The organism is Micromonospora sp. SD19 (assembly GCF_054462275.1).
Genome location: NZ_JBTLMN010000004.1, coordinates 342,477 through 396,814 on the forward strand (window position 1 = coordinate 342,477; position 54,338 = coordinate 396,814).

At 71.4% G+C, this 54,338-nt stretch carries 59 protein-coding genes and 2 pseudogenes (2 of these 61 cut by a window edge); 34 read left to right on the plus strand and 27 right to left on the minus strand.

The annotated features are described in order from the left end of the window. The 4 genes from ACX27O_RS17165 to ACX27O_RS17180 all read left to right on the plus strand — a co-directional run. Positions 1 to 209: the final stretch of an ABC transporter permease gene (locus ACX27O_RS17165; protein ID WP_051708851.1), read on the plus strand. The gene continues 697 nt to the left of window position 1, outside the view; 209 of the gene's 906 nt are visible here — the last part of the coding sequence; the start codon falls outside the window, past its left edge; its stop codon occupies positions 207 to 209. Beyond that, on the plus strand, positions 209 to 1,120 hold the full coding sequence (locus ACX27O_RS17170) for an ABC transporter ATP-binding protein (protein ID WP_030337470.1): 912 nt from the start codon (positions 209 to 211) through the stop codon (positions 1,118 to 1,120). The genes ACX27O_RS17165 and ACX27O_RS17170 overlap by 1 nt, the downstream gene beginning before the upstream one ends. Beyond that, the gene (locus ACX27O_RS17175; RefSeq protein ID WP_030337472.1) at positions 1,121 to 1,831 is read left to right on the plus strand and encodes an ABC transporter permease subunit; all 711 of its coding nucleotides are present in this window, start codon (positions 1,121 to 1,123) and stop codon (positions 1,829 to 1,831) included. It begins immediately after the preceding gene. A 93-nt stretch (positions 1,832 to 1,924) separates the two neighbouring features. Beyond that, positions 1,925 to 2,569 carry a hypothetical protein gene (locus ACX27O_RS17180; RefSeq protein WP_030337473.1) on the plus strand — a complete coding sequence of 215 codons (645 nt, stop codon included), beginning with the start codon at positions 1,925 to 1,927 and terminating at the stop codon, positions 2,567 to 2,569. Between the two features lie 44 nt (positions 2,570 to 2,613). On the opposite strand, the gene valS is transcribed toward ACX27O_RS17180, so the two are convergent. The 9 genes and pseudogenes from valS to ACX27O_RS17225 all read right to left on the minus strand — a co-directional run bounded on the left by valS (position 2,614) and on the right by ACX27O_RS17225 (position 13,758). Continuing rightward, the gene (valS, locus tag ACX27O_RS17185) at positions 2,614 to 5,178 is read right to left on the minus strand and encodes a valine--tRNA ligase (RefSeq protein ID WP_210866471.1); all 2,565 of its coding nucleotides are present in this window, start codon (positions 5,176 to 5,178) and stop codon (positions 2,614 to 2,616) included. Between the two features lie 93 nt (positions 5,179 to 5,271). Beyond that, entirely contained in the window at positions 5,272 to 7,152 is a 1,881-nt protein-coding gene (locus tag ACX27O_RS17190) for an ABC transporter ATP-binding protein (RefSeq protein WP_051708852.1), read from the minus strand. Further along, positions 7,149 to 9,005 (minus strand): ABC transporter ATP-binding protein, encoded by a 1,857-nt coding sequence (locus tag ACX27O_RS17195; RefSeq protein WP_458939730.1) that lies wholly within the window; start codon positions 9,003 to 9,005, stop codon positions 7,149 to 7,151. Before ACX27O_RS17195 ends, ACX27O_RS17190 begins: the two co-directional genes overlap by 4 nt. A 38-nt stretch (positions 9,006 to 9,043) precedes the next feature. Beyond that, positions 9,044 to 9,553, minus strand: coding sequence for a methylated-DNA--[protein]-cysteine S-methyltransferase (locus ACX27O_RS17200; RefSeq protein WP_210861158.1), 510 nt, complete (start codon positions 9,551 to 9,553; stop codon positions 9,044 to 9,046). Next, a pseudogene (locus tag ACX27O_RS17205) lies at positions 9,550 to 9,933 on the minus strand (DNA-3-methyladenine glycosylase family protein); the annotation flags it as partial. The pseudogene ACX27O_RS17205 and the gene ACX27O_RS17200, both read right to left, overlap by 4 nt. Before the next feature lie 72 nt (positions 9,934 to 10,005). After that, positions 10,006 to 11,028 (minus strand): annotated as a pseudogene (locus ACX27O_RS17210) (bifunctional transcriptional activator/DNA repair enzyme AdaA); the annotation flags it as partial. Positions 11,029 to 11,106: 78 nt separating this feature from the next. Continuing rightward, on the minus strand, positions 11,107 to 12,504 hold the full coding sequence (locus tag ACX27O_RS17215; RefSeq protein ID WP_458939731.1) for an FAD-binding oxidoreductase: 1,398 nt from the start codon (positions 12,502 to 12,504) through the stop codon (positions 11,107 to 11,109). 247 nt (positions 12,505 to 12,751) lie between these two features. Continuing rightward, positions 12,752 to 13,252 carry a hypothetical protein gene (locus ACX27O_RS17220; protein ID WP_458939732.1) on the minus strand — a complete coding sequence of 167 codons (501 nt, stop codon included), beginning with the start codon at positions 13,250 to 13,252 and terminating at the stop codon, positions 12,752 to 12,754. Continuing rightward, entirely contained in the window at positions 13,249 to 13,758 is a 510-nt protein-coding gene (locus ACX27O_RS17225; protein ID WP_030337483.1) for a SigE family RNA polymerase sigma factor, read from the minus strand. The genes ACX27O_RS17220 and ACX27O_RS17225 overlap by 4 nt, the downstream gene beginning before the upstream one ends. Before the next feature lie 139 nt (positions 13,759 to 13,897). On the opposite strand from ACX27O_RS17225, the gene ACX27O_RS17230 reads away from it, so the two are divergent. Both ACX27O_RS17230 and ACX27O_RS17235 read left to right on the plus strand, forming a co-directional pair. Then, positions 13,898 to 14,401, plus strand: a complete 504-nt coding sequence (locus tag ACX27O_RS17230) for a hypothetical protein (RefSeq protein WP_387222440.1) — start codon at positions 13,898 to 13,900, stop codon at positions 14,399 to 14,401. Between the two features lie 153 nt (positions 14,402 to 14,554). Beyond that, positions 14,555 to 15,289 (plus strand): Type 1 glutamine amidotransferase-like domain-containing protein, encoded by a 735-nt coding sequence (locus tag ACX27O_RS17235; RefSeq protein ID WP_210860966.1) that lies wholly within the window; start codon positions 14,555 to 14,557, stop codon positions 15,287 to 15,289. Between the two features lie 46 nt (positions 15,290 to 15,335). Here ACX27O_RS17235 and ACX27O_RS17240 read toward each other — a convergent pair whose 3' ends face one another. After that, on the minus strand, positions 15,336 to 15,926 hold the full coding sequence (locus tag ACX27O_RS17240) for an exonuclease (RefSeq protein WP_210860964.1): 591 nt from the start codon (positions 15,924 to 15,926) through the stop codon (positions 15,336 to 15,338). A 142-nt stretch (positions 15,927 to 16,068) separates the two neighbouring features. Here ACX27O_RS17240 and ychF point away from each other — a divergent pair, with 142 nt between their 5' ends. The 3 genes from ychF (at position 16,069) to ACX27O_RS17255 (ending at position 18,524) form a co-directional block, all read left to right on the plus strand. Beyond that, positions 16,069 to 17,154: a redox-regulated ATPase YchF gene (ychF, locus tag ACX27O_RS17245; protein WP_030337488.1), complete on the plus strand. Its 1,086-nt coding sequence runs from the start codon at positions 16,069 to 16,071 to the stop codon at positions 17,152 to 17,154. Between the two features lie 205 nt (positions 17,155 to 17,359). Then, positions 17,360 to 18,130 (plus strand): class I SAM-dependent methyltransferase, encoded by a 771-nt coding sequence (locus ACX27O_RS17250; protein WP_210860962.1) that lies wholly within the window; start codon positions 17,360 to 17,362, stop codon positions 18,128 to 18,130. A 49-nt stretch (positions 18,131 to 18,179) separates the two neighbouring features. Continuing rightward, on the plus strand, positions 18,180 to 18,524 hold the full coding sequence (locus ACX27O_RS17255; protein WP_358128467.1) for an HflX-like GTP-binding protein: 345 nt from the start codon (positions 18,180 to 18,182) through the stop codon (positions 18,522 to 18,524). Between the two features lie 39 nt (positions 18,525 to 18,563). On the opposite strand, the gene ACX27O_RS17260 is transcribed toward ACX27O_RS17255, so the two are convergent. Continuing rightward, complete coding sequence (locus tag ACX27O_RS17260; protein ID WP_210866478.1) at positions 18,564 to 18,938, minus strand: VOC family protein; 375 nt, start codon at positions 18,936 to 18,938, stop codon at positions 18,564 to 18,566. Between the two features lie 116 nt (positions 18,939 to 19,054). On the opposite strand from ACX27O_RS17260, the gene ACX27O_RS17265 reads away from it, so the two are divergent. Both ACX27O_RS17265 and ACX27O_RS17270 read left to right on the plus strand, forming a co-directional pair. Next, on the plus strand, positions 19,055 to 19,513 hold the full coding sequence (locus ACX27O_RS17265) for an SRPBCC domain-containing protein (protein ID WP_030337494.1): 459 nt from the start codon (positions 19,055 to 19,057) through the stop codon (positions 19,511 to 19,513). Then, positions 19,510 to 19,857, plus strand: a complete 348-nt coding sequence (locus ACX27O_RS17270; RefSeq protein ID WP_030337495.1) for an ArsR/SmtB family transcription factor — start codon at positions 19,510 to 19,512, stop codon at positions 19,855 to 19,857. The genes ACX27O_RS17265 and ACX27O_RS17270 overlap by 4 nt, the downstream gene beginning before the upstream one ends. Positions 19,858 to 19,875: 18 nt before the next feature. Here the strand turns inward: ACX27O_RS17270 and ACX27O_RS17275 are convergent, their stop codons facing one another. The 4 genes from ACX27O_RS17275 to ACX27O_RS17290 all read right to left on the minus strand — a co-directional run bounded on the left by ACX27O_RS17275 (position 19,876) and on the right by ACX27O_RS17290 (position 23,702). Beyond that, positions 19,876 to 21,153 (minus strand): MFS transporter, encoded by a 1,278-nt coding sequence (locus tag ACX27O_RS17275; protein WP_210866479.1) that lies wholly within the window; start codon positions 21,151 to 21,153, stop codon positions 19,876 to 19,878. Between the two features lie 247 nt (positions 21,154 to 21,400). Then, on the minus strand, positions 21,401 to 22,135 hold the full coding sequence (locus tag ACX27O_RS17280; protein ID WP_358128457.1) for a class I SAM-dependent methyltransferase: 735 nt from the start codon (positions 22,133 to 22,135) through the stop codon (positions 21,401 to 21,403). A 220-nt stretch (positions 22,136 to 22,355) separates the two neighbouring features. After that, on the minus strand, positions 22,356 to 22,718 hold the full coding sequence (locus ACX27O_RS17285; RefSeq protein WP_030337500.1) for a PH domain-containing protein: 363 nt from the start codon (positions 22,716 to 22,718) through the stop codon (positions 22,356 to 22,358). A gap of 63 nt (positions 22,719 to 22,781) precedes the next feature. Then, positions 22,782 to 23,702 carry a LysR family transcriptional regulator gene (locus ACX27O_RS17290; protein ID WP_458939733.1) on the minus strand — a complete coding sequence of 307 codons (921 nt, stop codon included), beginning with the start codon at positions 23,700 to 23,702 and terminating at the stop codon, positions 22,782 to 22,784. Positions 23,703 to 23,816: 114 nt separating this feature from the next. Here ACX27O_RS17290 and ACX27O_RS17295 point away from each other — a divergent pair, with 114 nt between their 5' ends. Together ACX27O_RS17295 and ACX27O_RS17300 are read left to right on the plus strand one after the other, a co-directional pair. Then, a complete protein-coding gene (locus ACX27O_RS17295) occupies positions 23,817 to 24,170 on the plus strand; it encodes a DUF1801 domain-containing protein (protein ID WP_210859787.1) in 354 nt (117 codons plus the stop codon). Beyond that, positions 24,167 to 24,583 carry a VOC family protein gene (locus ACX27O_RS17300; RefSeq protein WP_458939734.1) on the plus strand — a complete coding sequence of 139 codons (417 nt, stop codon included), beginning with the start codon at positions 24,167 to 24,169 and terminating at the stop codon, positions 24,581 to 24,583. The genes ACX27O_RS17295 and ACX27O_RS17300 overlap by 4 nt, the downstream gene beginning before the upstream one ends. Here the strand turns inward: ACX27O_RS17300 and ACX27O_RS17305 are convergent. Beyond that, positions 24,570 to 24,878 carry a 4a-hydroxytetrahydrobiopterin dehydratase gene (locus ACX27O_RS17305; protein ID WP_030337506.1) on the minus strand — a complete coding sequence of 103 codons (309 nt, stop codon included), beginning with the start codon at positions 24,876 to 24,878 and terminating at the stop codon, positions 24,570 to 24,572. The genes ACX27O_RS17300 and ACX27O_RS17305 overlap by 14 nt on opposite strands. A 183-nt stretch (positions 24,879 to 25,061) precedes the next feature. Here ACX27O_RS17305 and ACX27O_RS17310 point away from each other — a divergent pair, with 183 nt between their 5' ends. Next, the gene (locus ACX27O_RS17310; protein ID WP_357640061.1) at positions 25,062 to 25,502 is read left to right on the plus strand and encodes a (deoxy)nucleoside triphosphate pyrophosphohydrolase; all 441 of its coding nucleotides are present in this window, start codon (positions 25,062 to 25,064) and stop codon (positions 25,500 to 25,502) included. A gap of 80 nt (positions 25,503 to 25,582) precedes the next feature. Here ACX27O_RS17310 and ACX27O_RS17315 read toward each other — a convergent pair whose 3' ends face one another. From ACX27O_RS17315 to ACX27O_RS17340, 6 genes are all read right to left on the minus strand, one after another. Then, the gene (locus ACX27O_RS17315) at positions 25,583 to 26,647 is read right to left on the minus strand and encodes a succinate dehydrogenase/fumarate reductase iron-sulfur subunit (RefSeq protein ID WP_030337510.1); all 1,065 of its coding nucleotides are present in this window, start codon (positions 26,645 to 26,647) and stop codon (positions 25,583 to 25,585) included. Then, a complete protein-coding gene (locus tag ACX27O_RS17320; protein ID WP_030337511.1) occupies positions 26,644 to 28,572 on the minus strand; it encodes a fumarate reductase/succinate dehydrogenase flavoprotein subunit in 1,929 nt (642 codons plus the stop codon). Before ACX27O_RS17320 ends, ACX27O_RS17315 begins: the two co-directional genes overlap by 4 nt. A 12-nt stretch (positions 28,573 to 28,584) precedes the next feature. Next, positions 28,585 to 29,391: a hypothetical protein gene (locus ACX27O_RS17325; RefSeq protein ID WP_279519808.1), complete on the minus strand. Its 807-nt coding sequence runs from the start codon at positions 29,389 to 29,391 to the stop codon at positions 28,585 to 28,587. A gap of 243 nt (positions 29,392 to 29,634) precedes the next feature. Further along, positions 29,635 to 31,032, minus strand: a complete 1,398-nt coding sequence (locus ACX27O_RS17330; protein ID WP_387222458.1) for a TldD/PmbA family protein — start codon at positions 31,030 to 31,032, stop codon at positions 29,635 to 29,637. Beyond that, positions 31,029 to 32,465, minus strand: a complete 1,437-nt coding sequence (locus ACX27O_RS17335) for a TldD/PmbA family protein (RefSeq protein WP_210866483.1) — start codon at positions 32,463 to 32,465, stop codon at positions 31,029 to 31,031. The genes ACX27O_RS17330 and ACX27O_RS17335 overlap by 4 nt, the downstream gene beginning before the upstream one ends. A 31-nt stretch (positions 32,466 to 32,496) precedes the next feature. Next, complete coding sequence (locus ACX27O_RS17340; protein WP_387222460.1) at positions 32,497 to 32,619, minus strand: hypothetical protein; 123 nt, start codon at positions 32,617 to 32,619, stop codon at positions 32,497 to 32,499. A gap of 315 nt (positions 32,620 to 32,934) precedes the next feature. Between ACX27O_RS17340 and ACX27O_RS17345 the strand changes: the two genes are divergently transcribed. From ACX27O_RS17345 to ACX27O_RS17390, 10 genes are all read left to right on the plus strand, one after another. Beyond that, entirely contained in the window at positions 32,935 to 33,990 is a 1,056-nt protein-coding gene (locus ACX27O_RS17345) for an ABC transporter ATP-binding protein (protein ID WP_458939758.1), read from the plus strand. After that, entirely contained in the window at positions 33,987 to 35,105 is a 1,119-nt protein-coding gene (locus tag ACX27O_RS17350) for an ABC transporter ATP-binding protein (protein WP_458939735.1), read from the plus strand. The genes ACX27O_RS17345 and ACX27O_RS17350 overlap by 4 nt, the downstream gene beginning before the upstream one ends. Continuing rightward, positions 35,102 to 36,109 (plus strand): ABC transporter permease, encoded by a 1,008-nt coding sequence (locus ACX27O_RS17355; RefSeq protein WP_210866485.1) that lies wholly within the window; start codon positions 35,102 to 35,104, stop codon positions 36,107 to 36,109. The genes ACX27O_RS17350 and ACX27O_RS17355 overlap by 4 nt, the downstream gene beginning before the upstream one ends. 10 nt (positions 36,110 to 36,119) lie before the next feature. After that, positions 36,120 to 37,106, plus strand: a complete 987-nt coding sequence (locus ACX27O_RS17360) for an ABC transporter permease (protein WP_030337522.1) — start codon at positions 36,120 to 36,122, stop codon at positions 37,104 to 37,106. 146 nt (positions 37,107 to 37,252) lie between these two features. After that, positions 37,253 to 38,995, plus strand: a complete 1,743-nt coding sequence (locus ACX27O_RS17365; RefSeq protein WP_030337523.1) for an ABC transporter substrate-binding protein — start codon at positions 37,253 to 37,255, stop codon at positions 38,993 to 38,995. A 157-nt stretch (positions 38,996 to 39,152) separates the two neighbouring features. Then, positions 39,153 to 40,022, plus strand: coding sequence for an AraC family transcriptional regulator (locus ACX27O_RS17370; RefSeq protein ID WP_030337525.1), 870 nt, complete (start codon positions 39,153 to 39,155; stop codon positions 40,020 to 40,022). Positions 40,023 to 40,126: 104 nt separating this feature from the next. Further along, the gene (locus tag ACX27O_RS17375; RefSeq protein WP_030337527.1) at positions 40,127 to 40,444 is read left to right on the plus strand and encodes an ArsR/SmtB family transcription factor; all 318 of its coding nucleotides are present in this window, start codon (positions 40,127 to 40,129) and stop codon (positions 40,442 to 40,444) included. After that, positions 40,441 to 40,965, plus strand: a complete 525-nt coding sequence (locus tag ACX27O_RS17380) for an SRPBCC domain-containing protein (protein WP_210858863.1) — start codon at positions 40,441 to 40,443, stop codon at positions 40,963 to 40,965. The genes ACX27O_RS17375 and ACX27O_RS17380 overlap by 4 nt, the downstream gene beginning before the upstream one ends. Then, positions 40,965 to 41,345, plus strand: coding sequence for a VOC family protein (locus tag ACX27O_RS17385; RefSeq protein WP_030337533.1), 381 nt, complete (start codon positions 40,965 to 40,967; stop codon positions 41,343 to 41,345). The genes ACX27O_RS17380 and ACX27O_RS17385 overlap by 1 nt, the downstream gene beginning before the upstream one ends. Positions 41,346 to 41,652: 307 nt before the next feature. Further along, entirely contained in the window at positions 41,653 to 42,024 is a 372-nt protein-coding gene (locus ACX27O_RS17390) for a DUF805 domain-containing protein (protein WP_030337534.1), read from the plus strand. A 136-nt stretch (positions 42,025 to 42,160) separates the two neighbouring features. Here the strand turns inward: ACX27O_RS17390 and ACX27O_RS17395 are convergent, their stop codons facing one another. Then, complete coding sequence (locus ACX27O_RS17395; protein WP_210866486.1) at positions 42,161 to 43,063, minus strand: NADP-dependent oxidoreductase; 903 nt, start codon at positions 43,061 to 43,063, stop codon at positions 42,161 to 42,163. A 107-nt stretch (positions 43,064 to 43,170) separates the two neighbouring features. Here ACX27O_RS17395 and ACX27O_RS17400 point away from each other — a divergent pair, with 107 nt between their 5' ends. Together ACX27O_RS17400 and ACX27O_RS17405 are read left to right on the plus strand one after the other, a co-directional pair. Then, positions 43,171 to 43,569: a winged helix-turn-helix transcriptional regulator gene (locus tag ACX27O_RS17400; protein WP_210866487.1), complete on the plus strand. Its 399-nt coding sequence runs from the start codon at positions 43,171 to 43,173 to the stop codon at positions 43,567 to 43,569. Between the two features lie 96 nt (positions 43,570 to 43,665). Beyond that, complete coding sequence (locus tag ACX27O_RS17405; protein WP_245233763.1) at positions 43,666 to 44,049, plus strand: nuclear transport factor 2 family protein; 384 nt, start codon at positions 43,666 to 43,668, stop codon at positions 44,047 to 44,049. Positions 44,050 to 44,059: 10 nt separating this feature from the next. On the opposite strand, the gene ACX27O_RS17410 is transcribed toward ACX27O_RS17405, so the two are convergent. After that, complete coding sequence (locus tag ACX27O_RS17410) at positions 44,060 to 46,204, minus strand: S9 family peptidase (protein WP_030337539.1); 2,145 nt, start codon at positions 46,202 to 46,204, stop codon at positions 44,060 to 44,062. A gap of 86 nt (positions 46,205 to 46,290) precedes the next feature. Here ACX27O_RS17410 and mshB point away from each other — a divergent pair, with 86 nt between their 5' ends. From mshB to ACX27O_RS17425, 3 genes are all read left to right on the plus strand, one after another. Then, positions 46,291 to 47,217 carry an N-acetyl-1-D-myo-inositol-2-amino-2-deoxy-alpha-D-glucopyranoside deacetylase gene (gene mshB / locus ACX27O_RS17415; protein ID WP_030337540.1) on the plus strand — a complete coding sequence of 309 codons (927 nt, stop codon included), beginning with the start codon at positions 46,291 to 46,293 and terminating at the stop codon, positions 47,215 to 47,217. After that, positions 47,214 to 47,672 (plus strand): hypothetical protein, encoded by a 459-nt coding sequence (locus ACX27O_RS17420; RefSeq protein WP_030337541.1) that lies wholly within the window; start codon positions 47,214 to 47,216, stop codon positions 47,670 to 47,672. Before mshB ends, ACX27O_RS17420 begins: the two co-directional genes overlap by 4 nt. Before the next feature lie 116 nt (positions 47,673 to 47,788). After that, positions 47,789 to 48,253 carry a hypothetical protein gene (locus ACX27O_RS17425; RefSeq protein ID WP_030337542.1) on the plus strand — a complete coding sequence of 155 codons (465 nt, stop codon included), beginning with the start codon at positions 47,789 to 47,791 and terminating at the stop codon, positions 48,251 to 48,253. Positions 48,254 to 48,445: 192 nt separating this feature from the next. Here the strand turns inward: ACX27O_RS17425 and ACX27O_RS17430 are convergent, their stop codons facing one another. After that, a complete protein-coding gene (locus tag ACX27O_RS17430; RefSeq protein ID WP_210866488.1) occupies positions 48,446 to 49,531 on the minus strand; it encodes a GNAT family N-acetyltransferase in 1,086 nt (361 codons plus the stop codon). 79 nt (positions 49,532 to 49,610) lie between these two features. Between ACX27O_RS17430 and fdxA the strand changes: the two genes are divergently transcribed. The 5 genes from fdxA to ACX27O_RS17455 all read left to right on the plus strand — a co-directional run bounded on the left by fdxA (position 49,611) and on the right by ACX27O_RS17455 (position 53,497). Further along, on the plus strand, positions 49,611 to 49,937 hold the full coding sequence (fdxA, locus tag ACX27O_RS17435; protein ID WP_007464872.1) for a ferredoxin: 327 nt from the start codon (positions 49,611 to 49,613) through the stop codon (positions 49,935 to 49,937). Next, positions 49,934 to 51,037, plus strand: a complete 1,104-nt coding sequence (gene dapC / locus ACX27O_RS17440) for a succinyldiaminopimelate transaminase (protein WP_036412562.1) — start codon at positions 49,934 to 49,936, stop codon at positions 51,035 to 51,037. Before fdxA ends, dapC begins: the two co-directional genes overlap by 4 nt. A gap of 135 nt (positions 51,038 to 51,172) precedes the next feature. Beyond that, on the plus strand, positions 51,173 to 52,192 hold the full coding sequence (locus ACX27O_RS17445; protein ID WP_030337546.1) for a prephenate dehydrogenase: 1,020 nt from the start codon (positions 51,173 to 51,175) through the stop codon (positions 52,190 to 52,192). Between the two features lie 10 nt (positions 52,193 to 52,202). Next, on the plus strand, positions 52,203 to 52,850 hold the full coding sequence (locus ACX27O_RS17450) for an SIMPL domain-containing protein (RefSeq protein WP_030337548.1): 648 nt from the start codon (positions 52,203 to 52,205) through the stop codon (positions 52,848 to 52,850). After that, a complete protein-coding gene (locus ACX27O_RS17455) occupies positions 52,850 to 53,497 on the plus strand; it encodes a nucleoside/nucleotide kinase family protein (protein ID WP_030337549.1) in 648 nt (215 codons plus the stop codon). Before ACX27O_RS17450 ends, ACX27O_RS17455 begins: the two co-directional genes overlap by 1 nt. A gap of 21 nt (positions 53,498 to 53,518) precedes the next feature. Here the strand turns inward: ACX27O_RS17455 and ACX27O_RS17460 are convergent, their stop codons facing one another. Both ACX27O_RS17460 and ACX27O_RS17465 read right to left on the minus strand, forming a co-directional pair. Next, positions 53,519 to 54,157: a dihydrofolate reductase family protein gene (locus ACX27O_RS17460; protein ID WP_210866489.1), complete on the minus strand. Its 639-nt coding sequence runs from the start codon at positions 54,155 to 54,157 to the stop codon at positions 53,519 to 53,521. A gap of 45 nt (positions 54,158 to 54,202) precedes the next feature. Further along, positions 54,203 to 54,338, minus strand: partial view of a sugar O-acetyltransferase gene (locus ACX27O_RS17465; protein WP_307857893.1) — the final stretch only. The gene runs 422 nt beyond the window's last position; 136 of the gene's 558 nt are visible here — the last part of the coding sequence; the start codon falls outside the window, past its right edge; the stop codon is at positions 54,203 to 54,205.

The following is a 54,338-nucleotide window of genomic DNA, read 5'->3' on the forward strand; positions in this document are numbered from 1 at the left end:
GCGCCGCCAACGAACTGGCCGGGCTCGCCTCCCCGTCCACGCTGGTGCAGGGGGTGGGCATCTGGTCGCTCGGTGACCTGCTCGTCGAAGGTGACCAGGGCGGCCCGTCCATCGGCGGGTTCGGCCCGGTCTACGCCCTGGCCGCGGTGCTGCTGGTCGCCGGCGCGACCGCTCTGCTGCTGGCCCGCTACCGGAAGGTCGCCTCCTGATGAGCACGCTGAGCCTGACCGGGGTGTCCCGGTGGTACGGCAACGTGGTCGCCGTCAACGACATCAGCATGGCCCTGGGGCCGGGCGTGACCGGGCTGCTCGGCCCGAACGGCGCCGGCAAGACCACGCTGCTGCACATGATGGCCGGGTTCCTCGCCCCGTCGCGCGGCACTGTCACCCTCGACGACGAGCCGACCTGGCGCAACCCCGACGTCTACCGGCGGTTGGGGCTGGTCAGCGAACGGGAAGCGGTGCAGGGCTTCCTGACCGCGTACGAGTTCGTGCTGGCCAGCGCGAAGCTGCACCGGCTGCCCGACCCCGCGGCCGCGGCCCGACGGGCGATCGATCTGGTGGAGCTGGAATCGGCGCAGGACCGCCGGATCGGCACGTACTCCAAGGGCATGCGCCAGCGCGCCCGAGTGGCCGCCGCACTGGTGCACGAGCCGCAGGTGCTGCTGCTCGACGAGCCGTTCAACGGCATGGACCCCCGCCAGCGGCTGCACATGATGCAGCTGCTGCACACCCTGGGCGACGCCGGCCGGACGATCCTGTTCAGCTCGCACATCCTGGAGGAGGTCGAGCAGGTCTCCGGAACGGTGCAGGTGATGGTGGCCGGCCGGTTGGCAGCCTCCGGCGACTTCCGGACCATCCGTCGGTTGATGACCAACCGCCCGCACGTCTTCGCGGTGCGCTCCACCGACGACCGGGCGTTGGCCGTCGCGCTGATCGCCGAGGCGTCGGTGAGCGGGGTCGAGTTGGAACCGACCGGCCTGACCGTGCGGGCCGGTGACTACGGCGCGTTCACCCGGGCGCTACCCCGGATCGCCCTGAGCAAGGGCATCCGGGTGCGGCAACTGGTGCCGTCCGACGAATCCCTGGAGAGCGTCTTCTCCTACCTGGTGGAGGCATAGATGTCCACGGTTACCTGGATCACCGCGCGCGGGTTGTTCGGCCGACGTCGGTTCCTGCTGCTGTTGCCGCTGCCGTTGGTGCTGCTCGGCCTGGCCGTGCTCTGTCGGTCGCTGGGGGTGGACCCGCGCGAGTGGGGGCCGCCGGTGCTCGTCGGTCTCGGGCTCGCCGTGGTGCTACCGGTGGTCGCGCTGATCATCGGCACGGGCGTGCTGGGCGCCGAGATCGACGACGGCACCGTGGTGCACATCCTGACCAAGCCGCTGCCGCGCTGGCAGATCGTGCTGCCGAAGCTCGCGGTGGCCGCCGGGGTCACCGCGGTCACCGTGGCGGTGCCGCTCTACGTCGCGGGCGTGCTCGCCAGTTCGGTACGCCTCGGTCTGGCGCTGGCCGCCGCGGCGGCGCTCGGCGCGCTGGCGTACTCGGCGTTCTTCCTCGCGCTCAGCCTGGTCACCAGGCGGCCGGTGCTCCTCGGCCTGGTCTACGTGCTGATCTGGGAGGGTCTGCTGGGCAACTTCGTCAGCGGCACCAAGGTGCTCTCCATCCAGCAGTACGTGATCGCCCTCGCCGACCGGATCGCCCCCACCGGGCTGTTGGAGGCGAGCGTGTCGGTGTCGGTGGCGTCGGTGATGACCGCGCTGGTCAGCGTCGGCTTCACAGTGCTCGCCATCGACCGCCTGCGCTCGTTCAGCGTGGCCGGCGAGACGAGTTGACAGCGGTGCGAGCCGCTGTTCCGGCCAGCCCCCGCCCGGCGGTAGGGCTGGCCGGATGGACCGGTCGGGCCCGCTCGGGTCAGGCTGACGGGCGTGAGCGTCGAAGCGGAGCGGACGTCGTTGGCTGAGCCGTACTCCCGGAGCAGCCGGCCGTGGCTGACCAGCCTGGCCGTCGCCGGGCTGGCCTGTGCCACGGTCGCCACGGCGGCCCAGGGCAGCGGCCAGTTCCACTGGTGGGCCGTGTTCATCCTGATTCCGGCCGCGTTGATCGCGGCCAGCGGTGGGCCGTTGCTGGCCCGCGGGGGTGGCCGGTCCTTCGCCGGGTACGTGCTGGCCTGCGTCGGCACGATCGTCTTCGCGGTCGGCGCGCTGCTGATGTTCGGCGTGATGGGGCGGGGCTGGCCGCTGCTGGTGGTGCTGCCCTGCCTGGCCGTCGCCGGCACCTACGGCTGGCGGGCGGCTCACCCGCTGGCCCGCGGCCTGCATCGGGCGGTCGCCCTGCTCGCGCTGACCGGCGCGCTGCTCGGCGTGACCCTGCAACTGATCCGGGTGGATCTGATCCACCTCAAGACCGGCTGGTGGGGCGCCTTCCTGATGCTGGCCGGGGCGATCGTGCTGGGCAACGCGGGGGAGCTGACCCGGCACCGGATGCCGTACCGACTCCAGGCGATCACCCTGCTGGTGGGGCCCTCCGTGGTCGCGTTCCTGCTCGGGCTGCGGTTCCTGCGCGGCTGGTGACCCGACGGTCCGCCGCCGCCCGGACGGGCGGCGGCGGACCCGGCTCAGAAGGCGCAGGCGATGACCAGCTCCGGGGCGCGGTCCGGGAGCAGGTCGAGCTTGCCGATCCGGCCCGCCGCCCGTAGGTCGTCGGCGACCAGGGTGAGCTGCTCCAGCAGCGCCGCCGGGCCGAGCGCCTCGGCCAACGGCACCTCCGCCTTCATCGACAGCTTCCGCTCCGACTTGGCCCGGCGCACCTGGCTCAACGCGTCACCGGCGAGCCGCAGCAGCGCCGGGTCCCCCGACCCCTCGATCGTCCGGGCCACCTCGTGGGTGGTGGGCCAGGGTGCCCGGTGCACCGAGCCGTACCGCCACCACGACCAGACCTCCTCGGTCACGTACGGCAGCACCGGGGCGAACAACCGCAGCTGCACCGACAGCGCCGAGGCCAACGCGGCCCGTGCCGAGTCGGCCGCCGCGCCGGTGCCGTAGGCGCGCTCCTTGACCAGCTCGATGTAGTCGTCGCAGAACCGCCAGAAGAACGCCTCGGTCACCTGCAACGCCGCCGTGTGGTCGTACGAGTCGAAGGCGGCGCCCGCGGCGGTGACCACGGTGGCCAGCTCGGCGAGCATGGCCCGGTCCAGTGGTGTGGTCGTCGGGGCGCGCAGGGCGTCCGCCGCGCCCAGCCCGAGCGCGAACTTGGACGCGTTGAGCAGCTTGGTGGCCAGTCGCCGGCCCACCTTGATCTGCGCCGGGTCGAACGCCAGGTCCATGCCGGGCTTGCCGCTGGCCGCCCAGTAGCGCACCGCGTCCGAGCCGTGCTGCTCCAACAGGGCCAGCGGGGTCACCACGTTTCCCTTGGACTTCGCCATCTTCTTGCGGTCGGGGTCGAGGATCCAGCCCGAGAGCACAGTGTCCCGCCAGGGCAGCACCCCGTGTTCGAAGTGGGAACGGACCACGCTGTCGAAGAGCCAGGTCCGGATGATCTCCTGCCCCTGCGGGCGGAGGTCCATCGGGAAGACCCTGGCGAACAGGTCCGGGTCGGTCTCCCAGCCACCGACGATCTGCGGGGTCAGCGACGACGTGGCCCAGGTGTCCAGCACGTCCGGGTCGCCGATGAAACCGCCCGGCTGGCCGCGCTGAGACTCGTCGTACCCCGGCGCCGGATCGCTGGATGGATCGACCGGCAGCGCGGACTCGTCCGGCGTGAGAGGGTGGGACCAGTCCGGCTCGCCAGCGTCGTCGAGCCGGTACCACACCGGCACCGGCACCCCGAAGAAGCGTTGACGGCTGACCAGCCAGTCCCCGTTGAGGCCGCCCACCCAGTTGTCGTAGCGGTGTTTCATGTGCGCCGGCACCCAGTGCAGCTCCTCGCCGCGACCCAACAGGGTGGCGCGCAGCGCCTCGTCCCGGCCGCCGTTGCGCAGATACCACTGTCGGGTCGAGACGATCTCCAGTGGCCGGTCACCGCGTTCGTAGAACTTGACCGGGTGCGTGACCGGGCGCGGCTCGCCGATCAGGTCACCGGCGTCGGCCAGCATCCCGACGATCTCCCGGCGGGCACCGTTGACGGTCTGCCCGGCCAGCGCCGCGTACGGCTGCGGGGGCACCCCGTCCGGCGGCTCGGGGAGCAGTCGACCGTCCCGGCCGATCACCACCCGGGTGGCCAGCCCCAGCTCACGCCACCAGGTCACGTCGGTCAGGTCACCGAAGGTGCAGACCATCGCGATGCCGGTGCCCTTGCCGGGTTCGGCGAGGGGATGGGCGTACACCGGCACCTCGACGTCGAACAGCGGGCTGCGCACCGTGCCGCCCACCAGGTCGGCGTACCGCTCGTCGTCGGGGTGGCAGACCAGCGCCACGCAGGCCGGCAACAGCTCGGGCCGGGTGGTGTCGATGAGCACCGCACGCCCGTCGGCAGTGGCGAACCGCAGCCGGTGGTAGGCGCCGGGGCGCTCCCGGTCCTCCAGCTCCGCCTGGGCGACAGCGGTGGCGAAGCCGACGTCCCAGAGTGTCGGCGCCTCTGACTGGTACGCCTCGCCGCGGCGCAGGTTGCGCAGGAACGCCCGTTGGCTGGTGGTCCGGGCGATCCGGCCGATCGTCGTGTACGTCAGGGACCAGTCCACCGAGAGCCCCAGCCGCCGCCACAGCGCCTCGAAGGCCTGCTCGTCGGTGACCGTCAGCCGTTCGCACAGCTCGATGAAGTTGCGCCGGGAGATCGGGGTGGGGTCGCGGCGGGCCGCGTCGTCGACCGGGGCCGCCGGTGGCCGCCACACCGGGTCGTACGGCAGCGCCGGGTCGGGTCGCACCCCGTACACGTTCTGCGCCCGACGCTCGGTGGGCAGGCCGTTGTCGTCCCAGCCCATCGGGTAGAAGACGGCCTTGCCGCGCATCCGCTGGTAGCGCGCCGAGGTGTCGGTGTGCGTGTACGAGAACACGTGCCCCATGTGCAGCTCGCCCGATACGGTCGGCGGCGGGGTGTCGATCGCGTACACGTCCTTGCGCTCCTTCGAGCGGTCGAACGCGTACGTGCCTTCCTCCTGCCAGCGGCGCGCCCAGCTCTCCTCGAGCCCGTCCAGGGTCGGACGCTCGGGAACGCCGGCGCGGGCCGTCCTCGCCGTGTCGGTCATCCTGCGATCGTAGGCATCCGCCGGGTGCGGGGCGACGTAGTTGCGGCCGAACACACCGGCCGGCGGGGAACGGCCACCACCGGGGCGGCCCGGCTAGATCAGCGAGTCGCGCCACTGGCGGTGCAGGGCGGCGTACCGGCCGCCGGCCTGGGCCAGCACGGCGGGTGGGCCGTCCTCGACGACCTTCCCGCCGTCGATGACGAGCACCCGGTCGGCGGTCTCCACCGTGGAGAGTCGGTGGGCGATCACCAGTGCGGTCCGGTCGCGCAGGATGGTGCCGAGTGCCCGCTGCACCAGACGTTCCGTCGGCACGTCCAGCGACGACGTCGCCTCGTCCAGGATGAGCACGCTCGGGTCGGCCAGGAACGCGCGGGCGAACGCGACGAGCTGCCGCTGCCCGGCGGAGAGCCGCCCGCCTCGTCGGTGCACCTGGGTGGCGTACCCGTCGGGTAGCGCGGCGATGAAGTCGTGCGCCCCGATCGCCCGCGCGGCGGCCTGCACGGCGGCGTCGTCGGCCCCCGGGCGACCGAACCGGATGTTCTCCGCGACGGTGCCGCTGAACAGGTGGTTCTCCTGCGTCACCAGCACCACCGCCCGGCGCAGGTCGGCGTCGCGTACGTCGCGCAGGTCGACCCCGTCCAACGTGACGGTGCCGGTGTCCGGGTCGTGGAACCGGGCGACCAGCTTGGCGATTGTCGACTTGCCCGCCCCGGTGGGCCCGATCAGCGCGACGGTCTGCCCGGCCGGCACCGTCAACTCCAGCCGGCGGAGGATCGGGGTGTCGGTCCGGTAGCCGAAGCTGACCGCCCGGAAGGTCAGCTCGCCACGGCCGGGCCCGGTCGGCAGTGGTGTGGGCCGGGCCGGTTCGGCGACGGCCGGTCGTTCGTCGAGCACCCCGGCCAGCTTCTCCAGGGCGGCGGTGGCCGACTGCAACGAGTTGTAGAACTGGCTCAGCTCCTGCATCGGCTCGAAGAAGCGGCGCAGGTAGAGCAGGAACGCGGCGAGCACACCGATCTCGGTCTGCCCGCCGAGCACCCGCCACCCGCCGTAGCAGAGCACCACGGCCACCGTGACGTTGCCGATCAGCTTGATCGCCGGCGAGTACGTGGCGATCAGCCGGAACGCGTGCAGGCTGGTCCGTCGGTAGTCGTCGCCGAGCGCCACGAAGATCCGTTGGTTGCGGGGTTCCCGGCGGAACGCCTGCACCGCCCGGATGCCCCGCATCGACTCGACGAAGTGCACGATGACCAGCGCGACAGCGTCCCGGGTCCGTCGGTACGCGCTGGCCGACGACCGGGCGAACCAGCGGGAGAGCGAGAACAGGAACGGAAACGCGAACAGCGTCACGCCCGCCAGCGGCAGGTCCAGCCAGAGCAGGATGGCGGCCACCGACAGGATCGAGAGCCCGGCCAGCACCAGGCTGTCGATCCCACCGTCGACCAGCTCGGCGATCGAGTCCAGGTCGCTGGTGAGCCGGGACACCATCCGGCCGGACGTGTACCGCTCGTGGAAGTCCACCGACAGCCGCAGGAAGTGCCCGAACACCTGTTTGCGCAGGTCGAGCAGGACGGCCTGGCCGATCCGGGCGGACAGGGCGAGGAAGCCGCGGCGGGCCGCGTACTCGGTCACCGAGGCCACCGCGAATGCCCCGGCGACGGCGATCAGCAGCCCGGGGTCGCCGGCGCGCAACGGTGGGATGGCCCGGTCGATGCCGATCATGACCAGGTACGGGCCGGCCATCGCGGCGGCGTTCTGGACCAGCAGCAGGGCGACCGCCGCGGCGAGCCGCTTCCGGTGCCCGCGCAGCAGGTCGCCCAGCAGGCTGCGGCTGAGCCGGCGCAGCCGGGCCACCGCCTCGGGGCTGGTGTCCTCCGCTCGACTGCGGTCGGCCTCCGGGTCGGTGGCGGTTCCGCGCCAGCGGGTGAGCTCGGGCTCCTCCTCCGGAGGTGGGTCGGCCTGCCTGGGCACGCTCACGAACGCACCAGTCCCCACCCGTCCGAAGGGGACGGGCTGGGCCCGCCGGCCCCGGCCGGTGGGGGATGCCCGGCGGGCGGCTCGGCGGCGAGCAGCGCCCGGTACGCCGGGACGGTGGCCAGCAGGTCGGAGTGTGTGCCGGTCGCGGTGATCCGCCCGTCCTCCAACAGGGCGACCCGGTCGGCCAGCGCGATCGTCGACGGCCGGTGCACCACCAGCAGCGCGGTGCTGTCGCGCAGGACCCGGCGAAGCGCCGCCTCGACCAGGGCTTCCGTGTGCACGTCGAGGGCGGAGAGCGGGTCGTCCAGCACCAGCACCGCCGGTCGGCCGAGCACGGCCCGCGCCAACGCGAGCCGTTGCCGTTGCCCGCCGGAGAGGGACAACCCCTGCTCGCCCACCCGGGTGGCCAACCCCCAGGGCAGGTCGTACGCGAAGTCGGCCTGGGCCAGCGCGAGGGCCGCGCGGACCTCGTCGTCGCCGGCGTCCGGGCGACCCAGGGTGAGGTTCTCGCGCACCGACATGGAGAAGAGCGTGGGTTCCTCGAACGCCACCCCGACCAGCCGGCGCAGCGAGGCCAGCCGCAGGTCGCGCAGGTCGTGGCCGTCCACTGTGATCCGCCCGGCGGTCACCTCGTGCAGCCGGGGCACCAGGGAGAGCAGTGTGCTCTTGCCGCTGCCGGTGGCGCCGACCAGGGCCAGTGTCTCGCCCGGCTCGATGCTCAGGTCGATCTCACGCAGCACCGGCGTGCTGGCACCCGGATAGCTGAACGCGACGCGCTCGAAGCGCAGCCGGCCGCGCACCGCGTCGCGGAGCAGAGCGACAGCGCCGGGAGAATCCACGATCTCCGGTGGGGTGTCCAGCACCTCCTGGATCCGGTCGGCGGCGGTGGCCGCCTCCTGACCGTTGGCGATGATCCAACCCAGTGACTGCACCGGCCAGATGAGCATCAGTTGCAGGCTGACGAACGCGACCAGCTCGCCGATGGTGAGCGCCCCGTGCGCGGCGGCGGCCGCCCCCGCCGCCAGCACCACGCCCAGTGTCACGTTGGGCACCAGGTCGAGCAGCGCCGAGGTGTTGGCCAGCAGCCGCCCCTTGCCGACCCCGGTGTCGTGCAGCCGCCGGGCCGCGCCGGCGAAGCGGCCGGCCAGTTCGGGCCCCCGCCCGTACGCCTTCATGGTGCGCAGACCCTGTGCGGTCTCCTCGACCAGGGTCGCCACGTCGCCCTGCAGGTCCTGCATCCGGCGGGACGCGGCGTGGTAGTGCCGCCCGAACCGGCGACTGATCAGCAGCAGCGGCACCGCGCTGGCCGCTACCAGCACCCCGAGCACCGGATGCAGGTTGATCAGCAGCAGCACCACGACCACGTACGTGGTCAGGTTGAGCACCAGGAAGAACACGCCGAAGGAGAGGAACCGGCGGATCACCGACAGGTCGCTGGTGATCCGGGAGAGCAGCTGGCCGGACTGCCAGCGGTCGTGGAAGCTCGTCGGCAGCCGTTGCAGGTGGGCGTAGACGTCGGCGCGCAGCGCCGCCTCCATGCCCACCGCCGAGGATGACTGCACCCACCGGCGGATGAAGATGAGCACCGCCTCGACGACACCCAGCAGCAGCGCCAGGCCGCCGAGCTGGAGCAGCCCGGCGGGTTCGTGTCGGGCCACCGGCCCGTCCACGACCCGCTGCACGACCAGCGGTACGGCGATCCCGGCGGCGGTGCCGGCGAGCCCCGCGACGAGCAGCCAGGCGAACTCGGCGGCGTACGGGCGCAGGTAGCGGCGTAGCCGCCAGAGGTTGTGCGCGGGGCGGGTTCCCGCGGCGGCCCGGGTGGCCGGGTCGCCGTCGCTCTCCACAGGCACTACCAGACGGTAGCGTCTAACAGGTGTCGATGCTTCTGTCAGCTTGCCGTCAAGCGGCGCTCATGACCGAGAAGCCACTTCTTCACCTCCAGCCCCCAGCGGTAACCGCCGAGCGTGCCGTCGGTGCGAAGAACCCGGTGGCACGGCACGAAGAGGGCTGCCGCGTTCCGGGCGCAGGCCGCCGCGGCGGCCCGCACCGCCGGTGGCCGACCGGCCAGCGCGGCGTACCCGGTGTAGGTGACCGGGGTGCCGGGCGGCACCTCGCGCAGCACCTGCCAGGCGTGCGCCATGAACTCGCCGCCGGTGCGTTGCTGGACCGGCACCGCGTCGATGGCGGCGAGGTCACCGTCCAGGTAGGAGGTGACCGCCGCGCTGACCGGCCCGAGGTCGGTGCGCTCCCGCAGCGGTGCCCGCAGGGTCGGGTGGACCAGGGGCAGCAGTGCCGCCGGGTCCGGGGTGAAGCCGGCCGCCCGAACGGCACCGTCGGGGCCGGCGAGGATGCTCAGTGGACCGGCCGGTGTGCGCAGTACGGTGCTGTCGATGGTCATGCCGTTCTCCAGAGTCTGATCGTGGCGTAGGACCGCCAGGGACGCCATCGCTGGGCGTACCGGTCGAGGGTTGTCGGGGTGTCGGGCAGGCCGAGCGCGGCGGCACCGCGCCGGACCGCGAGGTCGGAGCTGAGCAGGATGTCCGGGTCGCCGAAGGCGCGCATGGCCAGGTAGTTGGCGGTCCACGGGCCGATGCCCGGGAGCACGAGCAGCCCTCGGACGGCCTCCCCCCGATCCACCCCGGGGGCGAGGTCGACAGACCCGTCCACCACGGCCCGGGCCAACCCCCGCAAGGACTCCCGCCGCCCCACCGGCATTCCGAACGCCGAATCCGGCAGCGACAAGAGCTCCTCCGCCCCCAAGAACCCCCGCAGCCCACCCCGTTGATCATGAGGTTGACCTGGGGTTTGATCTTCATCGACCTCGTCAACCTCATGATCAACGCGGTGGGAGAGGAGGCGGGTGAGGGTGGTTCTTGCCGAGGTGATCGAGACCTGCTGGTTGATGATGGCGCGGACGGCCACCTCGAAGCCGTCGACCGACCGGGGAACGCGGATGCCGGGTTCAGCGGCGACCGCCGGGGCCAGCGCCGGGTCGGCGGCCAGCGTGGCGTCGATGGCCACCGGGTCCGCATCCAGGTCGAGCAGTCGGCGGCAGCGGGCCACAGCGGGCGCCAGGTCGCGCAGGTCGGTCAGCCGCAACGTCGCTGCCACGTGCCCGTCCGCCGGGGTCAGCGCCACCTGGCCGGTGCCGTGTGGCAACCGCAGACCCCGGTGGTACGTCCCGTCGCGGACCTCCTCCACACCGGGCAACGCCCGCACCGCGAGGAAGTCCAGCAGCGCCCGGGCGTGCAGCGGCGGGCGGTACGCCAGCCGGAGCGTGATCGTCCCCGCCCCGACCGCCGTCCGCTGGCGACCACGGGCCGTGCGCAGGTCGGACGGGGCGCTCGCGTACACCTCGCGGAGCGTGTCGTTGAACTGCCGCACGCTGCCGAAGCCCGCGGCGAACGCGATCTCGGCCATCCCGAGGTCGGTCGTCTCGATGAGGATCCGGGCGGTCTGGGCCCGCTGCGCCCGGGCCAGCGCGAGCGGCCCGGCGCCCATCTCGGCGCTGAGCATCCGGTGCAGGTGCCGCTCGGTGTACCCCAGCCGGGAGGCCAGCCCCGGCACGCCGTCCCGGTCGATCACCCCGTCCGCGATCAACCGCATCGCCCGGCCGACCACGTCGGCGCGGACGTCCCACTGCGGTGAGCCGGGCGCGGCGTCCGGCCGGCAGCGGCGGCAGGCGCGCAGCCCGGCGCCCTGCGCCGCCGCGGCGGACGGGAAGAACCGGACGTTCTTCCGCTTGGGCGTGATCGCCGGGCAGGACGGCCGGCAGTAGATGCCGGTGGACGTCACACCGGTGTAGAACCAGCCGTCGAACCGCTGGTCACGGCTGTCCACGGCCCGGTAACACCGCTCGAAGTCCAGCTCCATGTCACCGATGATGCCCCGCTCGACTGGTCATCGGCTGGCGGGAATCGGACCTGGGCGTGCCGGTGCGAAGCGACCCGGTCAACGGGGGCGTCGACGACGCCGGTGTGGTTGACCAGACCCGCTGGGCTGGGCGGCGCGGTTGGGCTGGGCGGTGCGGTTGGGCTGGCCGGTCAGCAGGGCCGGTCGGAACACGCCGTCCGGGTCGTACCGCTTCCACAGCCGCCGGACCCGGGCCCCGGTCTCGCCCGGGTAGATCCGGGCGAACGCGGCCGGGTCCGGCCGGCTCTCGAAATTGACGTACGCACCGTCGGCCCGCGCTCCGACCGCCCGCCAGGCGGCGTTCAACGCGGCGTCGGCCTGCGGCGGAAACACCGACGCCACGATCAGGGTGTCCTGGTGGCGATGCGGGTACGCGGTCGCGTCGGGGGCGACGTCGTTGACCGCCCCGCCCAACGAGCGGAGTTGGACCACGGCCCGCCCCGGCCCGGTCACCGCTCGCGTCACGGCCCGCGCCCCGGCGTCGTCCAGCGCGGCAAACAGCCCGTTGGTGGTGGTGCCACGCTGCTGCCCGACGTTGGGGTTGAGGTGCGCGGTCGGCACCAGCGTCGGGTAGGGCAGCAGGTCGGTCCGGTGTTCGAGCACCTTGCCGATGGCGAGCAGCGGCTCCACCGCCGGTCGGGCCCGACGCAGGCTCTCGGCGGCGACCACGGCGGTGATGGACATGAGCACCGATCGGCCCTCCGCGAACACCACAGCGGCGGCGGACAACTCCCGGGGCGCCTGCCCGAGATAGCTCGTCCACTCCCGGACCGTGCGACCGTCCGGATGCGCCTCGACGACCAGCTGCGCGACACCGACGTTGCGCTGCTCGGCCGCCTCGATCTCGAAGGCCACCACGATCCCCGCGCCGGCTCCGGCCCCGCGGACCAGCCAGAACAGCTCCGGCTCGTGGTCGGCGTCCGCGCGCACCAGCGTCCCGTCCGCCAGCACCACCTCGACGGCGCGGACCCGGTCGACGGTCAGGCCGTGCGCGCGGACCAGCCAGCCGACACCACCGCCGGTGGCCAGGCCGCCGACCCCGACGCCGCCGTAGTCACCCGAACTGATCACCAGGCCGTACGGGGCCAACGCCTTCGCGACGTTCGCCCAGCGGGCACCGGCCTCGACCCGGACCAGCCCGGCCCGCTCGTCGATCACCTGAACCTGGTTGAGCATGGACAGGTCGATGACCACCCCACCGTTGTTCGACGAGGCCCCGGACAGGCCGTGCCCGCCGCTGCGGACCGCGATGGGCAGCCGCTGCTCGCGGGCGTAGCGGAGTGCGTCGACCACCTGGGCGGTGGTCTTCGGCAGCAGAACGGCGGCCGGCGACGCCGACCTGGTGTACGTCGAGCGCAGGTTGGCGTACCGGCGGTCGCCGGGTGTGACGATCTGCCCTCGGAGGGAGTCGGGCACCCGGGCCATGGCGGTGCTCATCGGTGCCCCCGCGGCGCGCGCCTCGGGTGTCCGGGATCGGTCATGGCCCAAGGATGAGCGGGCACGTCGGCGTCGACAAATCTGGTGCGCCGGTGCCCGCTGGTCGCCGCGCCGCACGACGCTCGCCGGTGCGAGGGAGTGGCGCGCGAAGGTGACCGGAATCTCCGACCGGCTCTCGCCTCCGGCGGTGACGGTGAGACGGCCGGCCCGGCCGGCGTGCGGTGACCGCCGACCGGACCGGTGGTGCTCAGGACAACGGGGTCGGCGAAGCCGTCGGCCGGCCCGGCACACCGGGCGGGCCCGCCGAGCTCGACGGGCTCGGTGAGACGGTCGGTCCGCCCGGTTTGCCCGGCACGCCCGGCGGCGTCAACGGGGTCGGCGACACAGTCGGCCGGCCGGGGACGCCGGGCGGACCCACCGGGCTGGCCAGTCCGCCACCGGGGCTGCGCTCGACCGTCGGCACCGCGGTGGGCGCGGACGGGATGGGTGCCGACGGGCTGGGTACGTCCGCCGGGCCGGCCGGGCTGGGCACGGCCGGGGGCGGTTCGTCCGAGCCGGTCGCGGCCACTGCGAGCGGAGTGGCGATCAGGATCGCCGCCAGGGTGCTCACCGCCCCCACCGTCACCGTGGCGCGGCGTCGGTTGCGCACCCGCCGTTCCGCTCGGCTCAACTGGTCATGCACGATCGGTGCCTCCTCGGCCAGGTCGGTGAGGGTGGAGCGGATGAGGTGCTCGAAGGGGTCCGTCATCGCCGTACCTCCAGCATGTCGACGTCCGGCAGCAGTTCCCGCAGTCGCTGCACCGCTCGATGGGTACGGCTGCGCACGGTGCCCACCGAGCAGCCGAGCAACTCGGCCACCCGGGCTTCGGGCAGGTCCTCGTAGTAGCGCAGGACCACCACCGCCCGCTGCGTCGGTGGCAGGTGACGCAGCGCGGCACGCATCGCCAACCGCACGTCGGAGCCGCCGCTGGGGTCACCGCCGACCGGTTCGTCCGCCGGGTTGAGCGGGGTCTCCCGCCGCCGTCGAAACCGCCGCCACCAGCTGATCTGCTCGCGGTACATCACCACCCGCAGATAGCCCTCCGGATCGGCGTGTCGAATGCTGTCCCACTTGGGGATGGCCCGCGCCAACGCCGACTGGAACAGGTCCTCGGCGGCGTTGCGGTCCCCCGTCAACAGGTACGCGACCCGCATCAGCGCCGGAGTCCGGCTGCCGACGAACTCGGCCAGCCGCGCGCGCTCGTCCTCGTCCACCCACCACCCCCGTTTCGTTGTCACAGATACAGACGTCCCAGGTCATCGTCGCTATCCACGATCGGTGGGGTTTTTCGGCCCGAAAGTGTCGGTCGTGCCGGGTAGCGTCCGGCCACCAACTGAAGAAGGGGTGCGGCGAATGACGAGCGTGGCGGGTTGGACGACGGCGTCGACACCGGGTGCGTTCCCCCCGCTGCCCCGCGCGGTGGCGCAGTCCTTCTACCGCCGGATGCGGGCCGTCGCGCCGGCCGCCGTCGGCGCCATCGAACGGGACCGGACGGGCGATCCCGAGCAGCGCTTCCCCGACACCGCCTGCGGCCGGTTGGTGGGCTCGCTGGACGACGCCGGCCTGCGGGCGCTCGGGATGTGGACGCACCACTGGTGCATGCGTTTCTACGACGACGACACGACTGTTGGTCGGCGGTTGATCCGTGAGCTCGCCGCGCGGCCGGGGCTGGGCTGGACGGCCGACGAGGTGCGGTGGATGCTGCGCGAGTCGGCTTCGGCCGGACCGGCCGCCGCCGACCGGTTCACCCTGCCCCGGGCCGCCGCCGGGCAACTGCCGCCGGCCGACCGTCCCACCCTGGGGCTGTGGCCGGATGTCGAGGTGCCCCGGCAACGGCGTCCCGACCAGTCTGGTTGATCATGGAGGTTGGCGGGGGTTGCGACTGTCGGACACCCCGCCACCACCATGATCGCCACGGGTGGAGGTCGGGCCCCGCGCCGGAACGCAACGGGCGGGAGGCCGGCTGCGGCAGGATGGACGCCGCATCGCCCGCAACGGAAGGACGCCCCGATGCCCGCCAGCGAACCGACCATCATCGCCACCAGCATGGGCTTCCTCCGGGGCGACCGTGGGCCCTACGACCTGCGTCCCGGCCCGGTCTTCGAGCTGGCGGCCGAGCTGGCTGAGGCCGGTTCGCGGCCGCGAATCTGCTACCTCGGGCAGGCCGTCGGCGACCAGCCCACCTCGCTGACCGGCGTCTACGGCGCGTTCGCCGGCACCCGGTTCGAGCCGTCCCACCTCGCGCTGTTCCCGATGCCGAACGTCGAGGACGTCCGCGCCCACCTGCTCGCCCAGGACGTGATCTGGGTCGGTGGCGGCAGCGTCGCCAACCTGCTCGCCGTGTGGCGGGTGCACGGGCTCGACGAGATCCTGCACGAGTGCTGGCAGGCCGGCGTGGTGCTGGCCGGTGTCTCCGCCGGCTCGATCTGCTGGCACGTCGGCGGTGCCACCGACAGTTTCGGGCCGCGGCTGCGGGGCTTCACCGACGGCCTGGCCTGGCTGCCGTACGGCAACGGGGTGCACTACGACAGTGAGGGCCAGCGCCGCCCGCTCATGCACGAGCTGGTCGGCGACGGCACGCTCCCCACGAGTCACTGCACCGACGACGGCGTCGGCCTGATCTACCGGGGCACCCGGCTGGTCGAGGCAATCGCGGACCGCGAGGGCGTCTCGGCGTACGAGGTCAGCCGGGGCGTGGACGGCAGCGTCCGGGAGGCGGTCATCGCCCCTCGCCTGCTCGGCTGAGCGTCACGCCTCGCTGAGCGTTACGCCTGCTCGGTCGGTCAGGGCGTCACGCCTGCTCGGCCGGGGGTGACGCCTCTTCGGCGGGCTGTCGGCGGCGGAGCACCGCGTCGAAGACCTGGGCCAGCTCGGCGGCGTCCTCACCGGCGTGGTGCGTGTGCGGCACGTCGTGCAGGCCCAGCTCGTGCTTGATCGTGCCTTTGCGGGTCCGGACCCATTCGCTGCCGGTCAACCCCATCCAGTAGCTGCGCAGATCGACGCCGGAGCCGGTCGCGCCGAACGGGCTGTGCCCGACGAAGCGGACGAAGTACCAGTGCACGAACATGCCGTCCCAGACGGCCGGGGCGGCCAGGAAGACCGGACGGCCGACCCGCCGCAGCCCGTTGACCCAGGCCGCGGCGGCGGACATCGCCTCCTGCGCGGTGGGCGCCTCCCGCAGCAGACGGTCCCGGTCCAGGCCGGAGACGGCCAGCGCCGCCGGGACGAACTCGTCGGAGATGGGACGCAGCTCGGTGTAGAAGGTCAGGTCCGGGCGGCCGGCCACGGCCATGCCCAACGAGATCATGCTGTACGGCCCGGGGATCGGCCCGTCGGCCTCCACATCGACGGCGATGTACAGCTCGGGCAACGTCGAGGTCATCTCACCTCCAACAGGGGAAGATCGAACCGGCAGGGTAGCAACGCGACAGGGGCCCGGCAGGCCCGACGATCGACCACCTGCCGACCGCCGAATCGGAGCCGCCTGGACCGGCCCGGCCGGGACCGGCGTAAGCTGGCCCGTCGTGAGTCTCACCATCGGCATCGTCGGCCTGCCCAACGTCGGCAAGAGCACGCTTTTCAACGCGTTGACCAAGAACGACGTGCTGGCGGCGAACTACCCGTTCGCCACCATCGAGCCCAACGTCGGCGTGGTCGGGCTCCCCGACGAGCGGCTGGGCAAGCTGGCCGAGATCTTCTCCTCGCAGAAGGTGCTGCCGGCGCCGGTGTCGTTCGTCGACATCGCCGGCCTGGTCCGTGGCGCGTCGAAGGGGCAGGGCCGGGGCAACGCCTTCCTGGCCAACATCCGGGACGCCTCGGCGATCTGCCAGGTCGTCCGGGCCTTCTCCGACCCGAACGTGGTGCACGTCGACGGCAAGGTCTCCCCGGCCGACGACATCGAGACGATCAACACCGAGCTGATCCTCGCCGACCTGCAGACCCTGGACAAGGCGCTGCCCCGGTTGGAGAAGGAAGCCAAGCTCCGCAAGGACCGGGCCGCCGCCGTCGCCGCCGCGAAGGCCGCGATCGAGGTGCTCGACGGTGGCACCACCCTGTACTCCGGGGCCGCCGCCGCCAAGATCGAGCTGGAGCACCTGCGCGAGCTGCACCTGCTCACCACCAAGCCCTTCCTGTACGTCTTCAACGTCGACGAGGCCGAGTTGGCCAACGAGACGTTCCTCGACGAGCTGCGCGCCCTCGTCGCCCCCGCCGAGGCCATCTTCATGGACGCCAAGATCGAGTCCGAGCTGGTGGACCTGCCCGAGGAGGAGGCCCGCGAACTGCTGGAGTCGATCGGGCAGAACGAGCCCGGCCTCAACCAGCTGGTCCGGGTGGGCTTCCGCACCCTCGGCCTCCAGACGTACCTCACGGCTGGCCCGAAGGAAGCGCGCGCCTGGACCGTCCCGATCGGCGCCACCGCGCCGGAGGCCGCGGGCGTCATCCACAGCGACTTCCAGCGCGGCTTCATCAAGGCCGAGGTGGTCTCGTACCAGGACCTGGTCGAGCACGGTTCGATGGCGGCGGCCAAGGCGGCGGGCAAGGTCCGCATCGAGGGCAAGGAGTACGTCATGCAGGACGGCGACGTGGTGGAGTTCCGCTTCAACGTCTGACATGCATGATCGACTCGGCTTCATTGACGTCGCGGTGTCCCCCCGACCTCGATAGCACGGTATTCAGGAAGGCGAGTGGATCATGACCAACCTGACCGGGATGCCGAGCACGTAGACGGGCTGGGCGGACGCCCCACCGGCTCCGCAGGGTCTGCACGCCGGCCACGGGGCAGTCGATGCCCACGAGCGGCGGTAGGTTGACCGCATGGCCGAACAGCTGCTGCGATCGTCGTTCGGCGCGGCCGCTGCCGCGTACGCCGAGCACCGCCCGGACTACGCGCAGGCCGCGGTGCGGTGGGCGCTGGAGCCCGCGCCCGGCCTACGTGTGCTCGACCTGGGAGCCGGCACCGGCAAGCTGTCCGCGACGCTGGTCGCGGTGGGCGCGGACGTCGTGGCGGTCGAGCCCGACCCGGCGATGCTTGCCGAGCTACGCCGTGCGCTGCCGGCCGTCCGTGCCCTGCCGGGTAGCGCGGAGGCGATCCCGTTGCCGGACGCGTCCGTCGACGCCGTGCTGGCCGGCAACGCCCTGCACTGGTTCGACATGACCGTCGCCGGGGCGGAAATCGCCAGAGTCCTCGCACCGGGCGGTGTCCTGGCCGGTCTGTGGAACATCATGGACGACCGGATCGACTGGGTTGCCGGGCTCGAACGCGTCAGCGGGAGTGCCGCCATCGGCCCGCGTGACACGTTGAGTAGTTGGCGCGCGGCGACGGCGGACATGGTCGTTGCGCGCACCGGCCTGATCGCCCGGTTCGGGTCGGCGGAGCAGGTCGAGTTCCCGCACGGTCAGCGGCGTACCGCCGACTCGCTCGTCGCGACGCTCGCGACGCGGGCCGGGATGCTGGTCATGCCGGACGCGGAACGAGCGGCCACACTCGACCGGGTCCGCGCCTTCCTCGGGAGTCGACCGGAGACCGCCAACGGCGAGTTCACAGTGCCCATGCTGACCGGCGTGCTGCGCGCCCGGCGACGCTGACAGCCGGCGAACCGGCGAGCAGACATCGGGACGGGGGGCGTTGAAAGCTGTGCTGGCAGGCACCGACGTGGCGCTGGTGGGCCTGTTCTCGGCGAAGGACAAGGAGTTCGAAAGCAAGCTCGACCTGCTGGCCGGCTTGGTGGAAGCCCGTGGTGGCCGGGTCGTGAGCCGGTACGTGCAGCGGCGGGGTGTCTCATCCGGCGGCGCGGACAAGATGGGCGACCCGTTCTCGCGGCGGACGTTGCTCAGCCCTGGTAGGGCCCGCGAAGTAGCCGATGCGTGCCAGCAGCACGGGGTTGGCGTTGCGGTCTTCGTGAACCCGTTGACCGACCACCAGCGGGCCGTCCTCACGGACATGTTCGGCTGCCTCGTCCTGAGCGGCGAGGACCTCTGACAGGTCAGGGACTGACGGCCTACTCGTCAGGAACGCGTCCTACTGCTCGGCCCAGGCACCCAGCTCGTTGCCGCTGGGGTCGGTGAAGTGGAACCGCCGGCCACCGGGGAACTCGTACGGCCCGTTCACCACCCGGCCGCCGGCTTCCTTGACGGCCTGCACCGACCGGTCCAGGTCGGTGGAGTAGAGCAGCACGAGTGGGCCGCCCGCCCGCACTTCCGCGTCCAGCCGGAGACCGCCCACCTCTGGTGCGTCGTCGCCGTGTGGACTGCGGATGCCGGCGTACTCCGGCCCGTAGTCGGTGAACCGCCAGCCGAACGCGTCGGCGTAGAAGCGCTTGGCCACGGCGAGGTCGGTCACCGTGAGCTCGATGTAGTCGATGGCGTGGTGGCGGTGCGGCGACGGCTCAGACATGCCCGGCATTGTGCATCCCGGGTACGACGGATTCCGCGACATGCAACGAAAGGTTGCGGGACGGCGTCCGGCTGTCGTAGGTTGAGTGCAACCAAAGGTTGCGAAAGGTTGTGGGTATGGAACAGGGAACGATCGAACGCGACATCCACGTCAACGCGTCCCCCGAGGTGGTCTTCGAGGTGGTCAGCCAGCCCGAGCACATGCGGGAGTGGTGGCCAGACGACGCGCGGTTCGAGTCGGTCGCTGGTGCGCCCGGCGAACTGGTGTGGCGCGACGCCGACACCGGCGAGACGACGACCGTCGCGTTCGCCGTGGTCGAGGTCGACCCGCCGAAGCGGTTCTCCTTCCGGTGGTGCTTCACCGAGCCGGACCGCGGCGGGCAGGCGCTGCTCGTCACCTTCGACCTGATCCCCAACGGCACGGGGACGCAGATCCGGATGACCGAGACCGGGTTCCGTGAGCAGGGGTGGGAGGTCGCCGTCCTGGAGGAGCAGTACCGCGACCACGAGAACGGTTGGGACCACTACATTCCCCGGCTGGGCGTGTACGTTTCGCGGCTGGTCGCGACCGCGTGAGCACTGTGGTCGACGACGAGCTGTGGTCGGCGATCGGCGACCCGATTCGGCGTACGATGATCGATCTTCTGCTCTCCGACGGACCGGGCACCGCCACCTCGTTGAGCAGGCAGCTACCCGTCACCCGGCAGGCCGTCTCGAAACACCTGGCGGTGCTGGACCGCGTTGGGCTGATCCACGCCGAGCCGGCCGGTCGCGAGCGTCACTACCAGGTCGACGAGGCGCAACTCGCCCGCGCGGTGGCCCAGCTGTCGGCGGTGGGCTCCACCTGGGACGCCCGACTCCGCCGGATCAAGCGCATCGCCGAGACGGTCGAACGCCACCGCACCAACGAGGGAAGCTGACAGTGGTCGACGTCCAGCTCAGCGACGGGCACTGACCTCGGTGACTGCCGGGTCGCCGGAGGATCGTGTCTTCCGCCAGGGAATCGCGAATCCTCCGGCGACCAGGCCGACGGTCACGATCGCCGTGGCGCAGAGCAGCATCGTCGGCCGGGCACCGATGGCACCCACCAGTGGCCCACCCAGCATGGTGCCCAGGGGCACCGCCACCACGAGGACCGCGCCGTTGGCGGCGAGCACCGCCGGTAGCTGCGCGATGGACGTGCTGCGCTGGAACAGCGCCATCGACGTGGACATGTACGGTGCCCAGATCAGGCCCGCCAAGGCGAACGCCGGCAGCGACACGCCGACGGGCGCACCGAGGCCCAGCGGCAACATGGCCACGCCGAACGCGACGACGATGGTGATGGTGGTGGCCCGCAGCGGCCAGCGGCGCAGGTGTCCAGTGATCAGCCCTCCGACGAGGCCGCCGACGCCGAACGCGGTGTAGTAGGCGCCCAACAGCGTCGCCGAGGCGTGCAGGTCATCGGTGATGTGGATCGGCATGGCCACGTACACCGGCCCGAACAGGAAGAAGAACGCGAGGCTCAGCGCCAGCAGGCCCAGGAGGGCGGGATTGCGGCGGATGACAGCGAACCCGGCGGTCCGCGACGCGCCGCGTTCGTGCCGGTGGTCGCTGTCCGCGGCGGACACCGCGAAGCGGTACGTCAGGGCCAGCGCGGCGAAGGTGGCGGCGTCGATGGCGATCACCCACACCGGCCCGACCCAGGCGATCAGGAGGCCCGCCAGTGGTGGACCGACGATGGTGGCGAACCCGCCGATGGTGGAGAGCACCGCGTTGGCCGGCAGATGGTGTCGCTGCGGCAGCAGTTCGGCGATCAGTGTGAACCGCCCGGCGGAACCCCACGAGTGCAGCAGTGCGGACGCGGCCAGCAGCACGACGTACAGCCCGATGGTGAGCGCACCGAAGAGGTAGGCGACGGGGATCGCCGCGAGTGCCGTGGCCCGCAGGATCGCGTCCCACCCGGCGAGCTGGGCACCGCCGCGACCGCGCAGCAGCCGGCCGAAGACGACAGTTCCGGCCGCGCTGGGCAGTGTGTACGCCGCCATGGTCACCGCGATCCAGGGGCCCCATTGATCATGCGGGACGAGTTGGATGGCGAGCCAGGACACCGCGACAACCGCCATCCCGTCGCCCAACGCGGAGACGGCGAGCCCGGGCAGCACGCGCCGGAGCTGAGGGTGACTGACCACCGGCCAGTACGGCGAGGAGCGTGGGAATCGGGAGGCGTACGGCATGCCGTCAGCTCACCCCGGTGCGGCCCTCGCAGACCAGCAAAACCTGCTCTCAGCAGAATCCGCCCAAGGCGGAACGTGGCCGGATCTCAGCCACGCCCCGGTCTGGGCGGCCGCTGTCGTGGGAGGCCGGGAAGGACAAGTCGATGGCCGCCTTCGGGCGGCGGGAGATCGACTCGGGTTCCTTGAAATCGGGCTGTCCTCGTGGCGAGGACACCCCGGCTTTCCGGAACCCGAGTCGATCAAACCGCTACTCCGCCCGGTAGACGGAGATGTGCGACGGGCTGTCGGCCTGGAACGGTCGCCGGTGCCAGTCGGCGTACCGCTCGGTGAGCCGGAGCCCTGCCTGCTGCGCCATCTCGTCGATCTGGTGTGGCCAGGCGTACCGCATGGCGAACGGCTTCAGGTGCACACCGTCGGCGTCGAACGTGATGGTCTGCCGGATGAACCGCTGCGCCGGCCGGTCGTACTTGTGCAGCCGGATCGTCGCGGAATCCTCGGTCACGGCCCGCACCTGCACCTGCTCGTCCGAGTCGAAGCCGCGAGGGTCGGGCACGAACGTCTCGACGACGAACGCGCCGCCGGGCGACAGCACCCGGGCGACGTTGCGGAAGCAGTCCGCCTGCCGCTCGGCGTCCACCAGGTTGAACAGGGTGTTGAAGACCAGGTACGCGAGCCGGAACTCACCGGTCACCGGGACGTCCGCCATGTCGGCGACGACCACCGGTATCCGCTCGCCGCCGGGTTTCGCCCGCAGCAGCGCCAGCATCTCCTCGGACGCCTCGACGCCGTGCACGTCGAGGCCCCGTTCGGCCAGCGGAAGCGCGACCCGGCCGGTGCCGATCGCCAGTTCGAGAACCGGGCCGCCGTCGGCCAGGTCGGCCAGGAAATCCACGGCGGGGGCCGGGTCAGGGTTGGTGTCGCCGTCGTCGTAGTCGGCGGCCCACAGCCGGCCGAAGAGGCCGGGATCGTCGAAGACCGACATCAGCGGCCTCCGGGGTTGGCGTCAGTGGCGCCCAGCGCCAGGGGAACGATGCTGCTCACGAAGTCTCGATTCGTCAGATCGGATGACGGTGGGTTCGGGGGACTTCGTCGTGTCGGGCATGGCGGCTGCTCCCTTCGCGCGGCTGTCGACCGAGGACACCAGAGACACCGCGGGCCCGGCAAGGCAATTACGCCAGCCGGGCCCACGCCGGGACGTGCCGTCAGGAGATGTGGTGCAGGATCACGTTGTGTACGTGGTGGCTCTTCTGCGCGCCACGGAACTCCACCTCGTAGGTGTGCGTGCCGACGTGGATGGCGATGGCGCCGGTGGAGAAGAACGAACCACCCCACGACTTGTTGCTGACCACGCTCACGCTGGTGATCTTCGAGTACGGGATGCTGGTGATCGCGAACCGCTTCCCGACGAACGAGCGGTCCTGGATGATCACCCGGCGGTCGGTCAGCCCGATGAACCCGGTGCCGGTGCCGACGGCGTCGTAGACGGCGATGATCTGCTCGCCTTCGAGGAGGCCACTCTCGATCTGCTGGACCTGCTCCTTGCGGTCGTACGCGATGTTCGCCATGCCGTTCAGGCTAGAAAACCGGTGCCAACGGGCCCAGCCGGGCGAGGACCCCGAGCGTCCGGGTCAGCTCGGCGGGGGTAAGCGCCCACTCGGCGTGTCTCGTCGGGGGTTCGCGTCGGTCGCGGCGCGGACGAACTCGCGCACGCGGGTGGTGGTGTTGCCGGGCAGCCAGACCGGCCCCCGTTCGATCGGTGGTGCGTCGTGGATGGGCACGTACGCCACGTCGGGACGCGGGTAGTAGCGCCGCGTGTGCTCGCCCACCGGCAGCACACCCCGGCCCAGCGCGACCAGTGACAGCATCTCGGAGAAGGTGTTCCCGGCGGGTCCCTTCGGCACCGGGCGGCCGCCGGGGGTGCGCTCCGGGGTGCGGTCCCGCTTGAACTCCGCCGAGGTCACGCTCGGGTACTGCACCACCGGGTGGTCGGCGAGCACCTCCAACGACACCGACCGTTCCCGGGTGAGCGGGTGACCCGCCGCCACCGCCAGCACCCGATCCTCGCGAAGCAGCGCCGGGCCGGTGGCCATCCCGTCGAACGGGTACGAGGCGATCAACACGTCCGTCGAGCCGTCGAGCAGCCCGGAGCGGGTGGTGGACAACTGTGCCTCGTGCACCTCCACCCGACAGTCGGGGTGCCGCTCGCCGAACAGGGCCACCGCCCGGAGCAGCACCGGCGCGGTCCACTCGCCGAGGAACGCCACCCGTAGCGTCCCGGTCACACCCCGGGCGGCGTCGGTCGCGCGGCGGACGGCCTCGTCCATCCCGGCAACCAGCGGGGCCAGTTCCTCGGCGAGCTGCCGGCCGATCGGGGTGAGCTGGACGACCCGACTGGTACGGGCGAACAGCGGTGCCCCGATCCGGCGTTCCAGCTTCTTCACGATGTGGCTGACCCGACCGGTGCTGACTGTCAACCGCTCGGCGGTGCGGCCGAAGTGCAGTTCCTTCGCGAGCGTCAGGAAGGTCTCGACCTCGTACCGCTCCAGCACACCGCCCCCATCGTTGACCTGTGGGCAACGATCGTAGCGACATCAGGTCTTGGTCGGTGTCCCTCGTCAGGGGATCGTGAACGCGGCAGGGAACACCGAGCGAAAGGCGAGAACGTGAGCGTTGACGACTACCTGGCCGGCCTGGCCGGCCCACTGCGCGAGATCGGCGAGAAGCTGACGCCGATCATCGCGGCGGCCCTGCCGGCGGCGACGGGCGCGATGTGGCACGGGCACCCGGTCTGGGGCCTGGGCGACCGGCCCGGCCAGCGCCCGGTCTGCCTGATCAAGGCGTACGGGTCCTTTGTCACCTTCGGGTTGTGGCGGGGACAGGAGATCGCCGACCCGTCAGGACGGTTGGTGCCCGGTGCGCGCTCGATGGCGGCGGTGAAGCTGCGCGACCTCGCCGACGTCGACCCGGCGCTGTTCAGCGGCTGGTTGCGCGCGGCGGCCGACTTGGAGCAGGCATGAGCGCGGTGCGGGTCACCGGTTTCGACCACCTGGTGCTGACCGTCGCCGACGTGGAACGGTCCCTGGACTTCTACTGCGGCCGGCTCGGGCTGGCGCCGGTACGGGTCGACGAGTGGCGGGCGGGCGCAGTCCCGTTTCCGTCGGTGCGGATCAGCCCCGACAGCATCATCGACCTCGTTCGAGGTGAACCGCAGGGCGCGAACGTGGACCACTTCTGCCTGGTGGTGGCGCCGTTGGGCTGGGCGCAGGTGATCGGGTCGGAAGTCTTCACGGTGCTGACCGGGCCGGTCAGCCGGTTCGGCGCCCGCGGTTCGGCGACCTCGATCTACGTGCGGGACCCGGACGGCAACTCGGTGGAGCTGCGCTGGTACCCGCAGGACGCGGAGTCGGCGTCGGTCGTCAGCCCTCGGTGACCGCCCGGTACGCGTCCTCGATGCGGGCGGCCAACAGGACCTCGCCCTCGGTCAGGGGCTCGCCGCTGCCGTGCCCGACCCGGATCTGGGTGCTGTCGGCCCGGCGGCTGATCTCGGGTCGCAGATGCAGCGCGTCCGCGACGACCTTGACCCGTTCAGTTAGTGCGGCGTGTTGGGTATCGTCGATCATGAGCGTCCGTCGGATCTGCTCGCCCTCGCGTGTCCAACCAGATAGCAAGGTCAACGCGTCGGAAAGGTAGTCGTGCTTGGCCCTGCTGTTGAACAGCACGCGCATCACCGCACCCCCCAAGCGCCGTTGCCGGCTCGTGGCCAAATCGTCGCCATCCCGTGTCTTGTCGGTGTCCCCTAGTCTCTCGCTGCTCGGAGGGGGTGTCCACGCCCACACTTCCGTGTCTTATTGGCCTAGCGGACGGCTACGGTACCCAAACCGCCGATTGATCTGGCACCCTGGACGCCCGTGCGGACCGAACGGGCGAATGGTGGCGGGCAGGCCGAGCGACGGGACCTGAAGGTGATCGTCGGCGCGGCGATCATCCGGGATGGGCGGGTGCTCGCCTGTGCGCGTTCCGCGCCACCCGAGGTAGCGGGCATGTGGGAGTTTCCGGGCGGAAAGGTCGAGCCGGGGGAGGCCGAGACCGACGCGTTGATCCGGGAGTGCGCCGAGGAGTTGGCCGTACGCGTCGAGATCGGCGACCGGGTCGGCCGCAACGTACGGATGGCGCACGGCCGCTCGGTGCTCAAGGTGTACGCGGCCCGCCTGCTCGGCGGCGACCAACCGCAGGCGCTGGAGCACGAGGCGCTGCGGTGGCTCACCGCCGACGAACTGGACTCGGTCACCTGGCTCCCCGCCGACGCCCCCATCGTGGCAGCCCTCCGCCCCCTCCTCACCCCCCGGTGATCACGCCCAGCCCCCGTTGATCACGCAAGTGGGACGGGGGCCGTGGCAACTGCCACGGCCCCCGTTGTTGTTCCGGGTGATTAGTGCTTGTTGTCCTGCTCCGGGTGGGCGAAGTTGAGGTGCTCCGGAGGCAGCGGGAAGGTCACGTCGTCGCCGAACGGCGACGGCGCGGCGGCCCGGTCGAAGGTGAGCTCGGTCAGCGGCAGCTTGCCCCGGTCGTCGACCGCCGGAGCGGTCGGGTGGGGCACCTCCCGGTGCCAGTTGACGCCGCTCTGCGCCTGCGCCTCAGCCCGCGAGTCGTGGGAGCCACCCGCGTGCGAGTGCACCCCACCCCGGGCGGAGCCCGGCGTCGCCGAGCCCTGACGGGCGGTGGTCACGCTGGTCTGGGGCGTCTCGCCCCGACGGAAGATCTTGCTACCAAGCCACACAAGGGGATCGTACCTGCGGTCGACGACCCGTTCCTTCATGGGGATGATCCCGTTGTCGGTGATCTTGATGTGCTCGGGGCAGACCTCGGTGCAGCACTTGGTGATGTTGCAGAAGCCGAGGCCCTGTTCGGCCTGCGCGTACTCCTTGCGGTCGGTCCGCGCGTCCAGCGGGTGCATGTCCAGCTCGGCCGCCCGGATGAAGTACCGCGGGCCGGAGAACGCCTGCTTGTTCTCCTCGTGGTCGCGGATCACGTGGCAGACCGTCTGGCACAGGAAGCACTCGATGCACTTGCGGAACTCCTGCGAGCGCTCGACGTCGACCTGCTGCATCCGGTAGTCGCCCGGAGCGACGTCCGCCGGAGGCGCGAACGCCGGGGTCTCCCGTGCCTTCTCGTAGTTGAACGAGACGTCGGTGACCAGGTCCCGGATCACCGGGAAGGTGCGCAGCGGGGTGACAGTGACGGTCTCGTCGTCGCCGAAGGTCGACATCCGCGTCATGCAACCCAACCGCGGCTTACCGTTGATCTCCATGGAGCAGGAGCCGCACTTGCCGGCCTTGCAGTTCCACCGGCAGGCCAGGTCGGGCGCGTCGGTGGCCTGCAGACGGTGGATGACGTCGAGGACGACCTCGCCCTCGTTCACCTCCACCATGTAGTCCTGGAGGTCACCGCCGCTCTCGTCGCCCCGCCAGATCCGGAACTGACGCTTCGCGCTCATCGGTTGTCCGCCTCTCCAGCGTCGGCGACGAGGGCGTCGAAGTCGGCGAGCTCCTCGTCGGTGAGGTACTTGGCCAGCTCGGCCCGGTCGAAGAGGCCGATCAGCTCCGGCCGCATCTTCGGCAGCGGCTTGCGGGTCAGCTGCACGGTGTCGCCGTCCAGTGCGCAGACCAGGTTGACCTGCCGCCACTTGGGCTCCATCGCCGGGTAGTCCTCCCGGGTGTGCCCGCCGCGCGACTCCTGCCGCTCCAGCGCCGCCTTCGCTGTGCACTCCGAGACCACCAGCATGTTGCGCAGATCCAGGGCCAGGTGCCAGCCCGGGTTGTAGCGTCGGCCGCCGGCCGCGCTCACCTTGGCCACCCGCTCCCGCAGCTCGGCGAGCCGGACCAGCGCGTCGGCCAGCTCACCCTCGCGCCGGATGATGCCGACCAGGTCGCCCATGACCGCCTGGAGGTCCTGCTGAAGGGTGTACGGGCTCTCGCCGGTGTCCCGTTGCAGCGGGGCGAGGGCGGTCTCCACGGCGGCCTCGACCTCGTGCACCGCCACCTTCGGCCGGGTGGTCAGCCCGTCGGCGTAGCTGGCGGCGTGCCCGCCCGCTCGCTTGCCGAAGACCAGCAGGTCGGACAGGGAGTTGCCACCGAGTCGGTTGGAACCGTGCATGCCGCCGGAGACCTCACCGGCGGCGAACAGCCCGCGTACGTGGCCGAAGGCGGCACCCGAATCCGGGTCCACCTCGACGCCGCCCATCACGTAGTGACAGGTCGGCCCCACCTCCATCGGCTCGGCCGTGATGTCGACGTCGGCCAGCTCCTTGAACTGGTGGTACATCGACGGCAGCCGCCGGCGGATCTCGTCGGCGGAGCGTCGGCTCGCGATGTCCAGGAAGACACCACCGGCGGGGGAGCCCCGACCGGCCTTGACCTCGCTGTTGATGGCGCGGGCCACCTCGTCGCGGGGGAGCAGCTCCGGCGGACGCCGGTTGTTGTCCGGGTCGGTGTACCAGCGGTCCGCCTCCTCCTCGGTCTCCGCGTACTGCTTGCGGAAGACGTCGGGGACGTAGTCGAACATGAACCGCTTGCCTTCGGAGTTCTTCAGGACACCGCCGTCACCGCGCACCGACTCGGTGACCAGGATGCCCTTCACCGAGGGCGGCCAGACCATGCCGGTGGGGTGGAACTGGAGGAACTCCATGTTGATCAGTGTCGCCCCGGCGCGCAGCGCCAGCGCGTGCCCGTCCCCGGTGTACTCCCACGAGTTCGAGGTGACCTTGTAGGAGCGTCCGACGCCACCGGTGGCCAACACGACCGCCGGCGCCTCGAAGAGGATGAACTCGCCCGACTCCCGGTAGTAGCCGAACGCGCCGGCCACCCGGTCACCGTCGAGCAGCAGCTCGGTGATGGTCGTCTCGGAGAACACCCGGATCCGGGCGTCGTACGAGCCGAACTCGCGCTGGTCCTCCTGCTGGAGGGAGACGATCTTCTGCTGGAGGGTGCGGATCAGCTCCAGGCCGGTCCGGTCGCCCACGTGCGCCAGACGCGGGTACTCGTGGCCGCCGAAGTTGCGCTGCGAGATCTTGCCGTCCTTGGTGCGGTCGAAGAGCGCACCGTACGTCTCCAGCTCCCAGATCCGCTGCGGCGACTCCTTCGCGTGCAGCTCGGCCATCCGGAAGTTGTTGAGGAACTTCCCGCCGCGCATGGTGTCGCGGAAGTGCACCTGCCAGTTGTCCCGGCTGTTCACGTTGCCCATCGCGGCGGCCGCGCCGCCCTCGGCCATCACCGTGTGCGCCTTGCCGAACAGCGACTTGGAGATGATCGCGGTCTTCTTGCCGGCGAGCCGGGCCTCGATCGCCGCGCGGAGACCGGCGCCGCCGGCCCCGATGACGACGACGTCGTAGTGGTGTCGTTCGATGCGAGTGGTTGTGGTCATGTCAGGGGCCCTTTAGTTGATGAACCGCAGGTCGGAGAACCAGCCGGCAGCGAGCGCCATGATGTAGAAGTCGGCCAGCGCCAGGGTGCCGAGGGTGATCCAGGCGAGCTGCATGTGCCGGACGTTCAGGGCCGAGACGAACGTCCAGGCCCGGTAGCGCACCGGGTGCTTGGAGAAGTGCTTGAGCCGGCCGCCGATGATGTGCCGGCAGGAGTGGCAGGAAATCGTGTACGCCCAGAGCATCACCACGTTGAGCACCAGGATGATGTTGCCCAGCCCGAAGCCGAAGCCCTTCGGCGAGTGGAACGCGAGGATCGCGTCCCAGGTGTTGATCAGCGAGATGATCGCCGCGGCGTAGAAGAAGTAGCGGTGCAGGTTCTGCCCGAGCAGCGGGAAACGGGTCTCACCGCTGTACTCCTTGTGCCCGTCCGGGACGGCGCAGGCCGGCGGCGACAGCCAGAACGACCGGTAGTACGCCTTGCGGTAGTAGTAGCAGGTGAGCCGGAACAGCAGCAGGAACGGCAGCGTCAGCGCGGCGTCCGGGATGATCCACCAGCCGGGCAGGAAACGGCCGAAGTGCGAGGCGCCCTCGATACACCGCTCCGTGACGCAGGGCGAGTAGAACGGGGTCAGGTAGTGGTAATCCGCGACCCAGTAGAAGTCGTGCATGAAGACACGGACCGTCGCGTACACGACCCAGGCGCTGAGCCCGATCACGGTGATCAGCGGGGCGAACCACCATCGGTCGGTACGCAACGTCTTCGCCGCGATGGCGGCGCGCGCCCGCGCCCCCCTCGGCCTCGTTGCCGTTGAAGTCATTCGAGTCGTCTCCTCGACGGGCCCGTACGGGCGGGCTGATCTCTCTCCGGTCGGCACGCGGACCGGCGAACCCGCACCCGCTGCCACGTCATGCGCACACCAACGACCGCGCCGGATCGACCGACGCAGCTAAGTGACACACGTTACGCCGATCTCTGCGGGCCGTCCGCGCAAGGGAGTGTCCCGTGTGTCTGGCCTGCGGAAAAGCCCCCAGCGAGCCGGTTTCCGCGCGCCGGTTGACCATCAACCGGAGGCGCCTCCGGTGAAGTGCCAGGACGCCAGCCGCAACGAGGGCGCCGCCCACCAGGCACCGTCCACCCGATCCGGTTGACGCACCGCCCGCGCACCCAGCCCGAGCACCGCCCCCGGCCCCAGCGCCCTCGGGTACGACTCGGTGAACCGCAGGTCACGGACCGCCCTGACCACAGTGCCGTCCTCGATCAGCCAGACACCATTGCGGGTCAGCCCGGTGACGACGAGGCTCTTCGGGTCGAGCACCCGCGTGTACCAGAGGTCGGTGACCAGCAGGCCCCGGCGTACCCCAGCCACCAACGCGGCGGTGTCCGCGTCGACGACAGCGCCGGCCGCCGCGCCGGTGGTGCTCCGGCCCGCGGCACTGGCCGGGCCCGCCGCCGCACCACTCAGCCGCAGGTTGCGGGGCATCGGGCCCCAGGTGGCACCCCCCGCGACAGCGTGCCCGGTGGACTCCGTGCCCGCCTCGGCGGCGGTCCGGCGATCGTGGGCCACCGCCCTGGTGGTGCCCGCCTCGACCAACGTCAACGCCCCCCGGCCGGTGCCCTCCGCGTCGAACGGCAACCCGGACCCGCCCAGCGGATCGTCCACCACTGTCACCGCCCTGTCGAACTGGGCCGCGCCCGGCTCGGCGAACGACTGCCGCTCGTTGTACCGCTTGCCGTTGAAGCCGTAGAACGACAAATTCTGCAACAGGTCCGCCACGGCGGCCGGCTCGAACACCACCTCGTAGTGCCCCGGCGGCAACTCGACCGGGTCGGCCGCCGCCTGCGCCTTCGCCGCCGCCTGCGCGCCCAACTCGGCGCCGTCGAGGTCGGACAGCCGGTCAGCGCTGCGCCGGGCCACCCCGTCCGCGCCGTCGCGGCGGGCGATGCCGTCCATCGCCGCCTCCACCGAGCGGCCGTACGCCGAGTGCCCGGCCGAGTTGGCGAACGCCGACGAGCGGTGCGCGGTACGGCAGTAACCGGCGGTGCTCAGGCCCCCGGCGGCGGCCACGAACGCCCCCACCCGGTCGGCCCGCTGATCCGGCTCGGCCTGCGCGGTGGCCTCGTCGACGGGCGGCGCCTGCGGCATCGGCACGGGCGCGGTCAACCCCGGCCAGCCCTGGTCAGGTGGGCACAGCCGCGCCGCCGTCAGGGTGCGCTCCACCAGTGCGGACAACCCGTCGGCGGTGACCACGCTGCCGCCGCCGGCAGCCGTCCGACCGTCGACGTGCACCCGCAGTCGGACCCCCACTGTCGACTCGGAAACGTTCTGATGGATGCCCGAGTTGGCGAACCGGGTCAACGCCAGGTCCGCCCGGGTCACCACCGCCTCCGCCTGCGCGGCCGGCCCGCCGAGCCGCCGCACCAACTCCACAACCTGCCCCGCCAGCTCCAGCTCGGTCATGCCGACACCCCCACCCGGACGTTGCGGAACCGGGCCGGCGCGGCCGGGTGGCCGGTGTGCCCGATCTGGCCGGGCTGGCCCTTGCCGCAGTTGGGCGTCCCCCAGGAGACCGTCTCACCGGAGAGCATGTCCATCGAGCGCCAGAACAGCGGGCCGATCCCGGTGTACGTGGGATTGCGCAGCATCCGCCCCCGCCGCCCCTTCTTGATCTCCCAGCCGACCTCGCAGCCGAACTGGAAGTTGAGACGCTTGTCGTCGATCGACCAGGACCGGTTGAGGTCCATCAGCACCCCGTCGTCGGTGGCCGCGATGATCTCCTCCAGGGTGTGCGGGCCGGGTTCCAGGCCGACGTTGGTCATCCGCACCATCGGCAGCCGCGCCCACCCGTCGGCCCGTACGCTGCCGCCGTAGTCGAGGCTGGCCATCGCTGCGGAGTCCCGGCCGGCGAGCACCCCCACCCAGCGACCGTCGCGGACCGCGTCCCGCTTGACCGCCGGGGAGCCCTCGTCGTCGAAACCGAAGCTGCCCAACGCGCCCGGGATCGTCGGGTCGATGGTGATGTTCATCAGCTCCGAGCCGTAGCGCAGCGAACCGAGCTGGGCCAGGTCCAGCCAGGACGTGCCGGCGAACGCCGCCTCCCACCCGAGGATCCGGTCCAGTTCGATGGCGTGCCCCACCGACTCGTGGATCTGGAGGGCCAACTGCTCGCCGCCGAGGATCAGATCCGTCTCACCGGCCGGGCACTGCGGCGCGGTGAGCAGCGCCCGGGACTCCTCGGCGATCTGCGCGGCGTGCGCGGCCAGGTCCAGCGACTCGACCAGCTCCCACCCGGTCGTGCCGTACTGGCCGCGGTAGCTGGGCCAGGACCGGCGCTGCGTCTCGCCGTCGCCAATGGAGGTGGCCGAGATGCCACCACCGCACTCGCGGATGCGCTGGTCGATCCGGTGGCCCTCGCTGGAGACGAACCACTTCGCGGTGTCCCAGATCTGGTAAAGGCCCTCGGCCAGATCCGCGCCGTGCTCGGCCATCGTGCGGGTCGCGTCGACCAGCAGATCGCCCTTGTCGGACAGGGGCACCCCGAGCGGGTCGATCTGGCAGCCGGAGGCCCAGCTCGCGGTGACCGCCTCGACCGGCACCAGGTCGACCGGAGGGCCCGGCACCCGCGCGCTCGCCATCGCGATCCGGGTCGCGCGCCGGCCGGCGTCGCGGGCGGCGGCGTCCGACAGATCGGGTACGGCGTGGAAGCCCCAGCTCGCCCCGACCAACGCGCGGACTCCCAGCCCGATGCTCTCGTCCTGGGTCAGCTCCTCCACGTCACCGTTGCGCGCGGTCATCGACTCGTAGCGGCGGTGCATCACCCGGGCGTCGGCGTACCGCGCGCCCGCGTCGAGGGCGGCCTGTACGGCGGCGGTCGCCGCGTCGAACTCGGTCATGGACCGACCCTAGGCCAGCCGCCCACACCTGTCAGGGAAGCAGTTCCTCCGGCCGGATGGTCGCCCGCACCGGCTCGGTCAGTTCCAGAACCTCGCCGCGCTTGGTCGTTGCCCTCTCCAGGTAGTGGCCGCCCTGCCGTTGGTGGAGACGCACGGTCAGGCTGTCTCCTGCCTGTCGGAGACAGCAACATCGGGGAAGTTGCTCGGATCTTGGCGCGGGGCGCGGGGCGCGGGGCGCGGGCGGCAGCGCATCCAGCGTGCGATCGCGGCATGAACGGGTGTGGATGGGGAGGTGACGGGGGTGCGGGGCCGATGCCGACTCGTTACGCTCGGGCCCGCTGACACGTGCCGACTTTGTAGCTTATTTTCACCCTCGGGACTTTCCTGTAAGTTCCCTTCGTCACTGAGGGAGGTGGCCGTGGACAGCTCGGAACCGTTGCCGTCCGGCGAACCGGACGACCGTCCCGCCGTGCCGGCACAACGCTCCGACCAGGACGCCTACCTGCGGGTGGATGACCTTCGGGTCCGGTTCGACACCTCGGACGGCGTGGTGCGCGCCGTCGACGGGGTGTCGTTCTCCGTCGACCGGGGTCGCACCCTCGGCATCGTTGGTGAGTCCGGCTCCGGCAAGAGCGTCACCTCGCTGGCCATCCTCGGCCTGCACGACCCGAAACGGACCACCATCACCGGGGAGATCTCCGTGGGCGGCCGGCAGGTGGTCGGTCTCGCCGACGAGGAGGTACGCCGGCTGCGCGGCCGGGACATGGCGATGATCTTTCAGGATCCGCTGTCGGCGCTGCACCCGTACTACACGGTGGGCCGGCAGATCGCCGAGGCGTACCGGGTGCACCACCTGAAGGCCAACCGGCGGGAGGCCCGCCAGCGGGCTGTCGACATGTTGGACCGGGTGGGCATCCCGCAGCCGGCGCGTCGCTTCGACCAGTACCCGCACGAGTTCTCCGGCGGCATGCGACAGCGGGCGATGATCGCGATGTCCCTGGTCAACGACCCGGCGCTGCTGATCGCCGACGAGCCGACCACGGCGCTGGACGTGACAGTGCAGGCGCAGATCCTGGACCTGCTCGCCGACCTGCAGGCCGAGTTCCACTCCGCGATCATCCTGATCACCCACGACCTCGGCGTGGTCGGCCAGGTCGCCGACGACGTGCTGGTCATGTACGGCGGGCGGGCCGTCGAGCGGGGCAGCGTCGAGCAGGTGCTCCGCTCGCCGCAGCACCCGTACACCTGGGGGTTGCTCTCCAGCGTGCCGTCGCTGCACGGCGACGCGGACGCGGACCTGGTGCCCATCCCCGGCAACCCGCCCAGCCTGATCAACCTGCCGCAGGGCTGCGCGTTCCACCCACGCTGCCGGTACGCCGACCGGGCCGGCAGTCGCTCCCGCACCGACGTGCCGGAGCTGCGCCCGGCCGGCGCGGCCGGTCACCTGGTCGCCTGCCACCTCGGCGAAGAGGAGCGTGCCACGTTCTACGCCGAGGACATCGCATCCGTGGGGGTGGCCCGATGACCGACGAACCACTGCTGCGGGTCCGCGGCCTGACCAAGCACTTCCCGGTACGGCAGGGGCTGCGCGCCACCGGCCTGGTGCGGGCGGTGGACGGGCTCGACTTCGACGTGCGCCCGGGCGAGACGCTCGGCCTGGTGGGGGAGTCGGGCTGCGGCAAGACCACCACCGGTCGGATGCTGGTGCGGCTGCTGGAGCCGACCAGCGGCAGCATCGAGTTCGCCGGCCGGGACATCACGCACGCCGGCCGCCGGGAGTTGCGTCCGCTGCGACAGGAACTCCAGATCATCTTCCAGGACCCGTACGCGTCGCTGAACCCCCGGCACACCGTCGGCCGGATCGTGGCGATGCCGTTGCAGGTCAACGGGATCAAGCCGCCGGGCGGGATCAAGGCGCGGGTGCAGGAGTTGCTGGAGCTGGTCGGGTTGAACCCGGAGCACTACAACAGGTACCCGCACGAGTTCTCCGGCGGCCAGCGCCAGCGCATCGGCATCGCCCGCGCGCTGGCCCTGCGGCCCAAGCTGATCGTCGCCGACGAGCCGGTCTCCGCGCTGGACGTGTCGATCCAGGCGCAGGTCGTCAACCTGCTGCGTGACCTGCAACGGGAACTCGGCCTGGCGTTCGTCTTCATCGCGCACGACCTGGCGGTGATCAGGCACTTCTGCCAGCGGGTCGCGGTGATGTACCTGGGCCGGATCGTGGAGATCGGCGACCGGGAGGACATCTACGAGCGCCCGCAGCACCCGTACACCCGGGCTCTGCTCTCGGCGATCCCGGACGTCACCCAGCTCGGCCCGGCGGGCCGGATCCGGCTGACCGGTGACGTGCCCACCCCGCTCGACCCGCCGTCGGGCTGCCGGTTCCGCACCCGGTGCTGGAAGGCGCAGGACATCTGCGCCACCGAGGAGCCCGCGCTGGTCCCGCGCGACGGCGGCCGGCAGGCCACCGCGTGTCACTTCCCCGAAGGGGAATCAGCCGGCACGAGCCCCGAAGGGGAATCAGCCGGCACGAGCCCCGAAGGGGAATCAGCCGGCACGAGCCCCGAAGGGGAAACGGCCGGCACCACCCCCGAACCAGCCGGGTCGATCACCCAGGTCGACGAGGAGGTGTCGTCGTGAGTCTCTCCCCGGTGGAGGGTGTGGCGCTGGCCGAGATCGAGTCCGACCCGGACGCGAGCACGACCGCCGCCAGGGGTGTCGTCGGCCGCTCACCCGGGCAGCTCGCCTGGCTGCGGCTGCGCGGTGACCGGACGGCAGTGGTCAGCGGCGTACTCCTGGTGTTCTTCATGGTGTTGGGGTTGGCCGCGCCGCTGATCGAGATGGTCTACGGGGTCGGGCCGCGGGAGCAGTTCCAGAATCTGCTGGACGGCAACGGCATGCCGCTGGGGTACGCCGGCGGTGTCACCGGTGACCACTGGTTCGGGCTGGAACCGGGGCTGGGACGGGACATCTTCGTCCGGCTGATCTACGGGTTGCGCACGTCGCTGTTCATCGCGCTCGCCGCCGCGCTGATCACCGCGACGATCGGCGTCACGCTCGGCACGCTCGCCGGCTATCTCGGTGGCTGGCTCGACGCGGTGGTCAACTGGATCACCGACCTGACCCTGGCGATGCCCTTCCTGATCATCGCGCTGGCCCTCACCCCCGCCATCACGCTGCGCTTCTACGGCGAGCGGGGGCAGGTGTCGTCCGCGTTCGGGGTGGGTGTGCTGATCGCCGTCTTCGCCATTTTCGGCTGGACCAGCACCGCGCGGTTGGTCCGTGGGCAGGTCATCGCGCTGCGGGAGCGGGAGTTCGTGGAGGCGGCCAAGGCCAGTGGCGCCGGGTTGGGGCACATGCTCTTCCGGCAGCTGCTGCCGAACATCTGGGCGCCGATCCTGGTCTCGTTCTCGCTGGCGGTGCCGCAGTTCATCACCAGCGAGGCGGCGCTGTCGTTCATCGGCGTCGGGCTCAGTGATGAGACGCCGAGCTTCGGCCGAATGATCTACGACAGTCTGGACTACCTCCAGACCGACCCGGCGTACGTGTTCTTCCCGGGCGTCATGATCTTCGCCCTGGTGTTCGCCTTCAACCTCTTCGGCGACGCGTTGCGGGACGCGCTCGACCCGAAGTCGTCCCGGTAGGGGGTACCCCATGGCGCGGTTTCTGCTCAAGCGGCTCTTCTCGGCCACGCTGACCCTGTTCGCGGTGAGCGTGTTGACCTTCCTGATGTTCTTCGCCCTGCCGCGTGACCCGGTGAGCAGCATCTGCTCGAAGAACTGCAACCCGGAGCGGTTGGAACGGGTCCGCGACGACCTGGGCCTCAACGACCCGCTGATCAGCCAGTACGCCGGTTACATGAAGGGCATCGTGACCGGCCGGGACCTGGGCAGCGCCCAGGGTGGTCGGTGCGACGCGCCCTGCCTGGGCTGGTCGTACGTCACCAACGAGGCCGTTTCGGACACCATCGCCCGGGTGCTGCCGGTGACGCTGAGCATCGTGATCCCGGCGGCGATCCTGTGGTTGCTGCTCGGTGTCGGTCTTGGCATGATCTCCGCGTTGCGTCGGGGCACCTGGCTGGACCGGGCCGCCATCGGCTTCTCGTTGACCGGCGCGTCGTTGCAGCTGTACTTCGTGGGCGCGGTGCTGCTGATGGTCTTCGTCTACAACCTGCGGCTGCTGCCGGTGCCCAGCTACACGTCGGTGTTCGAGAACCCGGCGAAATGGGCCAGTGGGTTGGCGCTCGCCTGGGTGTCGCTGGCGTTCCTGTTCTCGGCCATCTACGCCCGGCTGTCCCGGGCGCAGATGTTGGAGACGCTGTCGGAGGACTTCGTCCGGACCGCGCGGGCCAAGGGCCTGGCCAAACCCACCGTGTACGGGCGGCACGCGTTGCGCGCGGCGATCACTCCGGTGGTGACGATCGCCGGGTTGGACGTGGGCGGGGCGCTGGGCGGGACGGTGATCACCGAGACGACGTTCGGCATCCAGGGGTTGGGGCGTACGGCGGTGGACGCGGTGCGCTCGGGCGATCTGCCCACCATCATGGCCACCGTGCTGATCGCGGCCGTCTTCGTCGTCCTGGCGAACGTGTTGGTGGATCTGCTCTACGCGGTGATCGACCCCCGGGTCCGGCTGCGCTGACCCCACGGTGCCCGCCACGCCGACGGATGGCGAAATTTATCGACAACTGTTACACAACTCGTAGGTTTTCTTCCTTACGATCCTCGGGACGTCGGCGGTTCTCGCCCCGACGAAACCGCACGGCACATGGCTGAAGGAGGTACTTCATGCGACCACGCGTGGCGGTTGCCGCAGGCGGCGCGATTGCTCTGGTTGTGGCACTGGGTGCGTGCTCGAAGAACACGGGCGAGGGCACGACGGTGGACACCGACCGGAAGCAGACCGGGGTCATCGCGACCGACCCCAAGGACTCGCAGGGGCCGGCGGCCGAGGTGAGCGGCGCCGCGAAGGGCGGCACCTTCACCGTCATCCGGGAATCGCCGATCTCCCACCTCGACCCGCAACGGACGTACTCGTTCGCCGGTCTCATGGCCAACCCGCTCTGGTCCCGCTACCTGACCACCTGGAAGGACGACGGCAAGGGTGGCCTGGTCCTGGTGGGTGACCTGGCCGAGACCCCGGGCAAGAACGTCAACAACGACTGCAAGGTCTGGGAATTCACCATCAAGGACGGGGTGAAGTTCGAGGACGGCCGGCCGATCACCGCCAAGGAGATCGCGTACGGCATCGCCCGGTCCTTCGACCCCGACCTCGCCGGCGGCCCCACCTACATCCAGGAGTGGCTGGCCGACACCGCGCAGTTCGACACCAAGTGGGACTTCAAGAAGAACAAGACGTCGCTGCCGCCCGGCCTCTCCACGCCGGACGCCAAGACGCTGCGCTTCGAGTTCGCCAAGCCCCGCTGCGACCTGCCGTTCGCCGCCTCGCTGCCGACCACCGCGCCGCTGCCCGCCGACAAGGACACCGGCATCAACGTGGACAAGCAGCCGTTCTCGTCCGGCCCGTACCGGGTCGCCGAGAACCAGGTGGGCGTCCAGCTCACCCTGGAGCGCAACCCGAACTGGGACGCCAACACCGACCCGGTGCGCCACCAGTACCCGGACCGGTTCGTCTGGACCTTCGGGCCGACCGCGGACGCCGCCAACAACCGGGTGATCGCCGACAACGGCGCTGACCAGAGCGCACTGGCGTTCAACACCGTGCCCGCCTCGCTGGTCGCCAAGGTGGCCGGAGACGCCGCGCTCAAGTCCCGGACGATCCTCTCGCCGACCCCGAGCGCCAACCAGTTGGTCATCAACAACCAACGGGTCACCGACCTCAAGGTCCGGCAGGCGCTCAACTACGCCATCGACCGCGAAGGCATGATCAAGGTGCTCGGCGGCCAGAACGTCGCCGCACCGCTGACCACGCTGATGCCGTCGTCGACCATCGGCTACAAGGCGTACGAGGCGTACCCGGCCGGGCCCAACGGCAACGTCGACAAGGCCAAGGAGCTGCTCGGCGGCAAGACGCCGGAGCTGGTCCTCGGCGTCGCCGACAACTCCACCGAGCAGCAGCAGGGCGCCCAGCTCAAGGCCAACCTGGAGCGGGCCGGCTTCAAGATCACGCTGCGGAACATCTCCGACGACGCCAAGCTCGACGAGATCAAGAAGAAGAACAACCCCTGGGACCTGTACATCGGTAACTGGGCTGCCGACTGGCCGAGCGGGGCGTCGATCCTGCCGGTGCTCTATGACGGCCGCACCATCAAGGCCGAGGGCAACAGCAACCAGTCCTTCTTCAACGACCCGGCCGTCAACGCCGAGATGGACCGCATCCTGGCGCTCGCCCCGGCCGACCAGGGCCCGGAGTGGGCCAAGCTCGACGAGCGGATCATGAAGGAGCACGCGCCGGTGGTGCCGCTCTACGTGGACGTGGCGTACAACGTGCACGGGTCCAAGGCCGGCGGAGTCTTCATCTCCAGCGTCTTCGGCTACCCGTCGTTCGTGAACGCGCACGTCAAGCCGTAAGGCGCAGCGCAGAAGTTCAGGGGTCCCCTTCCGACAACGCCGTCGGGAGGGGACCCCTGTCGTCGTCCGGGAAGCCGCGCCCCCGATCGGATCGGACCGCTACGGTCGGGTGCGGGGCAGGGTCCTTCGGTCAGGCTTGACGTCGAAAGGAGGCCTCGTGATCGCGGCACTCAACAGGCTTGTCGACCTGCTCGAAGAGCACCTTGCCGAGGAGTTCGACGTCAACGCGGTGGCCAGGACGCTCGGCACCACCGAGTACCACCTGCGTCGGATGTTCTCCTCGTTGGCCGGCATGCCGCTGTCCGAGTACGTGCGCCGACGCCGCATGACCGTCGCCGCCGCCGACGTCGTTCGGGGCGAGGACGATCTGCTGGGCATCGCCGTCCGGCACGGATACGGCTCGACCGAGGCGTTCGGGCGGGCGTTCCGGGCGGTCCACGGTGCCAGCCCCGGTGACGTACGCCGCGATGGAGGCCCCCTTCGCACACAACCGCAGCTCAGGTTCCGCCTGACCGTCGAAGGGAGCACCCCCATGGACACCCGCATCGCCGACCGCCCCGCGTTCCGGCTCGTCGGACACGCCGCCCGGGTACCACTCATCCACCAGGGCATCAACCCGCACATCCAGCAGCACATCGCCGGGCTGGCACCGCAGGAGCATGTCCGGCTCAAGGCGCTCAGCGACACCGAGCCCGCCGGGCTGCTGCAGGTCAGCGACGACGTCGACGCCGAGGCCACCGAGGGCACCGAACTGACGTACCTGCACGGGGTCGCGGTGTCCCGGGACACCCCGGTCCCCGACGACCTGGACGCCATCGAGGTGCCGGCCGGCCAGTGGGCGGTCTTCCGCACCGCCGGACCCCATCCGCAGGCCCTGCAGGACACCTGGGCCGCGACCGCGACCGAGTGGTTCCCGTCCAACCCGTGGCGGCTGCGGCCGGGCCCATCGATGGTTGCCATCCTCGAACGCGCTGCCGACTTCAGCACCGCGACCTGCGAACTGTGGCTGCCCATCGAGCCGGCGTGACGTGAGACCCAGGGCCAGACCGGCGTGAGTCGGCTGCAACCTGCGCCATGAGAGGGCTGAATGTAACCTTGTGGATACGTACCCATCCGGTTACGTTAGCTGCCATGGACGCCGTGTTGCACGCGCTGGCAGACGAGAGCCGGCGCACGGTTCTCGATATTCTCCGCGACCGCCCGGCGAGTGCGGGAGAGCTGGCCGAGGCCCTCCCGATCGCTCGTCCGGGCGTCTCCCGGCATCTCCGCGTACTGCGGGAAGCCGGGCTGGTCGACGTACGGCAGGACGCGCAGCGCCGGATCTACACCCTCCGCCCGGAGGCGCTCGTCGAGGTCGACGAGTGGCTGGGGGAGTACCGCCGGCTCTGGGAGAACCGGCTCGGCGCTCTTCAGACCGAGATCGCACGAGGAAAGAAGGCGCGACGATGACCACGATCGCGACGATGCGGACGCTCGATGAAAACCGCGGAGCAGTCCGGGTCGAGACCCTTTACGACACGGGCATCGACGACCTCTGGGAGGCGTGTACGACGCCCGAGCGGCTGGCCCGCTGGATCGCCCGGGTCGACGGCGACATGCGGGTCGGCGGCACCATCCAGGCCGTCTTCACGAGCAGTTGGACCGGTCCCGCGCGCATCGAGTTGTGCGATGCGCCTCACCACCTGCTGCTGACGACGAAGCCGGGTGCGGACGACGAGGGGCAGATCGAGGCGTGGCTGACCGAGGAGGGCTCCAGGACTCGGCTGGTGGTCGAGGAGCGCGGCCTGCCGACGGGGCACCTCCCGTCCCACGCCTCTGGTTGGCGGGTCCACCTCGAGGATCTCGGTCGGTCGCTGGAGGTCGACGGACCGGTCCATCCGGAGGGCTGGAGCTCCGATTCCCGAGCGCCCGGCTGGACGGAGCGCTGGGAAGAACTCACGCCGACATACCAAAAGATAGGGATCGGTTGATGTCGAACCTGATCAGGCTCAGCCTGACGACGGTAAATGCTCCCGACGCCATCGCGCTCGCGCGGTTCTACGCAGAGATCACCGGCGGGGTCGCGAAGGGTGACGAGTGCTGGGCGCTGGTGGAAGGGCCGAACGGTGACATCGGCTTCCAGCAGGTCGACGACTACCGGCCCCCCACCTGGCCGGATGGCGAGGTGGGGATGCAGATGCACCTCGAGTTCTTCGTCGACGACCTGGAAGCGACCGGAGCGCGTGTGCTGGCAGCCGGTGCCACCCGATTCGAGCATCAGCCCAACGCGGACCACTGCTTCGTGTACGCAGACCCGGCCGGGCACCCGTTCTGCCTGTCGATGTGGGGGGCACCGAGAGTCGGCGACTGACTCAGCTCGTTCGGGCATCGGTCTTCAGGCGCGGGCCACAGCGGCTTCGAACCCGCACCCGCAGCCTGCTCATCGAAGCCACGAATCAGGTCCTCGTGCCAATGTGATTGTGAGGCGACGCAGTGGCCTGTTGAGGGGAATCTGTGTACTTCGGTGCGGGCGCTCCCGGTGATGCTGGCTGCGCCTCTCGGAGTGTGGGCGTTGCGGCTACTGCTCCTCGGCTGCCCGGCCGTTGACCCCAGGATATCGATCTGCTTGGCTGCCTTCGCGATGACCTTGAGAACCCCTCAAACAACGGGAGATAGTCATGTCCTTCGGTGCCGCGATCAAGTCGGTCCTCAGCCAGTACGTCGGCTTCTCGGGTCGGGCCCGCCGATCTGAGTACTGGTGGTTCACCCTGTTCACATTCCTTGTCAGCATTGCCGCCGCCATCCTGGACAGCGCGCTGGGATTGACCTTCGAGGGCTCGTCGACCGGCTTCATCGGTCTTGTCGCCTCCCTGGCGCTGCTGCTGCCGGCGCTGGCGGTCGCGGTGCGGCGCCTGCACGACACCGACCGGACGGGGTGGTGGTTGCTGATCGGCGTGGTGCCGCTCGTGGGCGCCATCGTCCTGATCGTGTTCTTCGTATCGGACAGCACCCCCGGAGCGAACCGCTTTGGCCCCAGTCCCAAGGGCTGACCGCTGTCCGCGCCCAGCATCGCGTGAACATCCCGAACGCGCACGTCAGGCGGTAGCTTGACCGCGGGCAGGGGAGGGTCCCTTCTCGACATTCTTGGCGGGAGGGGACCCTTCCGTCTGGCGGCGGCGCGGCGGATCAGGGGACGAGCACCACTCCGCCGCGCACGCCGCCCTGGGCCACCCGCTCGTGGGCGGTCGCCGCGTCGGCGAAGTGGTGCACGTGAGCGACCCGGAGCGGGAGGTCGCCGATGGCGACGAGTTTGACCAACTCGCCCAGCCGGGATCCGTCCGGTTGCACCTCCAGCGCGGAGGTCCGGATCCCCCGCACCGGCTCCGGGCGCAGCGGGGGTGACGCGGCCACGTAGCCGCCGCCGTCCCGGACGAGGTCCAGCAGCGAGGGGCCGATCACCGCCAGGTCGATGACCGCGTCGTACGTCCCGGTCGGGTCGTCGGCGCGCGACAGGAACGCCGCGCCCAGCGACTCGACGAACTCTCTGTCGTCGGCCCCGGCGAGTCCCGTGGCGTGCAGACCGGTCGCCCGGGCCAGCGCCAGCACGAACCCGCCAACCTGCCCGGCGGCGCCGGTGACGAGCACCGTCGACCCCGCGGGGAGCGCGAGCAGGTCGAGGGCCTGGGCGGCGGCGAGGCCATTGGTCGGCAGCGTCGCCGCCTCGGTGGCGGGGACACCGGTGGGCGCGGAGGTCAGCCAGGCGGCGTCGAGGACCACGTACTCCGCGTGGGTGCCGACGGTGGTCTGTAGCCACGGCGAGAAGCCGATGACCTCGTCGCCGATGGTGAACTCCTCGACCGACGGGCCGACCGCGTCGACGCTGCCGGCGACGTCCCAGCCGGGGGTGTAGGGCAGGCCGGTCGGCAGCGGGGCCGGGAACCGACCGGAGCGGATCATCAGATCGACCGGATGTATCACCGACGCCGCGACCCGTACCCGCACCTGCCCCGGCCCGGGCTCGGGCATCGGCACGTCGACCACCTGCAGGACCTCCGGCCCTCCGAACTGTGCATAACTGACCGCGCGCATCGCCGTCTCCTTCGTGGCTTTTTTTCTGATCACCACGACCGTACGAATCACAGGCACTGTCAGTAAGTAGGTACCGTAAAGTGCCTAGGGCACCCGAGGGGGAATCGATGGCGACGACATCCGCGGCGCAACGCCGCGAGCAGGCCAAACGCGACTACGACGCGTTCCTGGAGGGTTGCCCTACCCGTGAGCTGCTGAGCAGGCTCACCGACAAATGGGTCGCCCTGGTGATTCCGGCGCTCGCCGGCGGCCCGCTGCGGCACGGCGAACTCGCCCGCCGCATCGCCGGTGTCAGCCAGAAGATGCTCACCCAGACCCTGCGCACGCTGGAGCGCGACGGCCTGGTCACCCGTACGGTCACCCTCTCGGTGCCGGTCCGCGTCGACTACGCGCTCACCCCGCTCGGCCATGAGCTGTTCCCGGTCATGGTCGCGATCAAGAACTGGGCGGAGACACACATGGACCGCGTCTTCGAAGCCCGGACCCAGTTCGACGCCCGCCCCTGAAGGCACCGCGGACCGTCCTGACGTATCGCTCGCCGGCTTGCCTGCGCCCGCCGAGGGCGCGCCGTCGTGTCGTGGGTGGCGGCTAGGGTCCGCGCCGTGGATGACACCTCGACGGCCCGGCGGGCCGCCCACGCCTACGTTGATCTCTTGGAGCGCCGCGACTGGTCTGGGTTGGCGGCTCTGCTCACCGACGATGTGGTCTACGAGATGCCGCAGACCCGGGAGCGGATTCGCGGCAAGGACGCGTTCGTGCGGTTCAACACCGAGTATCCCGGAGACTGGCACCTCCGGCCACGACGGGTGATCGTCGATGGCCGCCTCGCTGCCCTGTGGCTCGACGTCCGCGTCGGCGTGGAGCAGCAGGACGCGTGCGTCTGGCTGGAGCTGTCCGAGCACTGGTTGATCAGCAAGATCATCGACTACTGGCCCGAGCCGTACGACCCGCCGCCGGGCCGGGAACACCTCGTGGAGCGTTGGTGATCGCGGCCCTTTACAGCAGGTGGGTGCGGAGGAAATCCAGCTCCAGGGGGAGTAGCCGCTCGGCGGTGCCATTGGAGGCCATGTGGGTGGCCCCGGTCAACGGCAGCACGGCGTGCGGCCGGCCGGCGCTCAGCAGGGCCGCGGAGAGCCGCAGCGTGTGCGCTGCCACCACGTTGTCGTCCGCCATGCCGTGCACCAGCAGCAACGGGCGGGCCTGGTCCGGGCCGGTGACCGGCTCGCCGGCCAACTCGACCAGCGAGTGGTGCGCGTAGATGTCCATGCCGTCTTCCGGCAACCCCAGATAACGCTCGGTGTACGCGGTGTCGTACAGCGCCCAGTCGGTCACCGGCGCACCCGCGATCCCGCACCGGAACAGCTCCGGGTGGCGCAGCACCGCCAACCCGGCCAGCCACCCGCCGAACGACCAACCGCGCACCCCCACCCGACCCAGGTCCAGATCCGGGTGCTTGCCGGCGAGCGCGGTCAGCGCGTCGATCTGGTCGGTCAGGATCACGTCGGCGACCCGCCGGTGGATCGCCTTCTCGAACGACGGGGCGACGCCCGGCGTACCCCGGTTGTCGATGGTGACCACCGCGAACCCGGCGTCGGCCCACCACTGCCGTTCCAACCACGCGGCCCGCGCCGCCACGACCTCCTGGTGCCCCGGGCCGCCGTAGATGTCCAGCAGCACCGGCAGCCGTCGGCCCGTCACGTGGTTGTCCGGGTAGAGCACCGCCGCCGGCAGCCGTCGATCAGTCACCCGTTCCAGCAGCGGCAGTGGGGAGTACGGCGGGGTGGCGGCGAACGACTGCAGTTCGGCGATCTCCTCGTTGCCGCGGCGGACCGTCCAGCGCACCCCGGCGTGGTCCAGTGACGCGACGCCGACGGCCAGCACGTCCCCGCCCACCGCTGCGGTGTACCAGCCGGAGTCGGTGGTGAGCCGGCGCGCGTCCACCCCACCGCCGATGGTGGTGCGGACCCGGAACAGGTGCCGTTCGCTCGGCTCGCCGTCGCTCGCCTCCACCAGCAGGTCGGCCGGGCCGGCGGCGGCCGGCAGCCGACCCACCACCCGCCGCACGTACAGCGACGGCGGGGTCAGCAGGGTGCCGTCCGCGAACAGGCACCGGGCGTCGTACCCGTCGTGGGCCAGCTCCCCACCGACCAGCACCCGGCCGTCGGGCAGGTGGGCGGGGGTGCCGGCGATCGGTTCGACCCAGCGCGGGTCGGCCAGTTCGGCGTGCACCTGCGTCTCACCCGTTCGTGGGTCCACGGCCAGCACCAGCCCGTGCTGCTGCGAGCGGCGCAGCACGGTGATCAACGGGCTGCCCTCGCCCCAGCTGACCCCGGTCAGGTACGGGTAGGTCTCCCGGTCCCAGTGCACGTCGACCCAGCCGTCGTCCAGGTCCAGCAGGTGCAGGCTGACCTCCGCGTTCGGCCCACCGGCCCGGGGGTACGCCACCGCCGTCGGCGGGCTCGCCGGCTGCGCCGGGTCGTGCAGGTGCCACCGCTCCAGGCGGGACTCGTCGACCCGGGCGGCGAGCACCATCCGGCCGTCCGGCGCCCACCAGTACCCCCGGTACCGGCCGAACTCCTCCGCCGCGATGTGCTCGGCCAACCCCCAGCTCACCCCGGCGTCCTCGCCGGCCAGCAGGGTGTCGGTGCCGTCGCTGTCGATCACCCGCAGCTCACCCCGACGCACACCGTCGGCGGCGTCCGTCACGTACGCCAGGCGTTGCCCGCTCGGGTCCGGACGGGGGTCCAGCACCGGGCCGACGGCCGCCACCTCCACCACGTCGCCGTGCACCAGGTCGGCCCGGAACAGCCGCCCGGCCAGCGCGAACACCGCAACCCGGCCGGCCGCGTCCAACGCGTACGAGCCGATGCCGGCGGCGCTGAGCCGCAGACGCTCGCGCAGCGCCCGTTCGCCGGGGGAGAGGGACCGAACGTCCCCGCCCTCGCCCAGCAGGGTCGCCGGATCGGCGACCAGCCGCTCCTCGCCGGTGCTGACGTCCAGCAGCCAGAGCGCGTCCGCCGGATCCTCGGGGCCGGCGGAGCGCAGGAAGATCACCCGGGAGCCGTCCTCAGCCACCGAGACAGCGCGTGGCGCGCCGTGGCTGAACCGGCGGGTGCGGGCGGCCAGCTCCGGAAAGTCCACACGCCAAATCGTAGAGCCGCAGCGGAGGTGATGTGGCCGACCTGGGCGGACGCGTCAGCCTCGGCCGGGGAGAACTGCCAGTTAGAGTGACCGTCGTGACGATGCTGCCCGACCGCCGCCTGCTGCTGGTCCACGCGCACCCCGATGACGAGTCGATCGGCACCGGCTCGACGATGGCCCACTACGCCGCCGCCGGCGCGCACGTCACCCTGGTGACCTGCACGCTCGGCGAGGAGGGCGAGATCCACGTGCCCGCGTTGGCCCAGCTCGCCGCCGCCGAGGCCGACCAGCTCGGCGGGTACCGCATCGCCGAGCTGGCTGCCGCGTGTGCCGCGCTCGGCGTCCGCGACCACCGCTTCCTCGGCGGCGCGGGCCGATACCGCGACTCCGGGATGATGGGGCTCGCGACCAACGAGCACCCCCGGGCCTTCTGGCAGGCCGACCTCGACGAGGCCGCGGGGCATCTCGTGGAGATCATGCGGGAGGTACGCCCACAGGTGCTCGTCACGTACGACCCGAACGGCTTCTACGGCCACCCCGACCACATCCAGGCGCACCGGGTGGCCATGCGCGCCGTCGAGCTGGCCGCCGCGCAGGGCTGCGCCCCGGCGAAGGTCTACTGGACGGCCATGCCGCTCAGCGTCCTGGAAGCCGGCATGGCGCACTTCGCCGAGTCGTCCGACAACCCGTTCGGCGGCATCGAGGACATCGCCGACCTGCCCTTCGGCACCCCGGACGCCCAGATCGCCGCCCGGATCGACGGCACCGACCAGCACCTGGCCAAGGAGGCCGCGATGCGGGCGCACGCCACCCAGATCCCGGCCAACTCCTGGCTCTACTCGATCGCCGGCAACTTCGGCGGCGAGTTCATGGGTGTGGAGTTCTTCACCCTCGCGGTCGGCGAGAAGGGTCCGGGCGCCGGGCCGTACGGCTGGGAGGACGACCTCTTCGCCGGTCTGCCCGCGCAGCCCGCCCCGGACCGTTCCCCGGTCGCGGCGGCGGGTCTGCGGTGACGCTGCCGGCCGCACCGGTGACGGTCGTGGACGACCAGGAAGCCCCGCCCCCGGCGGGGCCACCGCCGCGACTGGTGGACCTGGGTCTGCGGCTGGTCGGTGCGCTCGTCGTGGCCGTCGCCGGGGTGGTGACCGGCGTGCTGGAGCTGCTGCTCGCCACGGTCCGCGTCGGCGGGCAACTGGTCGGTGTGTCGGTGCTCCTCGCCATCGGCGCCAACATCGTGTTGAGCTGGTTCGCGCACGAGGCGGTCGGCCGTCGCTGGGCGGTGGCGCTGCCGGCGGTGCCGTGGTTCGCGCTGATGGCGGTCGCCGCCATCCGGACCAGCGAGGGCGACCTGCTGCTGGCCGGCGACAACTGGGTCGGGCTGGCCATGATCGTGGCGGGCGCGATGACGTTCGCGGTGATGGGTTTCCGGCAGATTCTCGCCCCGCAGCCGCCCATGCTCGGCGGCTGACGCCGTGGCTGCTGCCGGGCTGCTGCCGGCTGATGACGGATCCCAGGTAAGGGTGGTAGATATTCCTGCCAGGGATGCGAACCCCACGACGGGGCGTACGGCAGGAGGGTCCGGCGATGGACAAGCGGTGGCGTGACATCGGGGTGCTCGTAGCAGCGTTGTTCGCGGTCAACGTGGTCGCCCGGCTGATCACCGAGTTCGGCTTCGACGGTGACGACACCGCCGCCGACCGGGTGTCGCTGACGATGTTCGCGGTGATCGGGTTGATCCTCGCCGTTGTCGCCTTCCGCTGGGGTCGACGCCGGCCGTTGGCGGACTGGGCGGCTGACATGGCCCTCGTGGTGCCGGTGGCGATGGTGTTGACAGTGCTGGTCGGGCCCCTGCTGGTCGGTCACAACCCGTTCGCCGGTGGCGCGGGGACGTTCTTCGCCCAGATCTGGCTCTACCTGCTCGCCACCGGCGCGGGGGTGCTGGTCGGTTACCTGGTGCTCACCGCGCTCGGCCGTGACTACCGCTCTCAGCAGCTCAAGCGGTACGCGGAGGTCAAGGCCGCCAAGCCGCGCCGGGTCGTGCGCCGCTGACCACCGGCCCAGCCCGACCCGCGCCAGCCTCGGCCCGTCCGGCGGTACGTGTGGCGGTCCGTCCCACGCCCCCAAGCTTGATCGACTCGGTTTCCGTGAAGTCGGGGTGTCCCGGGCGCCGGAATGCCGCGATTTCCGGAAAGTCGAGTCGACCACCGCCGGGACGCCGCGACTTGTTGACACTCGAGTCGATCATCTGCTCGGGGCGACCCGGGTCAGGTAGGTGTGGTGGGTGACGAACCCGAGCCGCTGGTAGAGCGCGACCGCCGCTTCGTTGCGCTGCTCGACCTGGAGAAAGGCGTGCGTTGCGCCGCCGGACGCCCCCCAGCCGGCCAGTTCGTTGATCACACGGCGAGCCAGTCCCTGTCGGCGGGCCACCGGCAGCACTTCGATCAGGCTGAGGCCCAGCCAGCGCCCCTGGCCGGTCACTGTGCCACGGCCGATCGCCACCAGGGTGCCGTCGGCGTACACGTGGGCGAAGCGGACCTGGTCCACCGCGGAGAGGACGTGCCGGGCGGCCTCCGGTAGGCCGCCCTTGCGCCCGGCGGCGATGGCCAGCCACTCGTCGCTCGGCGTGGCGGCCAGATCGACGACCGCACTGCTCCCGCCGGCTGGCGCACCGGCGGCGGCGTCGATCCGAGCGGCGGCGTCCGGTGTGCCGGAGGCGGGGTCGGCAGTATCGGTCGGTGCACCCCTGGCGTCGCCCTGGTCGATGGACGTGCCGCAGTGCTCGTCGGCGGGGGCCGACGCGAGCCGGGGGAGCGGCGCGGTCTGCACCAGCGTCGGTGGGCGGGTGCCCCAGCCGCGGGCGTCCAGTTCGGCGCCGACCGGGGCGGCGAGCGGCAGCGGCGTGTTGACCAACGCGGGTTGGCCCAGCTCGGCGTACCAGCGCTGCACGGCGTCGACAGCGGCGGCCAGCGGCCGGTCCGGATCGCCGATCGGCAGTGCCGAGTTGGCGCGCCCGGTCCAGCCCTCGGCCGACCGGAGCAGCCAGTCACCCAGCCGGCCCCGGGTCGGTGCCGGCCAGGCCTCGTCGGCGGCCCGCTCCAGCGCCACCACCGCGGCGGCGGTCGGCCGACGGGTCGGCGGTACGCGCTTGGCCCGGTGGACCTGCGCCACCGGAACCCGAAGCTGCCCCTGCGCGGTGGCCAGCGTGAGATGAGTCTCGCTCAGCTCGACCAGCTCGCCGAGAGCGTCGGAGAATAGCGGGCGGCCCTCGCGAATCCCCACAATCCGGCGGACCACGATTCGGTGTCCCACATCCTGCTGTCGGAGCACGATCGACCCCCTCCCCGGCGAGATACTAGGCTCTTACCGTCGCGGGAGATCGCGGCGAGTCTTGCGGAGGAGAAGACCGGTGACCTACATCATCGCCGAGCCGTGCGTAGATGTGCTCGACAAGGCATGCATCGAGGAGTGCCCGGTCGACTGCATTTACGAGGGCAACCGGATGCTCTACATCCACCCCGACGAGTGCGTCGACTGTGGTGCCTGTGAGCCCGTCTGCCCCGTGGAGGCGATCTTCTACGAGGACGACGTCCCGGAGCAGTGGAAGGACTACACCGGCGCGAACTACGAGTTCTTCGAGGATCTGGGCTCGCCCGGTGGTGCCTCGAAGATCGGCAAGGTGGAGAAGGACGCCACCTTCGTCGCCGCGCAGCCGCCGCGCGGCGAGGGCCACTGAACCGGCCCGCGCCGGTCTCGTCGCGGCTGCCCGAGTTCACCTGGGACACCCTGGACGCCGCGGCCACACTGGCCGCGGCGCATCCGGAGGGCCTGATCAACCTCTCCATGGGTACGCCGGTCGACCCGGTGCCCGAGGTGATCCGGCGGGCGCTTGCTGACGCGTCCGACGCTCCCGGTTACCCGCTGACCGCCGGCACCCCGGCGTTGCGGGCCGCCATCGCGGCGTGGGTGTCCCGGGCCTGTGGCGCTGGCGTCGACGGTCTCGGAGTGCTGCCGACCATCGGCTCGAAGGAGCTGGTGGCCTGGCTGCCGACGCTGCTCGGGATCGGCCCGGGGGACGTGGTGGTGGTGCCGTCGATCGCGTACCCCACCTACGAGGACGGTGCTCGGCTGGCCGGCGCCACCGTCGTCCGTACCGACTCGCTCACCTCGCTCGGGCCGACCCCACGGGTCCGGCTGGTCTGGGTCAACTCGCCCGGCAACCCGACCGGCCGGGTGCTGCCAGCGGCGCACCTGCGCAAGGTGGTCGACTGGGCCCGCGAGCGCGGCGCCGTCGTCGCGAGCGACGAGTGCTACCTGCCCCTGGGCTGGTCGGCCGACCCGGTTTCGGTGCTGTCTCCGCAGGTCAGCGGGGGCAGCTACGCCGGGGTGCTGGCCGTGCACTCGCTCTCCAAGCGGTCCAACCTCGCCGGCTACCGGGCCGGGTTCGTCGCCGGCGACCCGGCGCTCGTCGCCGAGCTGCTCAAGGTGCGCAAGCACGCCGGCATGATCGTGCCCGCGCCGGTGCAGGCGGCCATGGTGGCAGCGCTGGAGGACGAGCGACACGCCGAGGAGCAGCGGGAGCGTTACCGCGCCCGGCGGGAGGTGCTCACCGCGGCGTTCACCGGTGCCGGGTTCACCGTCGAGCACTCCGAGGCGGGCCTGTACCTCTGGCTGACCAGAGGTGAGGACTGCTGGCAGACGGTCGACTGGCTGGCCCGACGCGGCATCCTGGTCGCCGCCGGCGTCTTCTACGGCCCCACGGCCGGGCAGCATGTCCGCGTCGCCCTGACCGAGTCCGACGAGCACGTCGCCGCCGTCGCCGCGCGCCTGGCCTGATCGCGGTCCGGGCGGGTCGAGCCGTCCCGGGTCCGCGGCGCGACGACCGGCCCGCGCCGACCGATATCCTCGGCGCCGGACCTGGTCGGGGCCGTCGCGGCCCCGCGAGCCCAGCAGGAACATCGAGGTGTGCGGATGGTGGACAGGCCAGGTGCGCGGGTGCGGGCGGCGGTGGTCGGCACCGGCCTGATCGGTGGTTCGCTGCTGCTCCGGCTGGTGGCCGCCGGCGTCGACGTGGTCGGGTGGGACCCGGACGAGGCCACCCGGCGGGAGACCCGACGGGCGGGCGTACCCGCGCCGGACCGGCTGGTCGAGGCGGTGGCCGACCGGGACGTGGTCTTCCTGTGCGGGCCGCTGCCCACCCTGCCGTCGACGCTGGTCGAGGTGGCGGCGATGACCGGTGAGCGGTGTGTGCTGACCGACGTCGGCAGCACCAAGGAACAGGTGGCGGCGTTCGCCGCCGCGCAGGGGCTGACGCACCGGTTCGTGCCCGGCCACCCGATGGCGGGCACCGACCGGGCCGGGCTGACCGCCGCGCGGGCGGACCTGCTTACCGGCGCGGCCTGGGTGCTCTGTCCGGCCCCCGGGCCGGCGATCACCGCGTTCCGCTGGCTGGCCGCGCTGCTGGTGGAGCACTTCGAGGCCCGGGTGGTGCCGATGTCGGCCACTGAGCACGACTCGGCCGCCGCGCTCGCCTCACACGTGCCGCACCTGCTCGCCGGCGCGCTGGCCGGTGCTGTGCAGCGCGCACCACTGCGCGACGCGATACTCGCGCTCGCCGCCGGCAGCTTCTCCGACGGCACCCGGGTCGCCGGGACCCCGGCCGATCGGACCGCCAACATGCTGCTGGGCAACCGGGACCAGGTGCTGCGGGAGCTGGCCGAGGTCACCAGGTTCCTGGACGACCTGACCACCGCGCTGCGCGCCGACGACGCCGCCGGGCTCACCGCCCGGTACGACGAGGCGCGCGCCGCCCGCGCGGCGCTGCGCGACCGGCGGTTCGACGCGGACGACAGGCGGTTCCCGGCCGGTGGTGACCACGCCGCAGAGGTGTCCTGGCTGCGGGAGCTGGGGGTGAGCGGCGGCCATCTGAGCGGTCTGCACGTCGACGCGGACACTGTCTCCTACGCGGCGCGGCGTCCCGTGGCTGACTAGGCTGAGGGGCATGGCGGTGGACGGTCCGGTGGTGCAGGTGCGCGGCGAGGCGTACCAGGAGGTGCCGCCCGAGCTGGCCCGGTTCGCGGTCACCGCGACAGCCCGCGACCGGGACCGGGAGGCGACGCTGACCCGGTTGGCCGAGCGGGCCGCGGCGGTCCGGGTGCTGTTGGACGGCTCCGGGCCGGCGGTGGCCCGGCGGGAGACCGGCGACCTGCGGGTGTGGCCGGAGACCCGGCGCTCGGGTGAGCGGGTGGTCGCCTGGCACGGCAGTGTCACCACCACCGTCACCGTCACCGACTTCACCGCGCTGGGTGAGCTGATGCTCCGGCTCGCCGACCAGGACCAGGTCGAGGTGGCCGGCCCGTGGTGGGAGCTCCGTCCGGACAGCCCCGCCCATCGTGCGGCCCGGCACGCCGCGATCAGCGACGCGCTGCTGCGCGCCCGGGAGTACGCGGAGGCGCTGGGCGCGCGGGTCACCTCGTTGATCGAGCTGGCCGACGCGGGCCCCGTCGACCGGCCGATGTTCGCCCGTGCGGCCTTCGCCGGGGCCGCCGACGCGGGCGGTCCGCCGGAGCTTCAGCTGGACCCGCAGCCGCAGACCGTGCAGGCGGCCGTGCAGGCGCGGTTCACCATCAGCGACCCGGTTCTGGGCTGATGCCGCCGGCCCGGGTGCTCTCCGTCGACGAGCTGGTGGCGCGGGCGAAGGCGCTCGCCGAGGCGGGCCCGCGACAACTGCTCGGCATCGCCGGCGCGCCGGGGGCCGGGAAATCCACCCTGGCGGAACGGATCGTCGCCGAGGTCGGGTCGGCCGCCTGTCTGGTGCCGATGGACGGCTTCCACCTGGCGCAGGCGCAGCTGGTCCGCCTGGGCCGCGCCGACCGCAAGGGCGCGGCGGACACCTTCGACGTCAACGGGTACGTCTCGCTGCTGCGCCGGTTGCACCGGTTGGAGCCGACGTCGGTCTACGCCCCGGAGTTCCGCCGGGAGTTGGAGGAGCCGGTGGCCGGCGCCATCGAGGTGCTGCCCTCGGTCCGGCTGGTGGTGACCGAGGGCAACTACCTGTTGTTGCGGGATTTCCCCTGGCAGGAGATCCGACCGCTGCTGCACGAGGCGTGGTTTCTCGACCTGGAGGCCGAGGTGCGGCACCGCCGGCTGACCGCCCGGCACGAGGCGTTCGGTAGGTCCCCGGAGCAGGCGCGGGCGTGGGCGCTGGGCAGCGACGAGGCGAACGCGGCCCTGATCACCCCCACCGCCGACCGGGCTGATCTGGTGGTCCGCCTGTCGGAGCCCCCGCCGGCCTGACCACGGGCCAGCCGGGACGCGCTACTGCTCGACGCCGCGTCCCGGGCGGCTCATGTCCCCGGTGCCGGGCGTCCCGGCGGCGAGGCCGTACCGCAGGAGCACCGCGCCCCTGCCGGAGGTGGCTGGCGGTTCGAGCAGGGTCAGGTTCGCGGGCACCGCGCCGCCGTCGAACACCTTCTTGCCGACGCCCAGCACGATGGGGAAGATCCACAGGTTGAGCTGGTCGAAGAGGCGCTCGTGCAGCAGCGTCTGCACCAGGTTCAGGCTGCCGATCACGTGGACCTTCTCGTGCTTGTCCCGCACCGCCCGGACGGCGGTCACCAGGTCGGGTCCGAGGTGTGTCGAGCCCTCCCAGCCCAGATCCGGGTTGCCGCGTGAGGCGACGTACTTCGGGATGCTGTTGAACAGGGTGGCGATTCCGCCGTCGACGCCGTCGGCCTGGTGCGGCCAGTACGCGGCGAAGATGTCGTAGGTCCGGCGGCCCAGGAGCAGCGCGTCCATGCCCCGCATGCCGTCCATGACCTGGCGGCCGCCCGTCTCGTCGAACAGGGGCGCCTGCCACCCTCCGTACGGGAAGCCTTCGGGGTCCTCCTCGGGACCACCCGGGGCCTGGGCGACCAGGTCGAGTGTCGCGAACAGGTCAATGTGGATCGTGCCCATGCTGTCCTCCGTGTTCCCGCTCGAGTTAGCCCTCGATGGCGCACCCTAGTCGAGTTGACGGACGGGTCGGGCGGGGTTGCCGACCGCCACGACGTTGGCGGGCAGGTCCCGGGTGACCACGGCGCCCGCCCCGACGACGGTGTTCACGCCGATCGTCACGCCGGCCAACACGATCGCGCCA

What these genes read in the sequence shown, in the direction of transcription:
- ACX27O_RS17445 (WP_030337546.1), top strand. Translation starts at nt 51,173, where the DNA reads ATGGTGGACAGGCCAGGTGCGCGGGTGCGGGCGGCGGTGGTCGGCACC.
- ACX27O_RS17260 (WP_210866478.1), bottom strand. Translation starts at nt 18,938, where the DNA reads ATGTCTGAGCCGTCGCCGCACCGCCACCACGCCATCGACTACATCGAG.
- ACX27O_RS17170 (WP_030337470.1), top strand. Translation starts at nt 209, where the DNA reads ATGAGCACGCTGAGCCTGACCGGGGTGTCCCGGTGGTACGGCAACGTG.
- ACX27O_RS17285 (WP_030337500.1), bottom strand. Translation starts at nt 22,718, where the DNA reads ATGGCGAACATCGCGTACGACCGCAAGGAGCAGGTCCAGCAGATCGAG.
- ACX27O_RS17375 (WP_030337527.1), top strand. Translation starts at nt 40,127, where the DNA reads ATGGACGCCGTGTTGCACGCGCTGGCAGACGAGAGCCGGCGCACGGTT.
- ACX27O_RS17395 (WP_210866486.1), bottom strand. Translation starts at nt 43,063, where the DNA reads ATGCGCGCGGTCAGTTATGCACAGTTCGGAGGGCCGGAGGTCCTGCAG.
- ACX27O_RS17265 (WP_030337494.1), top strand. Translation starts at nt 19,055, where the DNA reads ATGGAACAGGGAACGATCGAACGCGACATCCACGTCAACGCGTCCCCC.
- ACX27O_RS17335 (WP_210866483.1), bottom strand. Translation starts at nt 32,465, where the DNA reads ATGACCGAGTTCGACGCGGCGACCGCCGCCGTACAGGCCGCCCTCGAC.
- ACX27O_RS17280 (WP_358128457.1), bottom strand. Translation starts at nt 22,135, where the DNA reads ATGTCGGTCTTCGACGATCCCGGCCTCTTCGGCCGGCTGTGGGCCGCC.
- ACX27O_RS17425 (WP_030337542.1), top strand. Translation starts at nt 47,789, where the DNA reads ATGGACAAGCGGTGGCGTGACATCGGGGTGCTCGTAGCAGCGTTGTTC.
- ACX27O_RS17400 (WP_210866487.1), top strand. Translation starts at nt 43,171, where the DNA reads ATGGCGACGACATCCGCGGCGCAACGCCGCGAGCAGGCCAAACGCGAC.
- valS (WP_210866471.1), bottom strand. Translation starts at nt 5,178, where the DNA reads ATGACCGACACGGCGAGGACGGCCCGCGCCGGCGTTCCCGAGCGTCCG.
- ACX27O_RS17350 (WP_458939735.1), top strand. Translation starts at nt 33,987, where the DNA reads ATGACCGACGAACCACTGCTGCGGGTCCGCGGCCTGACCAAGCACTTC.
- ACX27O_RS17315 (WP_030337510.1), bottom strand. Translation starts at nt 26,647, where the DNA reads ATGAGCGCGAAGCGTCAGTTCCGGATCTGGCGGGGCGACGAGAGCGGC.
- ACX27O_RS17450 (WP_030337548.1), top strand. Translation starts at nt 52,203, where the DNA reads ATGGCGGTGGACGGTCCGGTGGTGCAGGTGCGCGGCGAGGCGTACCAG.
- ACX27O_RS17320 (WP_030337511.1), bottom strand. Translation starts at nt 28,572, where the DNA reads ATGACCACAACCACTCGCATCGAACGACACCACTACGACGTCGTCGTC.
- ACX27O_RS17250 (WP_210860962.1), top strand. Translation starts at nt 17,360, where the DNA reads ATGGCCGAACAGCTGCTGCGATCGTCGTTCGGCGCGGCCGCTGCCGCG.
- ACX27O_RS17365 (WP_030337523.1), top strand. Translation starts at nt 37,253, where the DNA reads ATGCGACCACGCGTGGCGGTTGCCGCAGGCGGCGCGATTGCTCTGGTT.
- ACX27O_RS17230 (WP_387222440.1), top strand. Translation starts at nt 13,898, where the DNA reads ATGACGAGCGTGGCGGGTTGGACGACGGCGTCGACACCGGGTGCGTTC.
- ACX27O_RS17455 (WP_030337549.1), top strand. Translation starts at nt 52,850, where the DNA reads ATGCCGCCGGCCCGGGTGCTCTCCGTCGACGAGCTGGTGGCGCGGGCG.
- ACX27O_RS17240 (WP_210860964.1), bottom strand. Translation starts at nt 15,926, where the DNA reads ATGACCTCGACGTTGCCCGAGCTGTACATCGCCGTCGATGTGGAGGCC.
- ACX27O_RS17380 (WP_210858863.1), top strand. Translation starts at nt 40,441, where the DNA reads ATGACCACGATCGCGACGATGCGGACGCTCGATGAAAACCGCGGAGCA.
- ACX27O_RS17235 (WP_210860966.1), top strand. Translation starts at nt 14,555, where the DNA reads ATGCCCGCCAGCGAACCGACCATCATCGCCACCAGCATGGGCTTCCTC.
- ACX27O_RS17175 (WP_030337472.1), top strand. Translation starts at nt 1,121, where the DNA reads ATGTCCACGGTTACCTGGATCACCGCGCGCGGGTTGTTCGGCCGACGT.
- ACX27O_RS17275 (WP_210866479.1), bottom strand. Translation starts at nt 21,153, where the DNA reads ATGCCGTACGCCTCCCGATTCCCACGCTCCTCGCCGTACTGGCCGGTG.
- ACX27O_RS17330 (WP_387222458.1), bottom strand. Translation starts at nt 31,032, where the DNA reads ATGACCGAGCTGGAGCTGGCGGGGCAGGTTGTGGAGTTGGTGCGGCGG.
- ACX27O_RS17385 (WP_030337533.1), top strand. Translation starts at nt 40,965, where the DNA reads ATGTCGAACCTGATCAGGCTCAGCCTGACGACGGTAAATGCTCCCGAC.
- ACX27O_RS17325 (WP_279519808.1), bottom strand. Translation starts at nt 29,391, where the DNA reads ATGACTTCAACGGCAACGAGGCCGAGGGGGGCGCGGGCGCGCGCCGCC.
- ACX27O_RS17215 (WP_458939731.1), bottom strand. Translation starts at nt 12,504, where the DNA reads ATGAGCACCGCCATGGCCCGGGTGCCCGACTCCCTCCGAGGGCAGATC.
- ACX27O_RS17360 (WP_030337522.1), top strand. Translation starts at nt 36,120, where the DNA reads ATGGCGCGGTTTCTGCTCAAGCGGCTCTTCTCGGCCACGCTGACCCTG.
- ACX27O_RS17460 (WP_210866489.1), bottom strand. Translation starts at nt 54,157, where the DNA reads ATGGGCACGATCCACATTGACCTGTTCGCGACACTCGACCTGGTCGCC.
- ACX27O_RS17390 (WP_030337534.1), top strand. Translation starts at nt 41,653, where the DNA reads ATGTCCTTCGGTGCCGCGATCAAGTCGGTCCTCAGCCAGTACGTCGGC.
- ACX27O_RS17200 (WP_210861158.1), bottom strand. Translation starts at nt 9,553, where the DNA reads ATGACCATCGACAGCACCGTACTGCGCACACCGGCCGGTCCACTGAGC.
- ACX27O_RS17305 (WP_030337506.1), bottom strand. Translation starts at nt 24,878, where the DNA reads ATGCGCGTGCTGTTCAACAGCAGGGCCAAGCACGACTACCTTTCCGAC.
- ACX27O_RS17220 (WP_458939732.1), bottom strand. Translation starts at nt 13,252, where the DNA reads ATGACGGACCCCTTCGAGCACCTCATCCGCTCCACCCTCACCGACCTG.
- ACX27O_RS17300 (WP_458939734.1), top strand. Translation starts at nt 24,167, where the DNA reads ATGAGCGCGGTGCGGGTCACCGGTTTCGACCACCTGGTGCTGACCGTC.